Genomic DNA, 56,798 nt, shown 5'->3' with positions numbered 1-56,798 from the left:
GACGGCCGCCCCGACACCCGGCTGCTGGAGGGCTTCGGAGTGATCGTCCGCGAAGGGCTGGGGAGGCTGCTGCGCCCCGGGGTCACCCCGCTGCTCGCCGCGGCCGTCGCCGACGAGTACCCCACCGGCCCCGGGCACGTCTCCCGGCTGGCCGGACCCGACCCCTCCGCCGCCCTGCGGTGGTGGCGGCGGTACCTCGACCTCCTCGTCCCGCCCGTCCTTGCCGCCTACTTCGACCACGGACTCGTCCTCGAACCCCATCTGCAGAACGTCGTCCTCGGCGTCGGACCCGACGGCGGCCCCGAGCAGATCCTCTTCCGCGACCTGGAGGGCACCAAGCTGCTGCCCGAACACCACGCCACGGCCCTGGCCGCGCTGCCCCCCGAGGTGGCCGGGCCGATGACGTACGACGCCCGGCGCGGCTGGGACCGGGTCGTGTACTGCCTCCTCGTCAACCACATCGCCGAGATGCTCGCCGCGCTCGCCGATCTGCACCCGGGGACCGAGCCCGCACTCTGGTCGCAGGTGCGCCGCACCCTGGAGCGGTACGCCGGCGAACACGGCTGCCCGCCCCGGCTGAGCGCCCTGCTCGCGGGTGTCCCCCTGCCCGCCAAGGCCAATCTGCTCACCCGCTGGGAGCGTTCGGCCGACCGCGACGCCGGCTACGTCCGGCTGCCGTCCCCGCTCGCCGAGGACGTGATCCGCCAAGCCACCCGCGCCGACGCCGACCGGAGCCCGCGATGAACCCGACCGCCCGACCCCTGCCCGCCGTCCCGAATCGAGTCCCGGCGCCCCCTGCCCGCGCGGCGGGCCCGGTCGACGCCCCCGCCGGGGTGCGTGATCTCGCCCTCTCCCTTCCCTCCGGCCGGCTGCCCGCCTATCTCTACGACCTGGACGCCCTGCGCGAGCACACGGCGGCCGTCCGGGCGGCCCTTCCCGGGCGGGTCGAGCTGTACTACGCGGCCAAGGCCAACCCGGACGCGGAGATCCTGGCCGCGCTCTCCCCGTACGTCGACGGCTACGAGGTCTCGTCGGGCGGCGAACTCGCCCACACGGCCGAGGCCGTTCCCGGCCGCCCGCTGGCCTTCGGCGGCCCCGGCAAGACACCCGCGGAGATCGAGGCCGCGCTGCGGCTCGGGGTGGACCGCTTCCACGTGGAGAGCGCGTACGAACTGCGCATGCTCGCCCACCTCGCCGCGGGAGCCCCCGTGGCCGTCCTGCTGCGCTTCAACATCCCGGTGCCCCCGGGCGTGCTGGAGTCGAGCGCCCTGGCGATGGGCGGGCGACCCGCGCCCTTCGGCATGGACCCGTCGGAGGCGGACGCCCTGGTGCGCCTGCTCACCGACGGCACCTTCCCGGGGCTGCGGTGGCGGGGTGTGCACGCCCATCTCGCCAGCGGACTCACGGCCGGAGCCCAGCTCGCCGTCGCCGGGACCGTCGTCGAGTGGTCGGCGGCGCTCGCGGCCCGCCACGGAGCACCCCTGCACGAGGTCGACGTCGGCGGCGGAATGACGGTCGACTACACCCGTCCGGACGAACGGTTCGACTGGGCTGCCTACGGCCGGGGCCTCGCCCGCCTGGCGGACGCCCACCCGGGGACCGTGCTGCGCATCGAACCGGGACGGGCGCTCACCGCGTACTGCGGCTGGTACGCCACCGAGGTGCTGGATGTGAAGCGCAGCCACGGCGAGACCTTCGCGGTCGTACGCGGCGGCACCCACCATCTGCGCACCCCCGCCACCAAGGGGCACGACCAGCCGTGCGCCGTGCTGCCCGTCGACCGCTGGCCGCACGCGTGGCCCCGGTCGGCCGCGCCGGACGGCGGAGCGGTCACCCTGGTCGGCCAGCTGTGCACACCCAAGGACGTGCTCGCGCGCGCGGTCCGCGCGCCGGGTCTGCGGGCGGGCGACCGGGTGGTGTTCGCGCTGACGGGGGCGTACGCGTGGAACATCTCCCACCACGAGTTCCTGATGCACCCGAAGCCGGGGTTCCATTACCTCGGCGCGTCCCCGGGCGCTGACGCGACCCGGCCGTAGGGTTCCCGAGCAGGCGAGTGGGGGCGGGGAAGGAGGCAGAGCCGTGACGCTCAGACCCGGAGCCGCCCTCACGACCGCCATGGTGGCGCTCACCGCCACCACCGGAATGATCGAGGCGGTCAGCTATCTCGTACTCGGTCCCGTCTTCACCGCGGTGCAGACCGGCAATCTGCTGCTCCTCGGCTTCGCCATCGCCGGGGAGGGCGGACTGTCACCGGCCGCGTCGGCGGCCTCGCTCGGAGGCTTCGCGGCGGGCGCGGTGCTCGGCGCCCGCTTCCAGTCCAGCGTGGATCTGCGCGGACACCGCTGGTTCACGGTGGCCCTGCTCGCCGAAGCCCTGCTGCTGGGCGGCGCCGGGATCCTCGCGCGGGGCATGGAGCGCGCGGGCGGGCATCCGGCCGGCGCCCACTACGCGGTCATCGTGACGGTCGCCGCGGCCATGGGGATGCGGAACGTCACCACCCTGCGCGCCCGGGTGCCCGATCTGACCACCACCGTCGCCACCCGGGCGCTGACCTCCCTGCTCGCGCCCCTCGCGCTGGACACGAGGATCCCGTCGGACACCCGCACCCAGATCCGCCGGGGTGCCGCCGTGGGCGCGATGTTCGCGGGCGGTCTGCTCGGCGCGTGGATGCTGCGCGAGGCCCTGTCACCGGCCGTGGTCCTGCTCACGGTGGCCGGATGCGTCCTGGTCACGGCTGTCGGCCACGGCGTCGCCCGGGGGCGTACCGATAAACGCATGCACGGGCGGGAGACGAGGGACTAGCGTCACCGCCATGAAAGAAGAGCCGGAAGGAATGAACGAGTCCGGTGTACGGCACGCTCTGGAGGCATGGGGTATCGAGGCCGGCTCCCTGGCCTTCGCACCCCTCGGCCTGGGCGACTACCACTGGACGGCCGACGGCCCGCGCGGAGAGCGCTGGTTCGTCACGGTGTCCGACCTGGAGAACAAGGACCACTGCGGCACGGACGCGGACGCCGCCTGGCAGGGCCTGTACCGGGCCATGGACACGGCGTCCTGGCTCGCGGAGCGCGGCGGGCTCGACTTCGTCGTGGCACCCCTGCGCGCCGCGCACGGCGAGACGGCCCGGCGGCTGGACGACCGGTACGCGATCAGCGTCTTCCCTCATGTGGAGGGGACCCCGGGGCACTTCGGCGAGGAGCTCACCGCGTCACGGCGCGCGATGACGGTGGAGACACTGGCCGCGCTCCACAGCGCGAAGTCGCCGGACCCGGCCCCCCTGGCCCCGCTGGACCTGTCGGCCCGCAACCGGCTGGAGGAGACCCTGAGGGAGGTGGCGGAGCCGTGGAGCGGCGGGCCCTTCGCCGAACCCGCCAGGGCCCTGCTGGCCGGCGCCGGGACGCGTTTCCGTCTGCGGCTCGACGAGTTCGACCGGCGGATCGCGGAGGCGCGGGGAAGCGGCGGGGAACTCGTCGTGACGCACGGCGAGCCGCATCCGGGCAATCTTCTGTGGCGGGACGGCGGACCGGTGCTGGTGGACTGGGACACCGTGGGGCTCTCCGTGCCCGAGCGCGATCTCTGGCAGGTCGTCAGTGAGCCGGAGGAGCTGAGCCGTTACGAGGACCTCACCGGCCGGACACCCGACAAGTCCGCGCTCGCGTTCTACCGGCTGCGCCGGGACCTTGAGGACGTGACCGCCGACCTCGGTCTGTTCCGTGGCCCCCACACCAGGACGTCCGACACCGAGCAGGCGTGGCAGGGATTCCGGAGCACGCTGGAGCGGCTCACCGACCTATGACGGCCGAGGTCGCTGTCCTATGAAATTACGGACCGTGGGCACCCGGTCACGGCAATTGCGCCGACCGCTCGCGGACCGGATGCCCTCGCGCGCGGAGGGTGGGCGCGGCCCGGAAAGCGGCGCGCCCGGATATCGGACCCTTGTGTTCGGGAAAGGCGCTCACAGTCACCTCACAGGCAATTCCTCTACGCTGGTGACGTCCTGCGGGAAGAAGGTTTCCCGTCACGGCCGCCATGCCTCCGACCCCGGCTTCCGTCCCATCATGCCGCGCGCTGCAGAGACTTACCGAAAAGAAACACTCCATCACGCAGAGTTCGTCATGAAGGCGGTGTCTGTGTGGCCATTCATTGCTGTCGTGCCCAAAGGGCCAGGTGGGGCAGATGGTGACGGAGGTCACTTCCTCTTCGAGTGCACGGAATTGCTCGCGGAAGCGTCTCTATAGGTGTCAGGAAAGCGTCAACGGCCCGTGGTGGCAGTCGTGTTCACGACTGGTGTATGCGGCTGTGCGGGTCGGGCGTCCGACTGGCGCGCCGTTTTCCGCAATATGACGGTATGTGATGAACTGGCTACATCACCGACACGTATTGCTCCTTACGCGGCCACACAGTGGCCCGAGAACAGTCCCGTGCGGGGCAGGGAGAAAAGCATGAAACCGTTCGCGTGGAACTACGCACGTCCGGCCGAGCTGTCACCAGTGATCGACCAGTACTCGTACGACTCCACCCTCCAGCTGAACGTCCTCCCGGACGGGCGCCCCGCCATCATGGACAGGGCGTTGCTGGCGGCGGTCGGAACCACCACCTCGACAGCCGGTTCCGCGACCCACTTCGACGACTGACCTCCCGCTCAGATGACGGTGCTGATCCTGACCTGCGAGCAGGATGTGACCGCGGACATGGTGGTGGCGCAGCTCCACAAGCGGGGCGTCCCGCTCGTCCGGTTCGATCCCGGTGATCTCCCCGGGGAGGGCGCTCTCTCCGCCGAGTATGTGCGGGGGGAGTTCCGCGGCTATCTGTCCACGGGCGGGCGAGTGGTCAGCATGGACGGCCTGCGTTCCATCTGGGTGCGCAGGCCCAGCGAGCCGGCGGCGCACGCCGCCGAACCGTCCCCGTGGCTGTCCGCCGAGAGCGGCCAGGCGCTGTACGGGATGCTGGACTGCACGACGGCCCGCTGGATGAACGACACCGGTGCGGCTGCCAGGGCACGGCTCAAGCCGTGGCAGCTGCGCATCGCCCACCGCAGCGGATTCCCGGTGCCCGCGACCGTGATCACCACCTACCCGAAGGTCGCCCGGCAGTTCGCCGACCAGTACCGGCACGTGGTGGTGAAGGCCGTCTCGGGAAAGCCACCGAGCGATCCGCCGATGGCCCTTCCCACCACACTCGTGCCGCAGGACGCGGACTTCACCAATGTGGCCGCCGGTCCGACCCTGTTGCAGCGGTACATAGCCAAGCGGGCGGACATCCGGCTGACCAGCGTCGGGGACGAGGTCTTCGCCGCGCGCAAGATCGCCGAGCCCGGGCAGGTGGACGGACGGTACGGCGAGACGGGGCATCCCTGGGAGCCCGTGGAGGTGCCCCCCACGGTCGAGCGGGCGGTGGCCCTGTACAAGAGGCTGGCCAAACTCGCCTACGGAGCCTTCGACTTCGCGGAGGACGGCGAGGGGACCTGGTGGTTCCTGGAGTGCAACCAGGGCGGCCAGTTCGGGTTCATCGAGCTGGAGACGGAGCAGCCGATCGCCGACGCGGTCGCCGAGTGGCTGAGCTTCCCGGCCGAGTGATCGCCCGGCCACGGCCGGGCGCGGACCGACGGACCGGGACCCCGTGCGCCCCGGCCCCTCCGCCGGTGAGCGCCGGGCCGAATTCCGCACCAGCCGAACGCCCGCCGCCGTTGCCGCGGAGGTGACGGTCCGTGTGGTACCGGCGGACATGTGCAGAGTGTCCGGGGCGCGAGTTTCGCGAAGTGTCCTTCACCGCAGCCGGGTTGGCCCTACTGTGGGCCACTTGCCGGGCCCGGAAATGGGGGGTGCCCGGCCTGAACATGAAGGATGCTCATGCTCCGCACCCGCTCCACCGCCGCGGCCTTCGTCGCGGCGACCCTCGGCGGACTCGTCCTGATACCGGCGCCGTCCCAGGCCGCCGCGGGATCGGTCCACCTGCACAAGGTGTACTACGACAGCCCCGGCACGGACAGGCGCTCCAACGCCAGTCTCAACGCCGAGTACGTGCAGATCCGCAACACCACCTCACAGGCGGTCAGCCTCAAGGGCTGGACACTGACCGACGCGTCCAACCACAAGTACGTCTTCGGCACCTACACCCTCGGCAAGGGCAAGACGGTGACCGTCCGTACCGGCAAGGGCACCAACACCGCGACGAACCGCTACCAGGGCCGGGCGGCGTACGTCTGGAACAACGACAAGGACACGGCCACGCTGAAGAAGGCGAGCGGGGCCAAGGCCGACACCTGCACGTACAACTCGACCAGGGTCGACTACAAGATGTGCTGACCGCGGGCAGGCGGTCGGCGCCCACCCCCTCCCGGGGGTGGGCGCCTTCGTGCCGCCGGGGCCTTGTCCGGGCCCGGACCACAGGAGTCCGGGCGGCCCGGGGCCCGGCTCAGCAACAGCGGGAGAGCGGCTCCTCCTCCAGCCGCCGGCTGCGCATCCGCTGGAACTCCCGTCTCGTCGGCGGCGGAAGGTCCGGGTGGCTTCTGCGGTGGTGCTCGCAGTGCCGGTCGTACGCCGTCTCACCGGTGACCTCGCGCAGATACCAGCGCACGGTGCCGAGCCCCCGGAGCACGGCCTCCAGCGCGGCGGCGGCCCGGCCGTTCACTCGCGTGCTCCGGCGAGCTCACCGGGCACATCGAGGCGCGAGGCGACATACGGTGTCTCGGTCGTGGACGGCGGAGTGGGGGAGCGCAGGGTGCGGACGCACACCACGGCGGCGTTGACGAGGACCGTGGCGACGAGCAGGACGAACAGCGCGATGAGCACCCCGTCGACCGTGGAGTTGAGGACGATGGTGTCCATGTCGTCCATGCTCTTCGCGGGCGGCAGGACCTTCCCGGCGTCGATGGCGTCGGCGAACCGGTCGCGCTGGGCGAAGAAGCCGACCCTCGGGTCGGGAGAGAAGATCTTCTGCCAGCTCGCCGTGAAGGTCACGGCGACCGTGAAGGCGAGCGGCACACCCGTCACCCACGCCCAGCGCAGCCGGCCCGACTTGATCAGCAGCGTCGTCGCCACCGTGAGCGCGACCGCCGCGAGCAGCTGGTTGGCGATGCCGAACAGCGGGAACAGCTGGTTGATGCCGCCGAGCGGGTCGGTGGCGCCCGCGTAGAGGAAGTAGCCCCAGCCCGCTACGACCAGGGCGCTGGCCAGCCAGATGCCCGGCTTCCAGTTGACGCGGCCGATCGGCTTCCAGACGTTGCCGAGCATGTCCTGGAGCATGAACCGGCCGACCCGGGTACCGGCGTCCACGGTCGTCAGGATGAACAGGGCCTCGAACATGATCGCGAAGTGGTACCAGAACGCCTTCATCCCCCCGCCGCCGATGACATCGGAGAAGATCTGCGACATCCCGACCGCGAGCGTCGGCGCGCCACCCGTTTTGGCGACGAGGGAGCTCTCCTCGACGGCCTTCGCCGCACTCGCCAACTCCTGGGGGGAGATGGTGAATCCGAGCCCCGCCACCGCCTGGGACGCGGACTCCACGGTGGATCCGAGCAGCCCGGCGGGCGCGTTCATCGCGTAGTACAGACCGGGGTCCAGCACGGCCGCGGCGATCAGCGCCATCACGGCGACGAACGACTCCATGAGCATCGCGCCGTAGCCGATCGTCCGGACCTGCGACTCCTTGGCGATGAGCTTGGGCGTGGTGCCGGAGGAGACCAGGGCGTGGAACCCGGAGAGCGCGCCGCAGGCGATGGTGATGAACAGGAACGGGAACAGCGACCCGGCGAAGACCGGCCCCTGGCCCGAGGTCGCGAACGTGCTGACCGCGTCGGCCCGGAGCACGGGCGCGGCGAAGACCACCCCGATCGCGAGCAGGGCGATCGTGCCGATCTTCATGAAGGTGGAGAGGTAGTCACGGGGCGCCAGGAGCATCCACACCGGCAGGACCGACGCGAGGAATCCGTAGCCGACGAGACAGAACACCAGCGTGGTCGGGCTCAGGGTGAAGGTGTCGGCGAGGGAGGAGTCCTGGATCCAGCCGCCGCCGACGATCGCGAGCAGCAGCAGCGCGACACCGATCACACTGGTCTCCAGCACCCGGCCGGGCCGCAGGATGTGCAGATAGAAGCCCATGAACAGCGCGATCGGGATCGTCATGGCGACGGAGAAGGTGCCCCAGGGCGAGTGGGCGAGGGCGTTGACGACGACCAGCGCCAGCACCGCCAGCAGAATGATCATGATGGCGAAGACGGCGATCAGCGCCGCCGCGCCGCCCACCTTCCCGATCTCCTCCCGGGCCATCTGCCCGAGGCTCTTGCCGTCCCGGCGCATGGACAGGAACAGCACGACCATGTCCTGCACGGCTCCGGCGAAGATCACCCCGAAGACGATCCAGATCGTGCCGGGCAGAAAACCCATCTGCACGGCGAGCACGGGACCCACGAGCGGTCCGGCCCCGGCGATGGCGGCGAAGTGATGGCCGAGCAGCACCCGGCGGTCGGTCGGCTGGTAGTCGACGCCGTCCTCCAGCCGTTCGGCGGGAGTCGCCCGGGTGTCGTCGGGCTTCAGGACCCGGTTCACGATGAAGCGGGAGTAGAAGCGGTAGGCGATGGCGTACGTCCCGAGGGCGGCGGCGACCAGCCAGACGGCCGAGATCTCCTCACCGCGGGCGAGCGCAAGCACCCCCCAGCAGATCGCGCCGACGACGGCGACGGTCGTCCACAGGAGGACCGATTTCGGTTGGGCCCGGAAAGCGGGCACGGAGGGCCGGGACATGCTGGCTCCTTACACAGGCGAGGTACGGGGACGGAGGCCGGTGCGGCGGCCGCCGACGCGACCGGCACCGGTCGCAGGGGGCGAGGACAGACGGGAATAGAAGGGGACAGACGGGGGCGGACGAGGAGTGTCCGGGGACGGTGTGCGGTGGCGGGGCCCGGGACGGCGGAACCGGGATCAGGAATCGGGCCGGCGCCGTGTCAGCAGCCAGGCGGCGAGCAGACCGAGGCTGCATCCGGGCACCCAGACGAGCTGGTACCAGTAGAAGAAGGGGACACCCGCGAGCCGCGGCCGCTCCTGTGCGTACCAGGGCACCCACAGCAGGGCGACCACCGGCGCGGCCAGACAGATGCCGGCCGCGATCCGGCGGGCCACCCACCCGCCACCGTTGCGTGGTCGCCGGGCTCTTCCCCTCACGGGCTCCTCCGCGGTTGTCCGTTGTGCGTCGTCCGTCCCCGGCCGATGGCACCGGTGCCGTCGGTGTCGTCGTCGTACGGGCCGGTCTGTGGAAGAGTTGCCGGTCACCGCGGTTTGGTTGACACGGGATCGCCGGAAGATTTCCCTGGCTTCCCTGTCCTCCGAACGGCCCGTTCGCGCAACCAGGGGGTGTCCACCTGAAGCGGCCGGGCGACAACCGGGCGTCACAAGGCGCCCACAGCACGCAGCACGGACGGTGACCGATGACCGAAGGTGCCGTAGCGGCGGCGTTCCTCGCCGTCATCGGCGCGGCCTCGCTGCTGGCTGCGCGCGCCCGGCGTTTCCACACCACCGGAACCCTGCCGTCGCTGGACGGCTGGGCGCTCGCCGACCGGAGCCTCGGCACGGGATGGACCTGGCTGCTGCTGGGCGGCACGATCTTCACGGCGTACACCTTCACGGCCGTGCCGGGACTCGCGTACGGCAACGGCGCGCTCGCGTTCTTCGCCGTCCCGTACACCGTGATCGTCTGCCCGATGGCGTTCGTCCTGCTGCCCCGGCTCTGGGCCGTCGCCCGGGAGCACGGCTACATCACGGTGGCCGACTTCGTCCGCGGACGCCACGGCTCACCACCGCTCGCGCTCGCTGTCGCGCTCACCGGGATCCTCGCGACCATGCCGTATCTGGCGCTCCAACTCCTCGGGATCCGGGCCGTCCTGGACGCCGGCGGGATCAACCCCGCCGACACGGCGACCGGCGATCTCGTGATGGTCGTGCTCTTCGCCGGGCTCGCCGTCGCCACCTACCGGCACGGGCTGCGCGCACCCGCCGTCATCTCCGGCTTCAAGGGGGTCGCGGTCTTCGCCTCCGTGCTCGCGCTGGTGTGGCTGGTCCTCGACGAGTTCGGCGGACCCGGCGGGGTCTTCGACGCGGCCGGCACGGCGCTCGCGGCCCCGGGCGGGGGAGAGGCTTCCCTCCTGCTCACCCCCGACCAGCAGCCGGCCTTCGCGTCCCTCGCCCTCGGCTCCGCGCTCGCCCTGCTGATGTACCCGCACATCCTGACCGTCTCCTTCGCCGCCTCCGGGCCGTCGACCCTGCGGAAGGTCTGCGTGGGGCTGCCCGGGTGGACGGCGGTGCTGGCGCTCTTCGGGCTGCTCGGCATCGCCGCCGTGGCGGCCGGCGTGCGCACCCCGGCCGGAAGCGCCGAGTCCGCGGTGCCGATGCTGGTGGACCGGCTGATGCCCGCGCCGCTCGCGGGACTCGTCTTCGGCGCCATCACGGTCGGTGCGCTGGTCCCGGCCGCGGTGATGTCGGTGGCGGCGGCCACCTCGTTCGTACGGAACGTCTACGTCGAGTACGTTCACCCCACCGCCACCCCCAAACGGCAGGTACGCATCGCCAAGGCCGTCTCCCTCACCGCCAAGGTGGGCGCCGTCGCCTTCGTCTTCGGGCTGCGCGACCAGGCCGCCATCAATCTCCAACTCCTCGGCGGCGTATGGATTCTGCAGATCTTCCCCGCCGTCGCCATCGGCCTCTACACCCGGTGGCCGCACCCGCGCGCTCTGCTCACGGGGTGGGCCGCAGGCATGGGATTCGGTACGGTCATGGTCGTCCGGGAGGGCTTCTCACCCGTCGTACCGTTCGGCCCGAGCGGCCACTCCCCGGAGATCTACGCAGGTCTCGCGGCCCTGCTCGTCAATCTGGCGGTGGTCGTCGTGGGCACCGTCCTGCTGCGGTGGAGGGGTACACCGCGCGGACCGGATGCCACCTCGCTGTCCTCCCGACCCGCAGTCCAGCCCCGCCCCGAGACGGGAACGAGTTCGCCATGAGACGGACCCCACGCGCCGCCCGCACCCTGTTCGCCCCGGCACAAGAGCCCGCCGGCCGGGGCGAGGACCCGGGACATCCGCAGGACACCGGCCGGCCGGCGGAGCGGCCGGACGGAACGCGGGACGACGGCCGGGGCGCCGCCCGGCCGCCCGGGGCGGTCACCGACCCCGCCGAGACCGAGCGCGAGGCGGCCCTCGCACGGCTCTTCGCACGGCACTACACCTCGATGCTGCGGCTCGCCGCGCTGCTGGGGGCGGACGACCCGGAGAACATCGTGGCCGAGGCGTACTACGAGATCTACCGCAAGTGGCGCAGGCTGCGGGACGCCGACCGCGCCGAGTCCTATCTGCGCTCGGTGGTCTGCAATCTGACCCGGATGCGGATACGCCACCTCCAGATCGTCCGCAAGCACGCCGAGGCCCCCGCGGCCGACCCGGTGGCGTCGGCCGAGTACACGGCCCTGCTCCACGACGACCAGCAGGCGCTGATCCGGGCCCTCCAGCAACTGCCGCCCCGGCAGCGCGAGGCCCTGGTGCTGCGCCACTGGATGGGGCTCAAGGAGAGCGAGATAGCCAAGGCCATGGGGATCTCGACCGGCTCCGTCAAAACCCACACCGCGCGCGGTATCGCCGCACTGACCCAGGTGATGGAGAACCGCCGATGAACAGCCAGGACACCCAGCCGGTCGACGGCCCCGGCACCGAGGAGCGCCTGCGCGAGGCCATGGAGGCGCTCGCCGGGCAGGTGCACGCCGCGCCCGACGCGTACCGCACGGCACAGGGCGAGTGGCGCCGCCGGGAGCGCCGGCGGCGGCTGATCCTGTCCGTGCTGGTCGCCGTGGTCTTCACCCTGGCCACCCTCGCCGGGCTCTGGGTCCTCAACTCCGCGCCCGCCGGCTCCGGGGGGATCTTCAACGACGACCGGACGACCGCCCCGACCACACCGGCCGTCCCGGCGCCCCCGCCCGGCAGCTGACACGGGCGCACGCACGGCGTGCCCGTGCCCGACCGGAGCGGGCACAGAAGGTCGGGTGCGGCAGGGTGGTTCCTTCCTAACGTGGTGATCACCAGGAAGGAGTCCGGAGTGCTGGACCGGCTGAACCAGGCCATGGACCACATCGAGAGCCGTCTCGACCGGCGGATCGACGCGGCCGAACTGGCCCGTATCGCGATGACGTCGGAGTACCACTTCCGGCGGATGTTCTCGGCACTCGCGGGGATCCCGCTGTCCGAGTACATCCGGCGCAGGCGGCTCACCGTCGCCGGCGCCGAGGTGATCGCCGGGCGGCGGACGCTGCTCGACATCGCCGTGCGGTACGGCTACACGTCGGGCGAGGCGTTCGCCCGCGCGTTCCGCGCTGTGCACGGTGTCGGTCCGGGCGAGGCCCGGCGGACGGGCGCGGCCCTGCGCTCCCAGCCACGGATGTCCTTCCGTCTCATCGTCGAAGGGAGCAGCAGCATGCGGTACCGCGTTGTCGAGAAGGACGAGTTCCGGGTCGTCGGCAGGAGGAAGCGAGTGCCCATCGTCCATGAGGGCATGAACCCGGCCCTGGTCGAGTTCATCCGGGGCATCGGGCCGGAGACGCTCGCACGCCTGGAGGAACTGTCCGACCAGGAGCCGCGGGGGATCGTCGGCGTCAGTGACAACATCGACCCCAGCCGTGCCGAAGGCACCGAAATGGACTATCTGCACGGTGTGGTGACCACCGCCCCCGCGCCCGGCGACCTGGACGGGCTCGTCGTACCGGCGGGCACCTGGGCCGTCTTCGAGAGCTCCGGCCCGTTCCCGCACACGCTCCAGTACATGTGGCGGGACGTCTTCACCCAGTGGTTCCCCTCCAACCCGTACCGCAGCAGGCCGGGCCCCGAGATCCTCGGCACCCGGCTGTCCGGGGACGGCACGGAAGCGGACGCGGAGCTGTGGATCCCCGTGGAGCGCACCTCGGACTGACGGCAGCGTACGGCCGGTGGTCCGCCGAGGGGGACCTCCCGTGTCCTTGGTGCCCGGACGGCGGCGGGCCGAAGACCGCTTGACCCTGACACCGGGGCAGACCTCAGAGTGATCACGTCACTGATGCACGGACGGCCCACGGGCCGTCCGGGGAGACCGGGAGGCCGGATGAACACGCGCTGCGTCGTCCTCGACATCGGCGGGGTACTGGAGATCACGCCGGCGACGGGCTGGCAGGGCGGATGGGAACAGCGGCTCGGTCTGCCACCGGGCGAGGTGGACCGCCTGCTGGCGGGGGTGTGGCGGGCGGGAAGCACGGGAGCGCTCTCCGAGGAGGGAGTACGCACACGGGTCTCGGCGCTCCTCGGTCTCGACGCCGCCCGCACCGACGCGTTCATGGCCGATCTGTGGCACGAGTACCTCGGGTCCCCCAATGAGGAGCTGATCTCCTATGTACGGGATCTCCCCTCCCGCTGGCGCCACTGCCGACTCGGCATCCTCAGCAACAGCTTCGCCGGCGCCCGTGAGAGAGAGGAGGTGAAGTATCGTTTCGGCGAATTCATGGACGACATCGTGTACTCCCACGAGACCGGGATCCTCAAGCCCGATCCCCGTGCCTACCGGGCGGTGTGCTCGCGGCTCGGGGCGCGCCCGGAGGACTGCCTCTTCGTCGACGACGACCCGGCCCATGCGGCGGCGGCCCGGGAGATCGGGATGGAGGCGCATCTCTTCGAGGACAACCTCCGTGCCATGGTGCGTATCGCCGGTCATATGGCGGCCGTTCCGGGACGGCGCTGAGGGTCAACCCAAGGCCGGTCAGGCCCGGACGCCGCCCCGCCGGGGGTACTTCGGCGGCCCGTGACGCCACGGCGGCGCGGGCCGCCCGGGTAGGGGTGCGAGGGCCTTTCCGGCCGACGGTGCGGATGTCGCCATCCGCACCGGGCCGAAAGGCCCTCACCTTCTTCTCAGGACCACTCGGCCGAGGCCCGTGTCACCGGTCTCCACGGACAGGGCGTGCGGTCGGCTACCGTACGCCGGGCCCAGGCCCGGGACGGAGCCGGTTCACGGCCGGCGCGGTTGGACCACCATGGCGACGCGGTCCGCGACCGGCACCGTGGCGGCCACCTCGGTGGGTGTGTGCCCGGCCACGGGGGCCAGCCGCCACCGGGACAGCATCGTCACCAGAGCGATGGTCGCCTCCGTGTACGCGTAGATGTCCCCGATGCACTTGTGACTCCCGGCCCCGAACGGGATGAAGTGCTCGCGCTCCAGCCCGGCGGCCTTCTGACGCTCCGGCAGCCAGCGGTCCGGGTCGAAGGCGTCGGGGTTCTCGTACACGCGGCCGTCGCGGTGGATGGCGTACGGGCTGAGCGCGATCTCCGTGCCAGGGGGCACCAGATAGCCGCCCAGCTCCACCGGTTCCGTGGCGCGGCGCATCAGGAGGGTGACGCCGTGCAGCCGGATCACCTCGTCCACCACGCGGCGCACCCCCGGCAGCCGGGGCACATCCTCGATGGTGACCGGCCGGTCGCCGACCACCTCCAGGATCTCCGCGACCAGCTTCTTCTCCTCCTCCGGATGGCCGGCCAGGTGGTGCATCGTCCACGAGATCGTGGCCGCCGTGGTCTCGACCCCGGCGTAGAGGATGATGGTCAGCTCGTCCCTGACCTCGGTGTCGGTGAGCCCTTCCCCGCTCTCGGAGTCCTGCGCGGCGAGCAGCAGGGTCAGGAGGTCCTTCCGGTCGGTGCCCCCGGCCGCTCGGGACGCCAGGATGACGTCGTCGATGACCTTGCGGAGGTTCGCCGACGCGGTGTCGAATTCCCGGTTGGGGCGCACGGGCACCCGGTCGAGGATCTTGGGGGATGCCGCCCGCAACAGCATGTTCTTCATCAGGACCGGAAGGTTCCGATGGATGGTGTCGACCAGTGATTTGTCGACACCGGTGGAGAACAGCGTCTCCGCCAGTGTCTCCACGCCGTAGGTGGTCACCTCCTTCTGTATTTCGACCACGTCCCCCGGCTTCCAGGACTCCACCATCTCGGTCGCCTTGCGGCCCATGATCTCGGAGTACTGGGCTATTCGTTCCTTGGAGAACATGGGCTGGATCAGCCGGCGGTGCTTGCGGTGGAACTCCCCGTCGGAATTGGCCAGTCCGTTCCCCGCGAAGGGGCGTACCCGGTCGAAGAACCGGCCCTTCTCAAAGCTGCGTGCCTTCGTCGCCATCACCTGGTAGGCCAGTTCGGTCGAGGTGACGACGTACACCGGCAGGGTGCCCAGGTTGAGTCGGACCAGATCTCCGTGCGCGGGGAGAGACTTCAGGAATTCCAGGGGGTCTCGCCAGACTTTCAGGGCATGTCCGACAAGGGGTATGGCTCCCGGAACGCGGGGGATCGACTTCAGATCTGCTGACTGCAACTCAAGTGCCACAAGCATTCCCTTACTTCTCGACAGTGCGCCGCGCCCTTCGGCGCGGCGTACTCCACGGTCCAGTTGTCGAGGAGATCTCATCACCGGGAGACGGGTGGCGCGAGTGCGCCTCTGTGGCCCGGAAGGCGGCTGACCTCCTCTTAGGTGCCGAACGCTGTGTCAAGTGCTGTGCTGCGTCTACGAGTTCACCACTCACATGCCGAGGTGCATAGCTCCGCGTCTGGGTTGTTTTCGGTGCTGAATGAAGATGCCGGAGGATCGGTGTCCCCTATATGGCGATTTCTGGGTATCGGTGATGAGTCGGCCCGGGAACCTTCATGTACTCCTCCACAAGGGCAAGTTCCTTGCGAAACCACGTATCTGTGAGGATCGCCACGGGGATATGCTGCGGGCGCTGTGCCATCTCAGCTCCCTGTGCGAGGAGACGTCTGCCCATACCCGGCCCCGTCATGCCGTGACCCCTGAGAAGCGGCGGCGCACAGTGAACGTTCGCCGCACCCCGGGCTTCCGGCACGTGGCCCCGTCGACGATCATGACGTCGGCGGGAGCGGCGGGCTGATACTTCTTCGCATCCCGGCTTCACCGCCGTCCTGTACGCCGTTGTTCCTCGGAGGCATCGTGACCACCCCGTATCCAGACCCGACCGGCACCTCGTCCGCGCCCGTACCGCCTCCGGAGTGTCCTGCCCACGCACACGGAACCAGCGGACCGAGGCGGGTGTTCGGTCCCGAGGCCGAGGGCTCGCCGCAGTCCCTGTACGAGAAGCTGCGCCTCGAGCACGGCCGCGTCGCGCCCATACTGCTTCCCGGCGACGTTCCCGCCTGGCTGGTCCTCGGCCACCGGGAGAACCTGGAGGCGATGCGTACTCCCACGCTGTTCACCAACGACTCCCGGAACTGGAACGTGCTGAAGGAGGGGAGGCTCTCGGCGGACTCTCCGCTCCTTCCCATCACCACGTGGCAGCCGATCCTGGTGTTCGCCGACGGTGAGGAGCACGCGCGTCTGCGCAGCCCCATCACCGACGGCCTGGCGCAGTTCAACCGCCATGGAGTGCGCCGCCAGGCCGTCCGCTACACGCACCGGCTGATCGACGACTTCGCCGCGCGGGGCGAGGCGGATCTGGTGGCCGACTTCGCGGAGAAGCTGCCCGTCATGGTGCTCGCCCGCTTGTTCGGGATCCCCGAGGAGTACGGGATTCCGCTCGGCGCGGCCGTGCGGGACATGGTCCAGGGCACCCCGACATCCCTGCAGAGCAACGACTACATCATGGACACCCTGCGCCGGGTGGTGAAGCAGAAGCAGGAGGAGCCCGGCAAGGACTTCATCAGCTCGCTCCTCTCGCACGAGTCGGCCCTGACCGAGAACGAGGTCTGCGAGCAGCTGCGGGTCACGCTCACGTCCGCGAACGAGACCACCGTCAATCTCCTCGCCTACACCCTGCGCATGGTGCTGACGGACCCCCGGTTCCGCGGCAACCTGTCCGGTGGCCAGATGACGCTGCCCGACGCGCTGGACCAGGTGCTGTGGAACCACCCGCCGCTGATGGTGACACCGAACCGCTGGGCGAAGGGCGACACGGTCCTCGGCGGCCAGAAGATCCGGGCCGGGGACATGGTGATGCTCGGCCTCGCCGCCGGCAACTACGACCCCGAGATCCGCCCCGACCTCAACGCCTCGATGCACGGCAACCGTTCGCACCTCTCCTTCGGCGGCGGACCTCACGAATGCCCCGGTACGGACATCGGGCGGGCCATCGCGGACACCAGCATCGACACCCTGCTCGCCCGGCTGCCCGACATGCAGCTCGCCGTGTCCGAGGCGGAGTTGAAGGTGACCACCTCATGGATGTCCAGCCGTCTGGACGCCCTGCCCGTGCGCTTCCCGCGGGCGACCGCGGACGGAGCGCCGGCCGCGCCGGGTGACGGTGACCCCCGGCCGGCTCCGGCCGCCCAGCCGCTTCCCGCCGCCGCGCCCGCCGTGCCGGCGGCATCCGCCGCCACCGCGCCCCGCAGGTCCTGGTGGCGCAGGCTCCTGGGCGGACGGCGCTAGAAGTCTCTCGTTTGCATCGAGCCGGGTCGGGCCGGGTCGGGGAGCGGGTCCGGTGCCGGGGCACGTCCCCCTGGCTGCGCCGGGGGGACCCGCACCCGGGCCGAAGGCCGCGGTGGAGTCCCGGACCCCGCCGGGCCCGCCCTCGGGGCGGACGACGCTGCTTCGACGACACCCCCCGGCCTCGATTCCCCACACTTGCAAGCGGACCGGGATGCGCGCACCCCGGTCCGCTTCCCTGCTTCCCGGTCCGGCCCGTGCGCTGTGCGGGTGCGGCCGGAGGCCGGGGCCGGCGGGGTGAAGGCCCGGCGGGACGGGCGCCGGTGGTGATTTGGGCCGACCCCGCCGCATCCCTAGTGTGGATCCTGTGAAAGGGCAATTAGGAGAGCTTGAAGACGCGGTCATGACACAGGTATGGCGGCTGGACCGATCCGTGACGGTCCGGGAAATCCTGGAAGAACTTCAGCAGGATCGTTCCCTCGCCTACACCACGGTGATGACCGTGATGCACAAGGTGTACCGGAAGGGCTGGCTCCGGAGAGAACTCGACGGCCGCGCCTACCGGTACACGGCGGTCTCCACCCGGGCCGACTACGCGGCGGCCCTGATGAACGACGCCTGGTCACGGAGCGACCGGCCGGCCGCCGCGCTGGTCGCGTTCTTCGGTCTGATGTCGCAGGAGCAGCGGGAAGCGCTCCAGGAGGCGCTGGGCGTCATCGGTGCGGGACACGGCACGGGGGCGGAGCCGTCCGGGGACCCGTGACCCGCGCTCGCGGTGGCGAGTAACGGCCATGACGCCGGTGCTCCGTGCTCCGGCGACCTCGCGCGCCGGAACGAGGGGTCGACCCCGATTCGATCCGGCACCCGGACGGGGGCTCCGCCGATCCGGTCCGTTCCCGCGGCTCTGCGGACAGCGGGCTTCACCTACACGGCACGCCGTCACCTCCTCACCCTCCGGGCCCGCACACCATCCGGCTCCCTTTCCACAACCCAGCGCGGATCCCGGAGACGGCCCCGACGACACCGGGCAGCCCGCCGTCACCTCGTACCGCCATCGGTGATCCGCCGACGCCCCGCGCACCCGGTTCAGGGGATTCGGGCGGCTCACCACGGCTCACGAGGGGCCACGAAGGCTCACGACCGCTCGTCGGGTTCGACGGTGAAGTCCTGCGGCAGCGGGTGCGGTTCGGCCATGACCTCACCCATGGACAGCCTGGCGCGCAGGGCGAGCACCGAGCCGGCCCCGGCGCCCGACAACAGTTCACGGCGGACGGCCAGTTCCACCCGCCGACCGACCCGCTGCGACAGCAGATCGGCCCGGCCCTCCACCCGCGCTGCGGACAGGACGTCCACCGAGGCCAGCACCCACCCCGCGAGCCGGGGGTGGGGGCCGACGGCGAGCACCCGGACCCGCAGGGCCGTGAGGTTCTCCACGGGCGCGACCACGGTACTCAGACCCCCGCCGGCGCGGGGCTGCCCGTGTGCGTCCCGGCGAGCAGACCGACCAGGGCCGCCGCGATGGGCTGGCCCGTGTGCGACTCGTAAAAACCGTACGCGGGCATCGGGTTGACCTCGAAGCACACCCACTCCCCGTCCGGGCGGACCCGCAGGTCGATGCCGGACAGCGGCAGACCGAGCGCGGCGGCGAGCGCCGCCGACCGCCGGGCCACCTCCCCGGGCAGCTCGCAGGGGCTCAGCTCGGCGCGCAGACCGTCCCGGCCGGCGTAGCGGTAGTCGATCGCCGGTGAGTCCACCGCGGTCGCGAACGTCCGCCCGTCCACGACATGGACGCGTACGTCCCGCCCCGGCACATACGCCTGGAACTGCGTCGGCAGTCCTCGCACGAGATGCAGCCGCGATTCGTCCTCCACCGTCAGCTCCCGTACGACGGACCGGATTCCGCTGATCGACTTGTACACGATCCGGCCGTGCAGATCACGGAAGGCGCGCACCTCGTCGGGATCGTCGGTGACCAGGGTGTCGGGGACGGCGAAGCCCGCACGGGCGATCAGCTGCGCCTGGTATGGCTTCGACCCGTTGGACTCCATCGCCGCCGGCCGGTTCACCACGAGCGCCCCGGCCACGTCCAGCCACTCGGTGAACCAGCCGTGGAAGGCGTCCGTACGGGCCCGCGCGGCCGGGCCGCCGACCGTGGCCGGCGGCACCAGGGGACGTGCGTAGACGGCGGTGACCTCGTCCAGCGACAGCGATCTGCCCTCCGCGCGCAGCCGGTCGCCGAGCCCGGGGCCGAAGACCAGGTCGTAGTGCGCCAGCCGGCTCTGGTCGAGCACCAGATGCTCGACACCGGCCTCCCGCGCCGCGCTCACGGCCCGGGTGAGCGGTTCGTCGTCCGGGCAGCCGTAGAAAAGGATCACAGGTCTCTCCCGGGAGCCGTACCGGCCAGGGCGGTCAGGGCGCGTGCCACGGCCGAGCGCTGCACGTCCGTGCCGAGCGGCGGCAGCGGGTCGATCCGCACCACCGCCCCGGCCGCGAAGCACAGTTCGAACAGGGAGGTCCGCAGCAGGCCGCCCAGGCGGCGGCACCGCTCCGCGTGGCGGGCGGCGAGCGGGCCGACGACCGCCTCCCCGCACACCAGGACGCGTCCTCCCGGGTCGGGCGGGGTGTTCGGCCAGAGCTCTACCGGGACCGGAGCCGCGCTGCCGCCCGGCCAGGCGAGCCTGTGCTCCAGGCGCTCACCCGGCCGGACGGCGCCGATCAGCCCGGCGCGGGTCGCCCCGCCCCGGCGGGCCACCGGCAGTCCGCAGCGCTCGGCGTGGACGAGCGCCGCGGTCGCCGACAGGGGCCCCTGGGCGGTCCCGTAGGAGCTGACCGTGCCGAGGACCCGCGGGCCGAGCCCGAGGAGCCAGGCGGCGACCAGGGCGTGCAGCTCCGCCGACGCGTAGTCCCGGTCCTTCGCCGACGAGGTCCGGCTCAGCCCCGCCGGGGCGAGGTACGGAAGCCGGTGGAGTACCGCGCCCGTTCCGGCGTCGTCCAGGACCCGCCCGCCGGGCAGGACGATCCGCGTGGCCGCCCGGCCGTCCGGGCCGACCCGGTGGCTCCAGCGCGCGCGGGCCAGCTCGCCGGGCGACACGGGCAGGACCCGGTCGCCGCCCAGCCGGGCGGCGACGGCGCGGGCCACCGCCGCCGCGCCGGTGTCGCCGTACCCGGCGAGGACGACGACCGCGGCCGTCACCGCGGCGGGAGCGTGTCGAAGGCACGCTTGGCGCCGGAGTCGCCCGCCTCCATCGCCTGCCGCAGGGCCTGCGCATCCGTGTCGTACACCGGGCCGCCCGTGAGGTCGGGCCGGAGCGCGGATCCGATGAACGGCTCGGGCACCCCCTGACCGGCGCCGAGGCCCAGGGTCTCCTCGACCGCCTCCAGCCTGGCCCGCAGCTCGGCGACGGCCTCCGCGACCGGGTCGCCCCCGGCGGCGGCCGCGCCCGGGTCGGCGCCGCCCGCCGCGTCCCCGGTGCCTTCGCCGCCCTCACGGTCCACGGGCGGCCACTCGGGACGCTTGTGCTCGTACCGGTCCTTGAGGTCCTTGCGCTCTTTGAAGGGCTCCTTGAACTCCTTGGGACGCTCCTTGAACTCCTTGAGCTCCTTCTTCACCTCCTTGCGCGAGTCCTTGAGATCTTTGAGGCCGTCCTTGAACTCCTTCGCCGGCGACTTGCCGCAGGAGACCGCGACCGTCGCGGTCATGGTCGGGGCCGAGGCCGAGATGTTCGTCAGGGAGACGCAGGTCTCGGCGCCCGCGTACGACGTCGAGTTCGGCGAGGTCGAACCGGTCAGCGAGGTGTTGTTGGTGCTGCCGGGGTAGGGGTCGCCCGCGTCACCGCGGTTGCGCGCCATCTCCAGGTCCCGCCGGTTGTCGGCCTGTACGAGACCGACCTTGTAGTGGTTCTCGTCGGTGTTGCCCGGCTGCCGCTCGTCGATGTGCCACACCAGCAGCCCGGACCCGGGCATCGAGACGTCGTAGCCGCTCTGCTGCCGGTTCTCCACCAGGAAGTACTCGGGCCCGCCCGCGCCGTCCTTCCACAGCCGCTGGACCGTGTGACCGGTCTTCACGTCCTCGAAGGTGACGGTGGCGCGGGAGGTGACCGTGTTCGACGTCGCCCAGCCCTGGTTGACCTTGCAGTACGCGGACGGATGCACGGGAACGTCACCGCCGCCGCCCCAGGAACCGCCCCCCATCAGACACCAGTTGCCGACGCCTTCCGACGTGCCGTCGGTGTCGTACAGATCGGGGAAGCCGAACACCAGATGGCCCAGCTCATGGGCGCAGACACCGATCCTGGCGTCCTCGGGGATCGTCAGATACGCGTAGATCCGCGTCCCGTCCGAGGTGTGTACGGCGGGCAGATTCCACTTGTGCGACCAGATGTCACCGGGACGGCCGCTCGCCTCACCGCCCGAGCCCGCGTGCACCACGATGAAGGCGTCCACGAGCCCGTTGCCGTCGTTGTCGTACGGCGCGAAGTCCACCAGCGGGTCGGCCGCCAGCACCGCGTCCTGCGCCATGATCGGCGCCCGCGGAGTCCCGCTCGGCCTGCCGATGCCGAAGTTGTTGTTGGCGTACCAGGCGAGCGTCTGCGGCAGCCGCAGCGGGCCGACGACCTCACCGACGATGTCGATCAGGCCGTGGGTCACCTCGCGGAAGTACTCGCGGACACTGCCGTGGGGCATGACCCCGAGCGAGAAGAACAGGTCTTCGAAGTGCTTCTTCGATGCCGACATCGCCTTGTCGGAGAAGTCCGCGAGGACCACGACGACCCGTACGGACCCCCGCAGCGGCGCACGGTCGGCCGCCGCCGACTGGATGGTCTCGAACGGCGTCCCGAGCGGGAACTCGTCCGGCGGGAAGATCGTGCCGTCGTCGAAACCGATCCGGCGCGGCCCGCGCGCGACCGTGAACTGCTCGGCCAGCTCCTCGGCCCCCGAACGCAGCTGCTCCAGCTGCGCGTTCAGCCGTTCGCGCAGCTCAGGACTGGGTGCGACGGCGCAGAAGTCGGACCAGACGGCATAAGCCGTCCGTTGCCGCTGGGCATGCTCTGACATGTGTACCCCCCGATGGATGCCCGGCACGGACGGCCGCGTCCACTGTGCGCGGACCGGTGCCGTGAACTCCTACGCATCGTAGGAATCCGCCATCGGCGAGTCGACCCGGGCGCCTGCTCTGCCCGGTCCCCGGGCCCGAATACGGCCACGGGCGCCAGCGTGCCGTCCGCCGGGGAACGTACCCGAAGTCGTCCGCGCGCACGGGAAGCCCGCGCCCCGGCGGACTCCCCGTGCGTGTACGGAACGGGTCACGCCCGTGGCCGCCGTACGGCGGGGCTCACTCCTGACCGGCGCGTACCACCGCGACGGGGCAGTGCGCGTGGTGCAGCGCCGCCTGGCTGACCGAGCCCAGCAGCAGCCCCTTGAAGCCGCCGCGGCCCCGCGCGCCCACGACCAGCAGCTGGGCGTCCTCGCTCGCGTCGATCAGGGCGGGACGGATCCGCTCCTGGACGAGACGCCGGTGGACGGTCACGTCCGGGTACTTCGCCTGCCAGCCGGAGAGCGCCTCGGCCAGCAGCCGCTCCTCCGTCTCCCGGAGCCGTTCGGCCCCGTCGACGAGGTTCTGCGGATGGCCCGGGTCGTCGTCGCCCCGCTCGGTCCAGGTGTTCCACGCGTGCAGCGCGACGAGTTCGGCACCGCGCAGCGACGCCTCGGCGAACGCGAACCCCACCGCGGCCTCCGCCTGCGGGGAGCCGTCCACCGCCAGCAGTACCGGACCGGACGGATCCGGGGTGCCGCGCACCACCAGGACCGGGCACCTGCCGTACGCGGCGAGATGCACGGCCGTGGAGCCGACCAGCAGACCGATGAAGCCGCCCATGCCCCGGCTGCCGACGACGATCAGGGACGCCGTACGCGACTGGGCCTCCAGCACGGTCAGCGGCTCGCCCGGGACCAGGTCCGAGCTCACCTCGACGTCCGGTTCCACGCGCCGCGCGTGCTCCACGGCCTCCGTGAGCAGCCGCTCGGCGATATTGCGCAGTCCGCCGTCACGGGGGCCCATGGGCGAGGGGCCGAGCGGCACATGCATGTTCGGCCAGATGAAGGCGTGCACCACTTGCAGGCCCAGCCCGCGCAGCCGCGCCTCCCGGGCGGCCGTCTCCACGGCGGCGAGACTCGACGGCGAGCCGTCCACGCCCACTACGACCGGACCGTTCCTCACAGCATTCCCCTCTCACTCGGTGCGGCGACCGCATCGGCGCCGTCGCCGTCCCGTCTCCAGTGTCGATCGTGTGATGAGGAGCTGCCAGGGGCCGAACGACCCGGAGCCAGGGGCCGAACAGCCCGGGAGCCCGGACGTCCCCACCGGCCACGGAGAGTGATGTCTCGGTCCCGTTCGGTACGGTCCCGTCCGGCCCGACCGGACCGCCGAGCGGCGGAACCGCTTACCACAGGGAAGCGACTCAGCGCTGCCGTCTGGAACACCCTGAAGACGATCAGCTTGTACGAGGCTCTGGGTCCCGGTCCTTCGCGGCGCCGCTGGATGTGTGATGGAAGGCGCGGACGCCTCGGCCGCGTCGGACAGGTGACGGGCCCGGATGCCGGCTCACGGGTGTCTCCTCGGTGCGATGGGGTGGTGCGCGCCTGATGGGGCGGGGCAGCCCGGGTGCCATCGCCCGCGAGGTCAGCGCCACCCGTGAACCGGCCGCCATCACCGATCACGGGCAGACCGTCGCGAACCTGTTCAGCCCCGCTGAAGCCCTGGACGGGTGAGGGCCTCCCCGGTCGAGTATGCCGGGTCTCCCGTCCTGCGCACCCCTGTTCTTGAGCGTTGAGCACGGTCAGGTGAGCCCCAGGGCGTGAGCACAGTCCGGGCACCGTTTCGTCGCCCGGAGCGCGGTGTTGCCGTCCGTCGCCCGTACGGGCTGCTGCGCACCGAGCCGGGTCCAGAGCCCCCGTTCCGGTGCGGGAATCCACCCCCAGCCGGCGTCCTGCGGCGACTCCACTTCGTGGTTGCACGCTCCTGGAATGTGGGCGTAGCCCGTCGGAGAGATCAGGAGCATCCCGGCGGCGTTCTCCCACCGGACCCGTGGTGCTGCGCTCGCGCCGTTCATGGGCCGGGGGGCCGCGCCGTCCGGCGGGCAATCGCATCCCTCTCCGACGAACAGGTCGCATCGCTCGCATCGCGTTCGCTTCATGCCTCCATGATCGCGCGGGGGAGAAGGAAGAGGAACGGCCACCAGGATCTGCTGGCAATGGCAGGATTTCGCGATCGGAAAGCACGGAAGGAACGTGTACGAGGTAGGGGTGCGGAACTCCTTCCGATTCGATGGGAATCCGCAAGTGTCGTAGTAATCGGGTCCATCGTCGGATCCGTTCTCGGCAGAATTGCAGGTGCCGCGCCCCATGCCACCCTTGTCATCTTCAACGCGTCATGGTCACTCCTTGCCCTGGTGGCGCTCACGAGATTCTTCGGCCGAACGCCTCGAATGGTGATGCTCTTGGTCCTTTCCTTCTTCCTCGCGATCGTTTCCTTTCTGTTTTCGGCTGGTCTCACGTAATTCCGGTCCGATGCTGTCCGGTTCTGCTGCAACGACGGCAAAATGTGCTGCAAGAAGGTGAGAGGAATGGAAAACTCCTTTAAGGATGAAGGTCTCCTGGCGAAGAGTATTCCCTGGATATCGATTCCCCTTGTGATCATCCTTGCGGCAGCGGTGATCTCCTCCGATCGCTCGGTCGTCCTCAAGCTTCTGGCGCCAGTAGCGGCCATCATCGTGACGGTGAGCTGCGCAAGGAAGATTGCTCGTCAGTTCAATAGTCAACGTTGATGATCGGGTATTCCGAATTTCTGAGCCCACTGGAACGTCGGTTACCGGGGCGCTCGAATTTCCGCGCCAAATTATCGTTGACGCCAGATGATCCCGCCGAATCATCAGGTCGGCGGGATCATCTCGATACAATACCTTTTCGGATCGACAGGAATTGCTGGAAAGTCGAACTGTGGTATCGCGCGGGGCTGACTTCTCGGACTGTGGATCTGAAACTCGAAGGGTTCTGATCCAGGAGCTGGCGCGGCCTTTCGCGTGCCGTCCGTTCGCGCGGATGATCCTGCTCGAAGTTCGACGCCGCGCTGAGCGTCCGGACAGCGTGTCCCCGGCGGGCACCTTGTCATGCGCCGGGTAACCGGACGGCCGGGCCGGCCGTGCCGGAGCCCGGGAACCCGGCGCCGGCGGGTTCCCGGGCTCCGGGTCCACCCCGCGCGCCCGTACCGTTTCCGGCGGGGCCCGGTCCGGTCACTGGATCGTGGTCTCGTTGCCCGAGATCTCGCCGTTCCGGGCCCGGAGTTCGGCCGTGCCGTCTCCCGTCTGCGTGGTGTTGTCACGCACCACACCCCGCCGGGAGGCCCGCAGCCGGAGCCTTCCGGACAGCCCCACGGTGGAGGTGTTGCCGGTGACGCGCCCGCCCGAGGTGGCCTCCATGGTCACGGGCCCGTCATCCTCCGCCGAGGAGGTCCCGAGGACCGCCACCGCGACCAGGGCGCACACCAGGACGGCGAATCCGGCGCCGAGCGTCCAGCTCCACGCGTTCGTCAGCAGGTTGGTCACCACCCCGACGGCGACACTCAGCAGCACCGACAGCGCGGCGGCCCACTTGGCGTTCATGCCTCCACCTCTCCCTCGTTCTCGATGGACTCCCGGGAGCGCAGCCGTCCGGCCTGCGCCACGCTCCGGGGATCGTGCAGTACGTCGATGTCGATCAGCTCGGCGGTTCCACGGGCCTCCATGGCCAGCCCGGCCTCCGACTGGGCCGTCGCCAGCGCGAGCAGCGCCTCGGCCCGGAGGCCGCGGTCCCCGCAGTCGCGCGCCGACGCGCAGGAGTCCGCCAGCAGCGCGAGACCGGTCTGCGTGTTCCGCGCGGCGGTCTGCGCGAGACCGAGCACGAGTGCGGTACGGGCGGCCAGGCGGGCGTCGTCGAGACCCGCCGCGAGTTCACGGGCCTCGCCCGCGTGGCCGAGCGCCGCTTCGAGGTGGTCCAGGCGCAGCGCCACAGCGGCGAGGCACAGCAGCGCGTCGATCCGCAGTTCCCCGGCCAGCTCCAGCTCCCGTCCGATGCCCAGTGACTCGGTGGCCAGGCGCACCGCACGGTCCCAGTCCCGGTCGAGCCAGGCCACGTCCGCCAGCCCGAGCAGCGCCCGGACCTTCTGCTCGGGGCCGCAGTGCGCGCTCAGCTCCAGCACGCGCCGGAAGGCGGCCTCCGACTCCCGGGCCCGCCCCCGGTCGAAGGCGATGTTCCCGAGCCAGGCCCAGGCGTCGATCTGCCCCATGACGTACTCACCGTCGCCGCAGCGATCGATCGCCGCGTGGAACAGGCGCTCCGCGTCATCCAGTTCACCGAGCAGTGCGGCGACCCGGCCCTGTCCGACCAGGCCCAGCACCTCCCCGGCGAGGTAGCCTCCCTGCGCGCCGAGTACCGTCGCGCGCCGGTAGGCGTCGCCCGCCCGGTCGAGATCGCCGCCGTCCCGCCACACGTGCCCGAGGACGTTCAGCACGTCGGACTGCCAGCCGGGATTGCCGAGCGCCTCGAACCGTTCCAGGGCTCGCAGGTAGTTGTCCTCGGCCTCGCCGCGCCGCCCGGCGGCATGTGCCGTGTGCCCGAGGCCGTACCACGCCTCGGCGACGCACTCGGAGTCGGCGGAGCCCTCCGCCGCATCCACGGCGGCGAGGTAGGCCCGTTCCGCCTCCTGCCAGCGGCCGAGATCCGAGGTGATCCGCCCCAGGACGCACAGCGCCGACGCCTGGCCCCGCCGGTCGCCGACCCCTTCGTACAGCTCCAGCGCGCGGATCGCCGGGTCCTCGCCCTCCGCGGGGCTGCTGCGCTCACGGAAGGTGGCCGCGATGCCGCACCACGCCTCGGCCTCCCCGTGCTCGTCCCCGATGCTCCGGGACAGGTCCAGCGCGGAGCGGTGCGCGTCCATGGCCGTGTCGAACGCGCCCCGGTCGAAGGCCACATGGCCGAGCCCGTTCCACGCCTCCGCCTGGAGGTCGGCCTCCCCGGCCTCGATGCCCAGCGCCAGCGCCCTGCGGTAGCCCGCCTCGGCCGCCGCCACGTCGCCCGTGGCGTGCTCCGCCTGGGCGATCCCGCGCCAGGCCGCCGCCTCCACCCCCGGCTCGCCGAGCGCGTCGACCAGCGCCAGGGCCCGCCGATGCGCCTCGACGGCCCGCGCCGGCGAGCCCGTGTTCAGCCGCACGCGTCCCAGACCGTTCCACACGGCGGCCTGTTCGGCCGGGTCGCCGGCCTGTTCGGCCAGGGGCAGCAGCCGCTCGTACGTCTCCCGGGCGAGCGGCAGGTCCCCGGAGTACTCGGCCGTCCTCGCCAGATCGGCGGCCAGGGACTTCTCCGGCTCGCCGCCGGACGCCCCCGCCGCCGCGGCGAGTTCGGCGTAGAGCGCCACCGCCTCCCCGTAGTACTGGAGCGCGTCCGCCGACCGGGCCAGGGGGAGCAGCAGGCGCTCACGGAGGCCGGTGCTCGGGTTCCGGCCGGCGCCGGTGCCGCGGTCGGCCCGGCCCGCCGGGTCGGGACCGTCGTGGGGGCGGTCGCCCTCGCCGTCGCCGTCGCCCTCGCCCGCGCGTTCGTGTTCGTGTTCGTGTTCGTGTTCGTGTTCGCCGAGCATCCGCAGGGCGCGGCCGAGATGGCGATAGGCCCGGGTGTGCCGCTCCTGGTGCCAGGCGATGAGCCCGGAGATCTCCGTCGCCACCGCCACGAGGCGGGGCAGCGACTCCGTGACGGCGGACACGGTCTCGTCCGCCAGGACGGCATCGGTGTACCGCAGGGCCACGTCCCACCGTTCGGCCTCGTACGCCTCGCGCAGCCCGGCCTCCCACCGCCCGGCCGTCGCATCGTCCCCCGTCGCGAAACGGTGGTAGCACTCCTCCAGGAAGAGCCCGGCGTCCGCGCAGTAACCGGCGGCCCGCCGGTGGGCGGTGACCAGCCCGGCGGGATCGGACTCCCGCAGCGACGCCAGCAGGGCGACCCGCAGCAGCGGGTGGAGGACGAAGCGCCTGCCGCCCTGCGGATGCCGGTATCCGCGGATGAACGAGTGGCCCAGCAGCCGGCGCTCCCAGCCCCGCGGCAGCCGGGCCGAGCCGGTCACGGCGCGCACCGCACCCGTCCGTACGTCCCGCAGGACGGCGGCGGCCCGCAGGATGTCCCGGTACCCGTCCGGGAGCCGGGACTCGAACTCGCGGGGCAGCCACTGTTCCACCGGAGCCGTCCGGGACCGCTCCAGGATCCATTCCGCGGTCAGCGGAGACGATGTCCCGCGGCGGGACGCCTCGTCGGCGACGGCGGCCACCCACACCGGCACCCCCCGGCACGAGCGGTGGACGGCCTCGGCGACCTCGGGTGAACCGAGGCCGCAGGTCTCCAGGAAGGCGAGGGTCTCGCGCGCGTGCCACGCGCGCAGGGGCACCTCGGTGGACAGGGCGCGGTCCACGGGCAGTTCCTCGCCGGACGCCAGGACGAACCGCAGCCGGGGTGCCGCCCGAAGCAGGGCGGGCAGCACCTCCCCGGTGAACCAGGCGGCGACGTCGGCGCCCCGTGAGCGGTCCTCCGCCACGGGGGTCTCCAGATACCTCAGCCACTCGCACGCGTCGATCATCACCAGGCGTGTGCGTCCCCGGGTCCGCCGTGCGATCCGGAGCAGGCCCGTCACCAGGGCTTCCGGGTCGGCCGGTTCCCGGTGGGAGTGCACCGTCGTCACATTGTGCGAGACCGAGCCGCCGCGGCCCGCGCGCAGGACGATCCGCACCCCGGCCCGGCGGCGGCCGCGTCCGGCGCCGAGGGCCCGCCGGTAGCGCCACAGCAGCCAGGGCCCGAAGCGGCTTCCCGAGGCCAGTGACCCCGCGAGCGCGCCGGACAGATGCTCGGCCAGCTCGGCCACCGGGTGCCTGCGGACGATCTCGTCGAGATCGATCAGCCGGACGGGACAGGACGCGGTGGCCCTGGTGTGCCGCAGCAGCAGGGACTTGCCGAGCCCGCTGACGCCCCGGACGACGACCACGGGACGTTCCGCGTCCGGCTGCTGCAGCGCGCGCAGGACCTCCTCCGGCGCCCGTCTGCGGATGTACCGTCCCACATGCTCATAGACCACTGAACCCCCCGTACCGTGCTCCGGCCGTCCGGCCGCCGTGCGTGAGGGGGTGGTACCCAGGTCCGGGCCGTAATCCACCCCGCCCGCCGTGCCATCGAGCGGGTGGGGCGGACGGCGAGGGCGGGGACCGCGGCCGCTCGCCCCGGCGGACGCGGCCGCGTTCCCCTCGGCATCACCACCGCGGCAGCCGTGCTCATCCGGCTCCGCCCGGGACGGCCCGGACCCGGCTCAGTCCTCGACCCGGCTGGCCGGGCGGTAGCGGAGCCGGTCGTACTCGGGGTGGCGGTCCATCCAGCCGGAGATGAAGGGGCATACGGGCAGCACCTTGAGCCCCTGGGCGTCGGCGAGTTCGATCCCGGCCCTGGCCAGGGCCGAGCCCACACCCATGCCCTCGAACCGCCGGGGCACCTCGGTGTGGACGAAGGCGATCAGCTCGGCGGTACGGATGTACTCCGCCTTGCCCGCGATGTCCGGGCCCGCCTTCGCCCGGAGGTGGTTCGCTTCGGGCACGTCCTCCACGGACACATCTGTGTTCTCCATGGCGCACATGCTGTCATCCGGGGCGGCGTGATGCAGGAGAACGCCCGGCCGGGGGTGCGGCCCGGGGCCGCCGTCGGAGGCCGCTCCGGGCCTGGTGGACCGGCCTTCCGGGGGCGGGCGACGTCCTGCCGCCGGGGAGCGCGCTCCCGCCGGGGAACGAAACGAAGGCGCCGCGGGCCAGGCGTACCCGGTGCCCGTCCCGGTCGGAGTGCGCGAACGGCCGGGTGGAGCGGGACCCGCTCCACCCGGCCGTACATCCGTGACGGCGAAGGCGTCAGATCACGCCCTGCGCCAGCATCGCCTCCGCGACCAGTTCGAAGCCCGCGATGTTCGCCCCGGCGACGTAGTTCCCCGGCTGCCCGTACCGCTCGGCCGTCTCATGACACGTGTCGTGGATGTGCCGCATGATCTCGCCGAGGCGCTCCTCGGTGTGCTCGAACGTCCAGGAGTCGCGGGACGCGTTCTGCTGCATCTCCAGGGCGCTCGTCGCGACCCCGCCCGCGTTCGCCGCCTTGCCGGGACCGAAGGCGACGCCCGCCTTCTGGAGCACCCGCAGGGCCTCGGGCGTGGTGGGCATGTTCGCCCCCTCGCCGACCGCCTTGACCCCGCCGCGCGCCAGGGCCAGCGCGTCGGTCTCGGTCAGCTCGTTCTGGGTCGCGCAGGGCAGGGCGACATCGCACGGCACCTGCCAGACGCCCGGGCCCGCGACGAACCGGGCCGCCGAGCCCCGCCGCTCGGCGTAATCGGCGACCCGGCCCCGCTCCACGTTCTTGATCTGCTTGAGCAGCTCGACGTCGATGCCCTTCTCGTCGACCACGAACCCGTCGGAGTCCGAGCAGGTGACCACCGTGGCGCCGAGCTGCTGGGCCTTCTCGATGGCGTAGACGGCGACATTGCCCGAACCGGACACCGTGACGCGCTGCCCGTCGAAGTCCTGGCCGAGGGTCCGCAGCATCTCGGCCGTGAACAGCACACAGCCGTATCCGGTGGCCTCGGTACGGGCCTGGGCGCCGCCCCAGCTGAGGCCCTTGCCGGTAAGGACGCCCGACTCGTACCGGTTGGTGATCCGCTTGTACTGGCCGAACATATAGCCGATCTCGCGCTGCCCGACACCGATGTCACCCGCGGGGACGTCGGTGTACTCGCCCAGATGCCGGTACAGCTCGGTCATGAACGACTGGCAGAAGCGCATGATCTCGCCGTCCGACCGGTTCTTCGGGTCGAAGTCGCTGCCGCCCTTGCCGCCGCCGATGGGCATGCCGGTGAGGGCGTTCTTGAAGATCTGCTCGAAGCCGAGGAACTTCACGATGCCGACGTTCACCGAGGGGTGGAAGCGCAGGCCGCCCTTGAACGGTCCGAGGGCGCTGTTGAACTCCACCCGGAAGCCCCGGTTGACATGGATCTCGCCCGAGTCGTCCACCCACGGCACCCGGAAGATCAGCTGGCGCTCCGGCTCGCAGATCCGCTCGATGATCTTGGCGTCGACGAACTCGGGACGCCGTGCGAACACCGGCCCGAGGCTCTCCAGGACCTCCCGTACGGCCTGGTGGAACTCGGCTTCCCCGGGGTTGCGGTGCAGGACCTGCGCGTACAGCGGGTCGAGTACGCGGTCCTCGGAAGCGTTCAGCGGTCCTGCGGAGGGCGCGGGAGACAGGGGCGGTGGCACCATCGGTGATCGGGCTCCTTGCACTTCGGGAACGGACAGCCGGGGGCTCTGTGGCGCTCGACCGGTCGCCCTTGACCGGTCCCGCCCACCGCCCGGAACACCGGGCGACACAGGTGCGGCTTTCCCAAGAAATACGGATGTGCACCGCAACGATACTCATAGGCGCGGTGGCCGTTTCGGCCGGGAGTCCGCCGAGCCGTGCCGCGCAAGGGAAGCGAGCCCCTCCGCCCGGGCGTTTCGTCAGGGGATTTTTTTGTTCTGTTCGTTCCAAAATGGTGCTACGGTTTCCGGCATGGGACGACCACGTGAGTTCGACGAGGGCCGGGCCGTGGAAGCGGCCTCCCGCGTCTTCTGGTCCAAGGGGTACGAGGCCACGTCGACGCAGGATCTGTGCGACGCCACGGGCCTCGGGCGCAGCAGCATCTACAACACCTTCACCTCGAAGCATCACCTGTTTCTCCGGGCGCTCACGCACTACGCCGACACCATGACCGACCGGCAGGCCCGGCTGCTCGGCGAAGGGGGCGGCAGTGCCCTGGAGCGGATCAGGGCCCTGCTCGCGCTGATCGTCCGGTCGGAGATGGAGACCCGTGACGGCGGGGTTTCCGTGGGCTGCTTCGTCGTGAACACGCTGACCGCCCTCGCGGCGCGCGACGCCGGGGCCGCGGAGGTCCTGGACAGGGACCTGCGCAGACGGCTGGCGTTGCTCCGTGCCGTCGTCGAGGACGGCAAGCGGGACGGTTCCATCACCTCGTCCGGGGACGCGGAAGGTCTCGCGTGGTATCTCGTGGCCGTCGTCTCCGGTATGCGGGTCGCCGCACAGGCGGGCGCGGGCCGTGCCGAACTGGACCGCATCGCCGCCGCCGGGGTCGATTCGCTGAGCCGCTGAGCCGCTGAGTCACGGAGCCGCTCGGTCCTCGTTTCGTCGAGCGGCCGGGTGCCCGCCCCTGAGGGGCCGGCCGCCGGGCCGCTGAGCTCCCGTACTCCCGTGTTCCCGTTGTGGCGCGGGCTCCTCCGATGTCACCCCCGCGCCGGGCCGAACCGCGCCCTGATTTTGTACTGAATAGTCCATAACTGGCGTTCGCGGCCACCCCCGCCGCACCGCACCCCACCACCGTGAGAGGGAGCACCTCCGTGCCCAAGTCCGTCCATCTGATGGCACTCGGCATCTTCGCCATGGTCACCAGCGAGTTCCTCGTCGGCGGCCTCATGCCGCAGATCGCCGACGACCTCGACGTCACCATCCCCCAAGTCGGTTATCTGATCACCGCGTTCGCCGTCGCGATGGCCGTCGGCGGCCCCTTCGCCACGGCCGCCGTCCTCAGATTCCGCCCCCGAACAGCGCTGATGATCCTGTTCGCCGTCTTCCTGGCGGGCAACGCACTCGCCGGCGTCGCCCCCACCTACTGGCTGATGCTCGTGGCCCGTGTCGTCACCGGCACCGCGTCCGCCGCGTTCTTCGGCGTCTCGCTCTCCGTCGTCGCACAGATCACCACGCCCGAGACACGGGGACGGGCCATCGGCGTCGCGATGCAGGGCCTCATGGTCGGCACACTCCTGGGCTTGCCGATCTCGACCCTCGTGGGCGAACGCTGGGGTTGGCGGGCCGCCTTCGTCGCCGTCGGCGTCATCACGGTGATCGCCGCCGTGGCCACCAGGATCGCTGTTCCCTCCCTCGACCACGCGGACGACTCCGAGGACTTCCGCCAGGAGCTCTCCGCCTTCCGCGAGCCGAGGCTGTGGCTGGTGCTGTCCACCTCGATGTTCATCATCGGCGCGACCTTCGCCGCGTTCTCGTACTTCACACCCGTTCTCACCGAGGTCACCGGATTCACCAGGAGCGTGGTGCCCCTGCTGCTGCTCGCGTACGGCGCGGCCACGGTCGTCGGGAACGCCGTCGTGGCGCGGCTCGCCGACGCGCACACCATCCGCGTCCTGGTCACCGGACTCGCCTTCAACACCCTCTTCCTCGTGGCCTTCGCCCTGTTCGCGGACCTCAAGGTCCCGGCGCTCCTGGCCATGCTCGGCATCGGATTCGTCGGTGTCACCCTCAACCCCGCCATGATCAGCAGGGTTCAGCGCACGGCCAACGCCCGTCCGCTCGTCAACACCGTCCACTCGTCCTTCATCACCATGGGAGTGGTGATCGGCTCCGCCGTCGGCGGCATCGGCATCGGCTCCTTCGGGCTCACCGCTCCACTGTGGCTGGGCGCCGCTCTCGCGGTCCTGGCCCTGGTGACCCTGATTCCCGACATCCGGCAAGGTTCGGCCGTGCCCCGAACGGCCGACGCCTCATCGCCACCGCACCGCGCGTCTTCGGAACCGTCTTCGACAGGTTCGACTCGTCATCCGCGCTCAACGCGACGTCGGCACGCCATGCCACGCTGATCGGTGACTGTGTGGGGACGGTCGGCTGGGTGGGCGATACGCGTGTGCTGTGCCGGATGCCGTCGGGGTCGTTCCAGGTGAGGGACGCCCGGCCCGGGGTACCGCCCCTTCGAGGGCGACCGCGTGCTCGTGGTCGTCCTCTCCGGGGCGGCCCCGGGCACGGCCGGCCACGCGGTGGGTCCGGGACCCGTACGGCCCGGGCCCCGGTCCCGGAGGTGCCCGCCCCGGTGTCGGGGCGGGCCCGTCAGACGCCGGTGAACCACCGTTCGGCCAGCGACTCCAGCCTTCCCTCGGCGGGCGCCGACAGCTCGCGGAGGTACCAGGGAAGATCGCTGTGCACATGCAGCAGTGTGTACGCGAGGAGCTGGGCCGGCTCGAAGGACCGGCCGTACGCCGTGAGGAAGCGTGCCAGCAGCTTCGGATCACCGCAGCTGACGAACAGCCCGACCCCGGCGAAGTCGTAGGCGCGGTCTCCGATCATCGCGGGCTCGAAGTCGAGCAGCCCGGTGAGGCGCCAGGTGTCCGGGTCGACGAGCAGGTGCTGCCGCATGAACTCGGTGTGCAGCAGGGCACGCCGAGGATCCCTCGGCAGCGTCACCGAGTCGAGGAACAGCGGGATCTGCTCCAGCCAGGACTCCGGCAGCCCGCGGTCACGCTGCTGCCCGACGGCGGCCGCGCGCCGGGTGTCCAGGAAGGTGCCCCAGTCCCCGGGGCCGAGGACGTCCGCGAGCGGCTCGGGGTCGATCGCGTGCAGGGCGGCCAGAATCCCGCCCGCCTCGGCGACGATCCGCTCCCGGTCGCTGCCCGGAACACGCTCCCAGGCGTGGGACAGCCCCACACCCCGGAGCCGTGACATCAGGACGTACCGCCAGCCGTTCTCGTACGTGCCGTAGTCCCGCACCTGCGGGGTCGGTACGGGCAGCCGCTGCTGGAGGTGGGTCAGGACACGCCCCTCCGTGATGCCTTCGGAGGCGGCGGCCCCCGGGAAGAGCTTCAGGACGTGCTCGTCTCCCACCGCGTAGACCGGCTGCGAGCCGTCCGCGAACCGCACCAGAGGTGCCCTGTCGAGCCCGAGGCGGGCACAGAGGTCCTCCACCGCCGGTCGCATCAGGGTCTCGTCGGGGACGATCGCATCCCACTCTTCGTCTGTTTCCACGGCAGGCAACATGAGCGCGACCGTAGGGTGCCCGGTGCCGGTGGACAACGAGTTTTCGCGCCCGCCGTGGCCGATCGGTGGCCGATCCCCGACCGGGCGGTGACCACATGGCGACCGGGCACCGGCCGGCCGACTTCCCGTGGTCGCGCCCGCGGCCCCGGCCACGGCGGCCGCCCGGCTTTCCGCCGCCCCGCGGGAGGACCGAGGAGCCCCGCTCCCGCCTCGCCGCGGTGCCACCGGGCAGGGTCCTCATGACGATTCCCGCGCGCCCGCACATCCCGGGCGCGCCTCCCGTCGGGCACGCGCGGGCACCCGGGCATCGTGTCGCACCCGCCCCGTGCCGCCCAGGGGCCACGGCCCGGCCCCGCTGCCCCGGACGGGCACGGAACGCGGGATGGGGAGCCTGGCCACGTCCGGAGGGGGAGTCCGGACGGGCCGGGTGTACGGGACCGGCCGGACCCGGCGGACGCCGTCCCGGGCGCCCGCACCTGGGTCGCCTCACGCCCGACCGCCCGGCCCCGTGGTGGCCCCCCGGAAGTCGGCGGAAGCCCTGACAAACCGGGAGCGCTGCTGTCATCATCGCTGTGCCCGGCGGTGGGGGTGCCGCCGGAGGCGACTGACGGGGGTGGGGTATGTCGCGTCGTGCGCGCATCGAGGAGATACGCCGGCGCAGGGCCGCGCAGGCCCTGGCGCTGGAGCGGGCCCATGCCCGGGTGACGGAGGTGCTCGACGCCCTGCGCGTACTGGAGGCCCTGCGCGCCGATCTGGTGACACAGGTGCCGGACGAGGCGCAGAGCCATCTCGCGGGCATCGGCGCGGAGCTGACCGGGCTGCTCGAAGAGCTGCCCCAGGAGGCCGCCGCACTGGAGGCCGCCGCGGCCCGGTTCCGGCGGCCGACGCTCAACGTCGGGGTCATCGGCCGCGCCAGACAGGGCAAGAGCGAACTGATCAAGAGCCTGACCGGGCTGACGGACCGTGAAGTCCCCACCGGTGACGGCGGCTTCTGCACGGGAGTGACCAGCGTGCTGCGCCACCAGGAGGGCACCGCCACCGAGGCCCAGGTGTTCTTCTACACCGAACGCTCCTTCCTGCGCGAGGTGATCGCTCCCTACTACGCCGAACTGGGCCTCGGCCCCGCGCCCGCCACACTCGACCGGTTCGCCGGGCCGCTGCCGCCCGAGCCCGACGGCGACGGCGCGGTCGGCGGCAGCCGCTACAGCCATCTGGCCGCGTTCCACACCGCGCTCCCCGAGTACCGGCGCTACCTGTCCACGCCGTCCCCCCACACCGTCGACGCGAGCGAGATCCGCCGCTTCGTCGCCCAGGCGGACCCGGAGGAGAAGGAGCCGTACCACGCCTTCCGCGCCGTTCGGCAGGTGAGGATCACCACCCGGTTCGAGCACCAGGACTGGACCGGGCTCTCGCTCATCGACCTGCCGGGCCTCGGGGACACCAATCTCCAGGACGCCCGCCGTCTGGTGTCGGCGCTGCAGGACGAGATCGACGTGGTGGTGTTCGTACGCCGTCCCGACGCGTCCGGGGACGCCATCGACACCCCCGACCACCAGCTGTTCGACCATGTGCGCGACGGGCTCGCCTGGGCGGATCTGGAGAGCTGCTCGTTCCTCGTGGTCAACCGGTGTGTCACGCCCGCCAAGGGCGACAACACCGCCAACGCCCGCAAGATGCTGGAACAGTGGCTGCCCGCCTCCCGGTTCGCGGTCTCCGAGGCGCGGATCGCGGACTGCTCGCGGCCCGCCGAGGTGGCCGGGGTGATGGACCAGGTCCTCGGCCATCTGACGGACCATCTGGACGAGCTGGACGAACGGCACCTGGCCGCGCGCCGCGAGAGCTTCGCCGAACTGCGCGAACGCGTGGCACGGCTGGCCGAACGGGCGGGACGGCTGGCCGATCTGGCCCAGCCGGCCGATGTCTGGTCGGTGCCCTTCATCAGACTGTTCGAGGAGGCCCACGGGCAGCTCGCCAACGCCCTCGCCGAACTGGTGGACCGGCTGCGGGAACAGCGGGAGTGGACCGACGGCCTGCTCGCGGACGCCGTGGCCGAGGTCCTGCGCGCCGCCCGGGAGGACCCCCGCCATCCGACGGCGGAACAGCTCGCCGTGCGCGCGGCCCGCGAGAACGGCCTGAGCGTGGCGTACGGAAAGTACCTCAACGAATCACGGGCCCGGCTCTCGCGCCGTTTCCTCGAATGCGACGGCGCCCTCCACGCGCGGACCGACAGAATGCGCCAGGAGGTCGCCGACGTGCTGCGCGGACCCGGCGGTCTCGCGGAGATCGACGACGCCGAGGGCCGGGAGTTCCTGCTCCGGCTCGCCGAGCGCGTCCCCCGGGTCAGGGAGAACGGCGGCAGCGAGATCCGGTACGCGCTGCGCCTGCTGGCCGACTTCCAGCTCTCCTACCGGGGCATGCTCCAGCACCGGGTACGGGCCTGCCTGGACGGCCTGCACGCCGACACTCCCGCCATGAGCTTCCCGCACGACCCCGTCCCCACCACCGGCCAGGTCCTGGAGATGCTGGAAGTCGCCTACGACGAGGCCCTGTTCGCCTGCCGGAGCGAACTGGACAAGGTGCTCGCGGACCCCAGCGCCGCCGTGTTCTCGATCGTCGAGGAGTTCTACGACCGGGTGATCGCCGCCGCCGGCTCCCAGGACGAGTGGCGCCTCTTCTACCAGGACGCCCGGACCGAGATCTGGCCGGGCCGGTTCGCCGCCCTCGCCCAGCACGCGGCGCAGCTGCGCCACTGGTCGGAGGCCGTCGCCGCCGTCAGGGCGGCGGTGGCGGCGGCCGCGGACTCCGCCGTACCGGCGGGAAACCCGGAGCCCGAGGAGGCACTGGCATGAGCAAGGCGGAGAAGTACGTCCTCGATGTCTGCATGCTGGGCCCGCGGGGAGCGGGGAAGACCTCCCTGCTGGCCTCGATGTACGCCCAGTACACCCAGGTCATCGGCGCCACCGACCTCGATCTCACCCCGGTGGGGGACACCGCGGTCAAACTCAGCGACGCCGTCGCGGTCCTGGAGTCCCTCTCCCGGTCGGTCCAGGTACGCGACGGGGTCGCCGGCACCGAGCGGATCGACCTCCACCGCTACGACATCGGTGTGGGGCGCAAGAACAAGAACCCCCGCTTCACCCTCCGGTTCACCGACTACGCCGGCGAACTGCTGCGCGACCTCAGCAGTGAGGCCGTCGGCCAGAAGGTGCGCCGGACACTCCAGGACAGCCAGGTCATCGTGCTGGCCGTGGACGCGCCCGCGCTCGTCGCCCGGGACGGGCTCTACCACCACAGGATCAACCAGCCGCATCTCATGTACGAGCGGATCAAGGAGATCCTGCGCGAGGACCACCGGCCGCGCCTCCTGGTCGTCACCCCGCTCAAGGGCGAGAAGTACCTCGCCGGACCCCATGGCGCCAAGGAGCTGGCCGAGCAGGTCCGCGCCGGATACCAGCCCCTGTTCGCCCATCTCGCGCACCCCGAGATACGGCCCCGGATCGGCTGTGTCCTGGTGCCCGTGCAGACCACGGGATCGATCGTCTTCTCCTCCACCACCGAGTCGCAGGACGGTACGGTCCAGTTCCACTACCGCAGCCGCAGCCCCGGCGCGCCCTACCGTCCCGTCGACACCGATCAGCCCCTGCGCTACGCCCTGCGGTTCGTCATCAACGTCTACCGCCGCGAGCGACGCGGAACCTGGCGGGAGATGATGGAGCAGGCGTTCCGCACCGACCGCGCCCTGGAGGCCGCGATCGCCCAGTTCACCGCGGGGACCAGGACCGGCGCCGGTATCCAGGTGCTCCAGGACCATCCGTATCTGCACCCGGCGAACCACGGATGAGCACGCGGGCCGTCTGGGCCGTCCAGTCCTGCGGGGCCCTCCCCGAACAGGGCTACACCTGGCTGCCGGCCGGAGAGGGCACCGGCGCGGACCCCGATCTGCTGATCGAGGAGCGCGCCGGGCGGTCGGTGAGCGAACTCATCGACGACACCAGGCCGTCGCTGCTGCTCTACGCGGTCCGGCAGCGGCGCGGGCTGGAACCCCGGTGGATTCTGCTGCTGACGGGGCTGCGCCCGCCCCGGGCGGGCAGCGACCACATGAACCGCGCCGTGCGGGCCACCGTCCTCGGCACCGCCCAGTCCGCGGCCCCGCCCGCCGACATGCTCGCCGTCGCCTGCCTCTTCCTCGCCGGGAGCCTGGAGGACCGGCTGCCCCTCGACCACGGACTGCCCGCGGCCACCCCGGGCTTCGCGGTCGACCCCGCGCGCTGGGCCGCGCTGCTGACCGAGGCGGGGGAGCGCATGCCCCGGGCGGGTGACCTTCCCGCCCCGCAGGAGATCCGGACGGACACGGACTCCCCGGCGACCCGGGGCAGGGCGGCCGGGATGCTGGCGGCCCTGGCCGGTCACACGGCCGCCCAGCGGACCCCCGCCGAACAGGCCGCACGCAACCGGTTCGGCCTCGACGCCCGTCTGGTGGGCAGCGACGCCCGGCCCCTTCTCGTCGTCACCACCCTGCTGGGCAGGGATTCCCTCCAGGCGGTCATGCCCCTGTACGGACTCGGCCGGAGGATCACCGGCGAAGACGTCCTGCCCCTCCGCCAAGCCCGGGGAGCCCTGCTGACCCGGGAGTTGAGGGCCGGGTGGAAGAACTGGACGCTCGGTGTCCTCGCCGCGCTGGCCGCCGCCCTCGCGGTGCTCGCCGCCGTCCTGAGATGAACCGGCCGGGCCGCCACCCGTACCGTGTCCGGCACCGCCGAACACCGCCCCGCGCCGCCGGGCCCGGCCTCCTCACCGTACGCCTGCCGCATCCCACCGCCGCGCCGGTCATATCCGTCGCCGGTACCGCGCGAAAAAGTCTTGCGGCCCCGGGCCCGCCGCACGATGATCACTGGCGATGACCAGTGAACTCAGCGGAGCGCAGAAGCTCCTGGAATCCGGGGACATACCCGGAGCCGTACGGGCGCTGCGCCCGATCGCCGAAACCACCCCCCTCCGCGACCTGGCGCAGGTGGTGCGCCTGCTCGCGACCGCCGTCGGCTTCGAGGACCTCGCCGGAGCCGCGAAGACCCTGACGAGGAAACCCGACGACCCCCAGGCCCTCTTCGACTTCGGCTACGGCTGTATCGACCGGGGCATCTCCTTCCTGGCCGTACCCGCGCTGCGCCAGGCCCTGCGCCGGGTGCCCGACTCCCGCTCCCTGCTGACCGAACTGGTCTCCGCGCTGGAAGGGGAGCACCGCCACGCGGAGGCGGCGGCCCTGCTCGCGGAGCGCGACGCCGTGCTGCACCCCTGGCCCGAGCGCTACCTCCTCGTCTACAACTCCCTGCTGGCCGGAGACCTCGCGCGGGCCCACGACAGCTTCGTACGGCTGCCCCCGCCGGACGACCACGCCTGGGAGTGGGCCCACGGGCGGATCTCCGGGATGCTGCACCGGGCCGAACTCGCCGCCGGTGCCACCCCGCTCGACCGGCGGGATCTGCGCGGCTGGCACTACGTCCTGACCGGCGGCCACCTGGCAACCCTGTCGCCCTACGGCTTCGACGCCGGGATGAACGGCCGGTACGCCTACATCCAGGACAGCGTGGAGCAGTGCCGGCAGGGCCTCGACCGGCTGGCCCTCGTCCTGCGCACCGCCGGCCGTGAGTCCCGGACCGTCTCCCTGCTCCCCGGCCGCGCGCACCGGATCCTCGGCATCGCGGCGGCCCGGGTGCTCCAGCTGCCCGTGGAGCCGTACGACCAGCTGCGTACGGACACCGTGATCGTCGCCTACGACCTGAACACGCTCGACCGCGACCTCGCCGAATCCCTGCGCTACCGCGCCGACGGCCAGGTCCTGTACGAGCACGCCACCTGCTGGACCGGACCGCCGGCCGTCGGCGCCGATGTGAGCGGCCTGCTGTGCCAGAGCGTCGTCGAACCCTGGGGGCCGAGGCTGGGCACGGTCGGCGACGCTGTGGAACAGCTCCCTCCGGACTCCCGGCCCGAGGCGGAGATCGCCGCCGACATCGCCGCGGCCACCGGCGAACCCGACGCCGGTGACGGACAGACACCGGCCGATCCGGACGAACTGCTCGGCGCCTTCGTCTCCGCCACCGCCTCCGCGTGGGCGACCGGTCCGCGCTCGCACCTCGGCTCGCCGGGTCCGGTGCCCAGCTCCCGGTTCGACTAGGCTCTTTCGCCCGGATCGGGCCGGCCGGGGAGCGGGGTCGGTGCCGGGGGCACCACTCGGCTACGGGGGAGAGGCGCGGTGCCGGGTGCCCCCGCGTCCGGGCCGGGTGTCAGAGGCGGCTGGGAGGCTGGAGGGCATGGACGAACTGATGCGCGGCCGGGTGTACGGAGCCGATCACGACGACCCCGACCCGGGACCCCGCCCGGGGCACGTCTACCGGGAGCTGGTGGCCGGACCGCTGGACGGACTGCTGCTGGACGTCACGGACTGGACGGAGGAACAACTGCGCGAGGGGGCGGCCCTGCGTACGGAGATCGGGAGATTCGGACCGGGCGGACGGGCGGTGTACGGGCCGAGGGCGGGGGATCCGCGGCGGTGGGACTGGCAGGGCGACGCCCACTGACCGGGCCGCCGCCCCCACCCGGCCGGACGGTGGGCACAGGCCCGGCCGGGAGCGCGGACGGCCCCGGAGCACTCATGTGCGGATGAGTAGGCGTACTCAGGACCCGGGGCGCGCCCGCCCGGCAGGCTGGGGGCAGTTCACCGACACCGACGGGACACCACGATGCTCAGCAGCGCCGCCCACCGCCTCTACCCCCTGTTCGGCCCGATCACGGTGACGCTGGACGACGGCGCCGTGATCCCCCGGGGGAGCATCCTCGCCCCCAACCACACCTCGCTCGCCGACCCGGGACTGGTGCTCGCGGCACTTCACCGGCTCGGGGTGCGCCCGGTCGTGCTGGCGACGGCCGGCCTGTGGAGGCTTCCCCTGCTGGGACAGGCACTCACCCGTGAGGGCCACATCCCCGTGCACCGCCGGACGAGCCGCGCCGCCGACTCCCTGGAGCACGCGGCCGACGCCCTGACGGACGGGCGGATCGTCCTCATCTACGGGGAGGGCGGACTGCCCGACCGCCGTGACGCGGCCGACCGCGAGCCGGAGCGCTTCCGCAGCGGCATCGCCCGGCTGGCGCTGCGCACCGGCGCCCCCGTCGTGCCCCTGGGGCAGACCGGGGCGCGGCGGCTCGCCTCCGGCTCTCCGGTCAAACAGCTGGCCGGAGTGGTGACCGCCCCGCTGCGCCGGCCGCCCCTGCATGTGCACATCGCCCGGCCGGTCCATCTGCGCGGCGATCTCGACAGCGCGACCGGCCAGGCGCGCGCGGCGGTCACGGGGGCCTGGGAGAGCGCGGTACGTCTGTCCGGGGGCACCGCACGGCCCCGGCGGAGCGGCTGACGCCAAGGCTCCCGCCCGCAGGGGCTTCTGGGAGAGACGGTCGGACTCCGCCGGTGTAGAGCAGGCGGTTGGGGGACGACGTGGTCACGGTGAGCACGTTCCTGGTGGACTGGCCCGCGAGCCGGTACGCGATCTCGGCCGGGGAAGCCGACGGCCGCGCGGCCTTGTAGAGGACGGCGACACCGGAGACGTGCGGGCCGGCCATCGAGGTACCGTCCAGGGCCGTGCTGCCGCCGTTGAGCCTCGCCGGCATGATGGCGCGGCCGGGGGCGTAGATCCACAGGCAGGAGCCGACGTTGCTGAAGTCGGTCTCCTTGTCGACGTCGACGTCGCCGGCGCCGACGGTCAGGGCCCACCCGGCGCCCACGGGGGACACGTCACAGGCGTCCTTGCCGTCGTTGCCCGCGCCGACCACGGGCAGGATGCCGTGATCGGCGACGGCCGTGACGGCGTTCCCGTCCCGGGCGACGCGCGCCCCGCGGGCGGCCGTTGAGCCCCGCCGGGTGCACGGACCCCGGCACGCGGTCTCAGTCGGTCACCAGGTCGTCCGGCGCGGACCGGGCGAGTTCGGCGAGCGTCGACAGCGCCTGGGCCAGCACCTCGGTCCGCGGCGACGCGAGTCCCAGCCGGACCGCGTTGGGCGCGATCGAGCGGCCGACGCCGAACGCCGCGGCCGGGGTCACCGCGATGCCCTGGCGCGCCGCCGCGGCGACGAAGGTGTCCGCCCGCCAGGGGCCGGGCAGCTCCCACCAGCAGTGGTACGAGTGCGGATCGCTGCGTACCGTGAAGTCCGCGAGCAGCCTTCCGGCGATTTCCTGGCGCACGGCCGCGTCGCGCTGCTTGGCTCGTACCAGCTTCCCCACCGTGCCGGCCGACTGCCAACGGCAGGCCGCCTCCAGCGCGAACGGCATCGGGGTCCAGCCGCACGAGCGCAGCGAGGTGGCGACGGCGCCGAGCACGTCGCCGGGCACCACCGCGAACCCGAGGGTCAGACCGGGGGAGATCCTCTTGGACAGACTGTCCACGAGGACCGTCCGCCCGGGGGCCACCGAGGCGAGCGGAGGCGTCTCGTCGCGGAGGAACGCCCAGATGGTGTCCTCGACCGCGTGGATCCCCAACCGCTCCAGCACATCGGCCAGTCGGCGCACCCGGTCCTCGGGCATGGTGAGGGACAGCGGATTGTGCAGGGTCGGCTGCACATAGACGGCGTGCAGGGGTCCGCTCCGATGGGCCTGCTCGACGGCCTCGGGGACCAGTCCCGACCCGTCCATGGCGAGCGGCACCAGGGTGACGCCGAGCCGGGCGGCGATGGCCTTGATCACGGGATACGTCACCTCCTCGACGCCCATGCGGCCACCGGGCGGCACCAGCGCGGAGACGACGGCCGAGATCGCCTGCCGCCCGTTCCCGGCGAACAGAACCCGTGCCGGGTCCGGCCGCCATCCTCCCCGCGCGAGGAGAGCGGCCGCCGTCTCGCGCGCGGCGGGAGTGCCGGCCGCGCCGACCGGCCGCAGCGCGTGCTCCAGGGCGTCGGGGCTCAGCAACCCGCCGAGCCCTCCCGCCAGCAGCCCGGACTGCTCGGGCACCACCGGGTAGTTGAGCTCCAGATCGACCCGGGAGTCCGCCGGTTCGGTGAGGGAGGGGCCAGCGGGGCTCGGCGCGGCGCTCACAAAGGTCCCGCGGCCCACCTCCCCGACCGTGAGTCCCCGGCGGGCCAGCTCCCGGTACACACGGGTGGCGGTGGAGTTGGCGATGCCGTGCCGCCGGGCGAACTCCCGCTGCGGCGGCAGCCGGTCACCCGGTCCCAGCCGACCCGTCCTGATCTCGGCGGCCACCGCGTCCGCGACGCTCCGGTAGTCCTTCACATCCCTCACCTCCCGTGCCGACAGCATCCCATCATATGATTGCACCGAGTGCAATGTCCGATATTGCGCCGAGGCAGGGAGGTGGCCTACGCTCGGCACTGCCTCGGTTCCGGTCCGGGCGGCCGGCGTGGCGTACGGGCGCCGCGATGCCTTCAGGGGCAGGCGTGGGCACGGGGGACCGTACCGGCCAGGCGTACGGACCGGGTTGTGCGGGCGGAGAGGGGCCGTGGAGTGATGGGTGCGACCGTGCCGATTCCCGTGGAACGGGGGCTCTTCTTTTCCTCACCTCGGTGCAATCAGTGCAATTTCCCCTCGGTTCACTCCGGCGGTGAACGGGCGGCCGGACTGCTCCGGGAGTACGCGGGGCGGTGGCGGCGGGTTCTGACCGACCCCCAGGTCACCCGGCGCCGCACCGGCCCGCTCGCGTGGTCGCCCCTGGAACACGGCTGCCATGTCCGGGACATGTGCCTCCTGTTCCACCAGCGGCTGGACGCCACCCTCGGCACCGCCTCTTCGGCGCCGGCACCCGGTGAGCAGGGCGGCTCCCCGGACGTTCCCGGGCTCTACCGCGACGAGGACCCCCGGCGGGTCGCGGGGGAACTGGGCCGCGCCGCCGAGTCCCTGGCCCGCCGCTTCGCGTCGCTGAGCGCCGGGGACTGGGACCGCGCCGACCCCCGGTTCACCGACCCCCGGCTCACCGTCGCCTTCTTCACCGGCCACTTCCTCCACGACATCGTCCACGACCTCGGGGAGGTGACCCGCGCCGGCCGCGGACGCGGGGCGGACACCGGGCCGAGAGGCACCGGGCCCGGACACGGGACGCCGGGAGCCGCGGAGGTACCGTCATGACCGAAGGGAGCGCGGTACTCGGTGTCACGGCGATCGCCCTCGGGATGGTGCTGACCCCCGGGCCGAACATGATCTATCTGGTCTCCCGCAGCATCACCCAGGGACGGCGTGCCGGATTCATCTCGCTCGGCGGTGTCGTCCTCGGGTTCATGGTCTACCTGCTGGCCGCGAACCTCGGTCTGTCGGTCGTCTTCACCGCCGTCCCCCAGCTCTACGCCGCCGTCAAGCTGGCCGGCGCCGCCTACCTCGCCTACCTCGCGTGGAACGCGCTGAGGCCCGGCGGTGTCTCCGTCTTCGCCGCCCGGGACATTCCGCACGACTCCCCGCGCAGACTCTTCACCATGGGGCTGATGACCAATCTGCTCAACCCCAAGATCGCCATCATGTATCTGTCGCTCGTCCCGCAGTTCGTCGACCTCGACGCGGGCCATGTCCTGCTCCAGGGCTTCGTGCTGGGCTCCGTCCAGATCGCCGTGAGCGTCGCCGTCAACGCGGCCATCGTGCTCGCGGCCGGAACCATCGCGGTCTTCCTCACCCGCCGCCCGACCTGGCTCAGGGTCCAGCGCTATGTGATGGGGACGGTGCTCGGCGGGCTGGCCGTCTCCCTGGCCGCCGACACCTCGGCACCCGCCAAGGCCGCCGGCTGACCCGGCCGGGGACCACGGGCGGGGCGCCCCCGGCCGCACACCGTACCGAGGAGGCCGGGCGCTCAGGCGAGGCGGGGGAGCCGTTCGGCCGCCCGGACCCGGTGCAGTTGGACGAGGATGTCCGCGGACCGCCTCAGCGCGACCCCGTACTCCGGGGCCGGGTCCCCGGTTCCGTCCCCACCGTGCGGCCGAACGGGCGCAGTTCGTCACAGCGCGCCCGAGGGCCCGGTGGACCGCAGCGGACGGGCGAGGTGGTCGAGGGCGCGCACGGGGTCGTGCGGCGACGCGGGCGCACCGGCCCCGGCGGCGGTTCCGGAGCCCGTGAAGGCGAGGAGGCAGCACAGCAGCACGGCCGTGAACCGGGCCGGGCGGATTCGCTTCATGCGATCAGGCTTCCGGGAGGTACGGCCGGCGACCATACGGCGTTGCTCCGGTCGGCCCGGGCACGGCGGACACCGCCTGCGCGCACCGGGACCCCGCGGAGTGCGCTACGGCGCGCGCACCGGAGGGGAGCGCCGTCCCCGGGCGTGCCCGCGCTCGGGCCCGGGAAACGGCCCGGGGCCTTGCAGCCGCGCGCCGCCACCGCGGTGTCCCCGCGCTGTTTCCCTGTTTCCCCTTCAACCGGACGACAGGGAAACCCTGTTCCCGCCCCGGGCGGCCTGCCGAACATCGGAGCAGACGCACCACAGCGTCACCGAACCGACCCGGAGGTCGACATGAACAACTCCCGTATCCGGCGGATCGCCGCACGCACACTGGTCCCGGCCCTGGCGCTCGCCGCCCTCGGCGCCGTCGCCCCCGGCGTCACCGCGGTCGCCGGACCGTCTGCACCGTCCAACGCACCGCAGCGCGCCGAGGGGGAGCAGACCTACCGCAACGTGCACACGGGCCTGTGCATGGACGACAGCGACGGCGGAGGACTGCGCGGCTACCACTGCCTCGACAACAAGCACCAGAAGTGGGTCCCCACCCGGCACGCGGACGGCACGCGCCAGATCGTCAACGTGGACACCTCCCGGTGTCTGGACGACAGCCGTGAGGGGCTGCGCACCTGGCCCTGCAACGGGCAGAACTACCAGCGGTGGACCATCCTGCCGATGCCGGGCGGCGGCATCGCCTTCCAGAACAAGGCGACCGGCGCGTGCATCGTGGACCCCGGGGAGCACAAGCGGCTGATCGCCCTGCCGTGCTCGGCCGGCGCGGAGAACCAGAACTGGAGGTGACCCGGCGGCGGGCCGCTCCCCGCTGACGGCCCGCCGTTCCCGAACCGGCCGCCGCCGGTGTCCCGCGCCTCGCCACGGGACACCGTCGGCCCTCCCCGGGACGTGCCACCGGCTCCCCGGCCGGTGGCACGTCCCGGGTGCGGCGGGACACCCGTGCGCCGCGACCCGGCCTGCCGGACCACGGCCGCAGGACGTCAGCCGCGCAGAGGACGCGGCAGCTTCACATGGGTGATGCCGGTGTTGAGACCGCTGTCCACCAGCCTGCCCCGGTCGTCGAAGGCTCCGGGGCCGTCCGTCATCCCGAAGTCGTTGTCGTTGATCAGCGCCAGGGTGTCGCGGCCGACGGCCGCCACACCCTCGATCTTCCCGGGCACGCCCGGGACCTTGCCGAGATCGACGACCAGTTCCTTGGCCAGCACGGGTACGCCCGCCCCCGGGAGGTCCTCGATCTGCTCCAGACTCGGTGAGGTCCGCGGATCGTCCCAGCGGCTGCCGAGGATGCCGCTGCCCCGGGGCAGCCTCACACGGTGCAGTCGTGACGTCCTGTCCGTGCGCTCCTGCACCAGCACGGTGTTCTCGCCGACGGCGACGAGCGCGGAGAGCTTCAGCTCCGAGGGATCGGTCTGTGCGGGATCGACGACGTCCACCGGGTCGAACCGGTACGAGTACTCCGCCGTCACCTCCTGGTCCTCGGGCGAGAACCGCAGCAGCCGTACATTGCGCGACGCCTCGCCCGCAGCCGCGTCCGGCACCAGCAGCGGGCTCTGCAACGCCATCACCAGATCCCCGCCGGGCAGCAGGGTCAGCGCTTCCAGGCCGCGGTTCTGCTTGCGCTGGAGCAGGATCGACGGCAGCGCCTCGACGACCGGGTAGTCCGTGCCCCGCAGGTTCAGCCCCTCGGGCACATAGCGCGTCAGCACCCGGCCACGGGCGGAAACGTGCACCAGCGAGGGTCCGTACTCGTCGACGAGCCAGAACGTGCCGTCCTCGGCCCGGACCATGCCCTCGGTGTCGAGGCCGTTCGGATCGAAGGCGAGCGGGACCTTCGCGTCGTAGCTGAAGGGGGCCTCGTCCCGGGACCGCTGGTTCGGCAGACCGGTGACCGGCTTCCCGGACCTCGTGGTGACGGGCATCGCCCGGATCACCCGTACCCGCTGACCGGTGACCCGGACCCGGACGATCGCCGGGTTGAACCCCGGTACGGGGAAGGTCCGGCGCTTGACACCGTCGACGGTGATCAGCCCGTTGGGGCCCCGGTCGGTCAGTGCCCAGAACTCGTTGGGACGGCTGGTCGGGTACATGTCGCTGCCGGCGCCCAGATGGACACCCCGGTCGTTGTCGACCGACCCCGGGATCAGCGAGTTGCTGAACCGGGCCAGGGGGATCTCGTCGAGCACGGCGGAGCTCACCACCCGCGGCTGGGCGGTCTTCGCGGGGGTGGTGGTGCCCGTGGCGGTCGCGGCCACGGCCATGGCCACGACACAGGCGACCGGTACGCCCAGGGTGATGGACCGGCGCAGCGGTTGCGGAAGACGAACGTGGGGGGACATCGGGCCTCCTGGTGGGGTCAGGCGGTTCGGTACCAACGGGCGTACGGGAACCGGAGGTTCCCTGCGGACACGGGGGAGCAGTGGGGGGAAAAGCGCTCCGGGGGACGTGCCGCGCACCCGGGAGAACCCTGCCCTGCGCGCGCCACCGGTGGGGGCCGTTCCGGCGGTTTCGGCCCGATCTCTCATCTGGGGGCGGGGTGATCCGGGCGTTGTGCGACGGCGCGGGGACGCTCCCCGCGACGCTTCGGCGGGCTCGGGCCAGAGGACCGGGCCCGCCGCTCGGCGAGGGGTGTGTATACGGCCGTGAGACGGGCCGACGGCTCCCCCGGAACCCCGCCGACCCGGCCGTTCCGCACGGCGGGCCACCGCGCACGACGGGCACGGAGAGGGACGGCGGCGACCGCCGCGGGGCCCGGGGACGGCCGCCGGCAACGGCCCGTTCCCCGAGAGTTCACCGGACAGGGGCTTCCCGGACGGCGTGACGGTCCCCTCGGGAGACGTGAGCGAGATCACGCGGTTGACTCCCGGACGTCTCCGGATGGGCCAGTACAAGCCGTACCCGCCGGAGTCGGCTCCGTCACCGCGGGCGGAGCCGGCTCCCGGGCGGCCCGGACGCCCGCGCCGCTCCCCCGAGACCCCTCCCGCGCCACGCCCCCGCGTGCCGGGCGCGGGCGGCACGCTCAGCGGTCGATGGTGGTGGCCTGCTGATGGATGTGGAGCGGGATGAACAACGGCACCGGAGCCGGGCCCGGCCTGTCGCCGCCGCTCGCCGGGGCGGCGGGCCGTTCCGCGCCCTCCGGCCCCCCGTACACGGCGCTGTTCGCCCGGATCACCGCCGTCCGGGGGTGCGCCGGGCCATAGGCGGTGAGGGCGATCCCCAGCGCCCGCGCGAAGTGCTCACCGGCGTCCTCCCCGGGGGCGGCGGACGCCAGGACGCCGAGATTGTTCTCGATGACGGCGGCCCGGCTGTGCTCGCGGCCGTACACCCGTACGGTGGTCTCCCGCGCCCGCAGCAACTCCGCGCGGCCGGCGCCCGGATCGTCACCGCGCCCGAGCAGGACCCCCCAGGCGTTGCGGATCGCGGCCACGCGCGGGTGATCGGCGCCGTACAGACGCGTGGCGCTCCGCAGGGCCGTGTCCAGCAGGGCCCGCGACGCACCGAGGTCCCCGGCGCGTTCCAGGCAGGCACCGGCGTTGGACGCGATCACCACCATCCGCGGGTGCGAGTCGTCGTAGAGGTCACGCCCCTCCGCCAGGGCTCCGCGGTGCTGGACGAGCGCCCGGGGGATGTCGCCGTCGTCGTGCAGCAGATTGCCCAGCCCCGTACGGATCATGGCGACCCTCGGATCCTGGGCGAGCCCCAGCCGCGCACAGACAGAGGCCGCCTGCTCGTACTGCGCACGCGCGGCGGGATGGTCTCCCCGGACATGCAGGGCGGCCCCCAGATTGATACGGACCGCCACGGTCCGGTCGTGGTCCTCGCCGTAGACGGACTCCAGGGTCGCGAGCGCGGTCTCCAGCTCCGCCCGCGCCCGGGCCGTCTCACCGCCGAGATGCAGTGCCCCGGCGAGGCTGTTGCGGCGCAGGGCGACCCGGCTGTCCCCCTCGCCGAACGCCTCGGTGCTGAGGACGAGCGCGCGCCGGAACCGGTCGCGGGCCCGGCCGATGTTGCCCTGGTCCTGCTCGACGCGGCCGAGGATGCCATGGGCCTTCGCCAGGACCTCGACGGGGACGTCGGTGGCGTGGGCGTGGGTCAGCGCCTCCGTGAGGCGCTCCTTCGCACCGCGCAGATCACCCTCCTCCTGTAAGAGGCGGCCCATGTCGATGAGCGTGGTGACCAACAGCGGCGAGGGGGACCGGCCGTCCGCCCGCAAAGAGCCCTCCACCTCCTCGAAGGTGAGCCGTGCCTGTGCCGTCCTGCCCAGGTCCTGGAGCAGCCGGGCGTAACCGATGCGGGTCCGCAGCAGATGCGCCTCCCGGCCGGACTCAGGGCGCAGGTCCGGGGCGCGCCAGATACGGCAGGCGGCCTCGAACAGGTCCTTGGCGGTCGCCAGATCGGCCCGGGCGTGCAGAAAGACGGCCGCCCGGTCGAGCAGCACCGCGAGCTCCCGGCCCGCGGCCCCGTACGGCGCGGCGAACTGCCGCACCGCCAGCACATGCGGGAGCAGGCGCTCACACACCGTCATGCTCCGGGGCTCGCCGCTGTCGACGGGGAAGACCTGGAGCAGCCAGGTGACCGCGTCCCCGGCGACGGCGGTCGGCGGGCGGTCCGAGCCCTCCGCGCGCCGGCGCACGATCCACTGGACGAGCCGGTGCATCGAGATCGAGTCGGGGGTGGCGTTCACCATGGAGAAGCGGCGCAGCGCCTGAACGGCGGCGTAGTAGCGGGGTGGTGAGGACACCGTCGCGGACAGCGGTACGGGCAGCGACGGCGCGCTCTCCCGCAGGATCCGGCGGGGAACCCCGTCGGGAGCCAGCACCGAGCAGAAGAGCAGCAGATCGTACGCGTCCTGGGACTCCTCGTGGATGCGGTCCAGCGAGAGCATCCAGGTGTTGGCCACCGTCTGGCTGTAGCCCAGGGGCGGCCTGGTGGGAAACGCGTCCGCCGCGCTCGACGCGAGCAGGTCCAGATACTCGGCGACCGTGATCTGGGTGGCCTCCACGAAGGCCGCGGCCTGTTCCAGGGCCAGCGGAAGGCAGCCCAGCCGGGTGGCCAGCTTCCCGCGGTCCTCGTCGCTGCTGTCAGCGATGCGCTTCGCGAGGAAGATCATGGCCTCCTGACGGGTCAGCACATCCAGGGGCACGGGCGCGGCGACGCCGCCCCAGTTCGGATTCCTGGAGGTCACGAGCACATGGCCGCCCTGGGGCAGGGGATAGAGCGCCTCCGGCTCCTCGGCGTTGTCGAAGACGATCAGCCAACGTCCGAGCCGGGCCAGCGCGGCGAACAGCGCCTCGACCTGGCTGCGCTGACCGCCCGCGACTCCGATGCCGAGTTCCCCGGCGAGAGCGGCGAGGTCCGCCGCCAGCACCGCGGGCTGCTCGGCGGCCACCCACCACACGAGGTCGTAGGACGTGGCGTGGCGGTGGGCGTACTCGATGGCGATCTGGGTCTTGCCGATGCCGCCGAGACCGTGCAGGGCGGCCTGGACCACCGTGGCCGAGTCGTCGAGCTGTGCCGCGATACGGCGCAGAGTCCCGAGCCGGCCGGTGAAGTTGGGGTTGCGCGGCGGCACCCGGAAGATCTTCGGCGGCTCCGCCGGGAAGCGCGGCCCCTCGGGCGCCCGGTGGGCGGCCCGCGGGAAGGCGGGCGCCCGGTGCGGGCGCGCGCTGCGCTCGGCCACCCCGCGCAGCAGGGCCGTGACGGCCTGCCCCTCGTCGCAGTCCGCGAGATCGACATGCAGGCGCGTGCGGAGCACGAGCGGCAGTTCGCAGTCCTCCACCCGCAGACAGATCAGCCGGTCCGCGTTCCCCGAGTCGCCGAGGAAGGCCGCCGTCCACTCGTCACGGCTCACCGGACTCGCCAGATAGGCGAAGGTCACCACGGCGAGCGTGTGATGACAGCGCTGGAGCGCGTCGTTCTTGCGCTCGACGAGATTGTCCCCGGGCCTCAGGTCCCAGTCCTGGACCATGGTGCGATAGCCGTTCTGTTCGAGCTGCCACGCCGCCCACTCCGCCCACGCCCGATCGGCGGGGTGATAACTGATGTAGAAATCCAGCCGCTCCGGGCCTTGCTCCACCTCGGGGCCCCCTCTCCCTCAGCGCCGTACCGCGCACGCGTCGAACGCACCGGGCCGGAATAATGGAACATCCGGCCATGCCCCTCAAGGACGCTGCCCACACCGTGCGGAACCACTAACGTGGGGAGCCATGGACGCCGAGTCGTTACCGACCGGCCTGTGATGATACGGGGGCACCTTCGGCATGGCCCATCGTGACAAGAACCACCAGCCCGCCGCCTACACTTTCGGCGATTCCGACATCGCGGCCCGGCGGCTGTCCACCGTCGCGGACGTCTTCGCGCCCAGCAGCGCCGCGTTCCTGCACCGGTCCGCGCCACGACCCGTACGGCTCGCGGTGGATCTCGGGTGCGGCCCCGGCCACTCGACCCGGCTGATCGCCAGCACCGTCACGGCCGAGCAGGTCATCGGTCTCGACCGCTCGCCCGCGTTCCTCTCCCTCGCGGCGGCCGATGCACCCGCCCGGATCGGCTTCGAGCAGCACGACGTCACCGAGCCGCGGCTGCCGCTCGCGCTGAGCCCGGATCTGATCTACGCCCGGCTGCTGCTGTCGCATCTGACCGACCCCGTCGACGTGGTGCGGCATTGGTGCGCCCAACTGGCGCCCCGCGGGCGGCTGTTGCTCGACGAGGTGGACCGGGTCACCACGGAGCACCCCGTGGCCCTGGACTACCAGCGGGTCGTCGACAGCATGCTGAGGCACAACGGCCAGCGGCTGGAGATCGGCAGCACCCTCGCCCGTATGCCGGACCCCGAGGGCACCGTCCGCAGGGACGACACCCTGGTGACGGTGCGGCCCTCCTCGCGCAGCGTCGGCCGTATGTTCGGTCTCAATCTGCGGGTCTGGCGCGAGGACCCCTATGTCGCGGCGACCTTCGGCACCCCCTGGCTGATGGAGCTCCAGGAGCACCTCGACGCCGCCGCCGCGGGGGAGATGGACCTGCCGGTCACCTGGACGATGCGCCAACTGGTTCTCGAAACCTGTCTCCTGGGCATGCTGAGGTAATCGCACGTCTGCGATGCGGGTCTGCCGGGGGAGAGGGACGTGGGGCGTGAGTTCTTTGTCAGTCACCACCCCCGCGACGCCGTCTGGGCCGACTGGATCGTGGCGGAGCTGCGGGCCTCGGGACACGACGTCGAACTGGCCCGCGACTGGGAGGCCGGGAGCAACACCCTGCTGAACATCGCCGGAGCCGTCCAGCGGCGCGAGGTCGTCGCCGTCTTCTCCGCCTCGTACTACGAACCCCTGTGGGACACCACCCTGCACTGGACGTCGGTGCTGGCCGCGCAGAAACGGCTGATCCCCCTGCGGATCGACGACGCCGAACGGCCGCCCGTGCTCGGCGCGCTGGTCGCGCCGTCCCTCGCCGGACTGGACGAGGGCGAGGCCCGCCGAGTCCTCCGGCACGCCGTCGACCCACAGCGGCCCGACGACGGTCCCCGCCCCTTCCCCGGCCGCTCCCGGGCCGTCGCCCCCGCACCGGCCTCAGCACCGGCCCCTTCGCCGGAGCCCGGCCGGGCGGCCACGCGTGCGACCGGCCCGGTGCCGGCCCGATTCGCCGCGCAGCACGAGCCGCCGGCCGCCTCCGCCGACCTGTCCGACGGCACCGCCCTGCTGGTGGGCGTCGACACCTACGACCTGCTCCCGCAGGTCCCCGCGATCGCCCGCAACCTCACGGAGCTGAGGGAGCGGCTGCTCGCCGCCGGGATGCGGACCGAACACTGCACGGTCCTGCGCAACCCCGGCGATCCGCGCGCCGTCCTCGACGCCCTCCAGGACACCGCCGACCGCGCCTCACTGCACAACGGCACGCTCGTCGTCTACTACGCGGGCCACGGCGCGCTGCACCCGGCGGACGGCACACTCCTGCTCTCCGTCCCGGACTCGCGCCCCCATACACCCCACAGCCACCTCCCCTTCGCCCAGGTGCGCGCACTCATCGCCGAATGCGCCGCGCCCCGGCGGCTCGTGGTGATCGACTGCTGCTTCAGCGGCGCCGCCCTGGACGTCCTCGCAGGCCCGCCGGGGGCGCCGGCCGCCGTCGAGGGCAGCTTCGTGATGACCTCCTCGGCGGCCACGGAACTCTCCCACGCCCCGGCCGACGAGCCGCACACCGCGTTCACCGGTGCGCTGCTGTCCGTACTCACCCACGGAATTCCCTTCGGGCGCCCGGTCCTGGACGCGGAGAGCCTGTACCAGGCGGCCAAGAGCATCTGTCTCCGGTACGGGCGGCCCCTGCCCCACCGCCAGTCGCGGAACGCGGGCGACCGCATCCCGCTGATGGGCAACCCCTGGCACCGAGGACCCGGACCGCCCCCGGACCCACCCCGGCCGACGGCTCCGCGCGCGGTCCGCCGAGGGACCGCGACCCCGCCCCGTACGGGAAAGGACAGCCATGGATGAGCGGTTCGAACTCCGTGTCACCGGTACGGCACCGGGGACACCGGCCGCGCTGCGGCGCTGGCTCTCCCGCGACCCGCAGCTCCGCGGTCTGCTCTCCACCCACTGGGCGCAGGAGACGTCTCCACGGGATCCGGAAGTCCTCGGCGACTCCCTCGCGGTCCTGGGCATCGTGCTCTCCGGCGTCCTCGCCCTCCCGGCCTTCGCGGACAGTGTCCGCCGCTGGTTCACCACGCGGCCGCCGTCGTCCGCGGCGATCACCGTGCGCCGCGGCGATACGGTCGTCACGCTGCCATCCGGCGCCTCGGCGGAGGAGATCGTCGCGATTCTGGGTGCCCTGGACAACTCCCCGCCCGAGCCCGACGGCGCGCCGGACGAGGACTGAACGCGGGTACGGACGGCGGCCGTCCGTACCCGGCGCGGTCCCGCGAGGCCCGCGTTCCGGCGGCGGGCGCCCGAACCCCTTGGACGACGGCGCGATCCGCACCCATGCCCGGGGCGGGAAGTGACGCACCATCGGATACTCCGGACCCCTAGGACGGGAGTCGCGTCACCGGTCTGACTATCGTGGCGGCATGCAGCCAGAGCAGCCCCACCCCGCCCCCGTTCCGCCGCACGGACCGCCCGCCGCCTCGGGCTCTGTGAACCGCCGCACCGGCACGTTCCTCGGCGCGCTGATCCTGGGACTGGTCCTCGGAGGCGGTGGCGTGGGTGTGGCCTGGGCGCTCGGTGACGGCGGCGGCACGCCCTCGGGCGACCCCGGCGCTGCCGAAGACGCGCGCGCCGCCTGCCGGGCGCTCGACGGGTTCGACGAATCCGAGTACCTCGTGAAGGGCGCACGGGGCGACATCGCCCTCAACCGCTACGCGGCGGCGGGGGTCCTCTCCGCGTCGGCGGCCGCGGGGGACGCGGCGTACAAACCGCTCGCCCAGGCGATACGCCGGTCGCAGGACCGCCACGCCCAGGTCTTCGACTTCGACGCGAAGGTGAAGAAGGACCTGGGCGAGGCCCGGCGGCTGTGCGAGAACCTCTGAGCGGCCCGCCCTGCCCCCGCCCGGACACAGAATCCGGCCCGGACACGGACCCCCGGCCGGGTCCCGGCCCCGGCGGACGTCCGGTCCCGCGGCGGTACGGATGGTGTGTCACGTACCGGGACACACCCGTCTGACCTGGGGGTTGAGTCGAAGTGGTGGTCGTCGGACCGGTTTGACTTCCGTCGGTCTCCTGCGGTTGTCTGCGGACTCCACTGTCAAGATCCGGGGGGTTGCTCATGCACCGTTCCATCCGTTCCACCACCGTGGCGGCCATGGCCGCGGCCGGCCTCGTGTTCGGCCTCGCCGGCTGTTCCGAGGTCAGCGAGGCGGCGAAGGACGAGGCCGTCGACCAGGTCGACAAGGCGGTCAACGAAACGTACGAGGTCACCTACGAGGTGACGGGCACGAGCGTCGACTCCATCCAGTTCACGGCCACCGGCGGCACCGCCACCAAGCCGACGATGGAGACCGTGGACAAGCCGGCGCTGCCGTGGAAGAAGACGGTCACCCTGAGAGGGATCGTTCCTCCGTCGGTGTTGCCCATCGCGCTCGACGCGGGCGCGGACGCGAAGGTCACCTGCAAGATCATCTACAAGGGCAAGGCGATCGCGGAGGAGTCGGGCGCGGGCCTGGCCGCCGCCGGGGGCTGTGTGGCGGTGTCGCCGATCGTCTAGGGCGTGTATCGAAAGTAGCGCCGTCCGCCCGGAGGGCGGGGCCTGCGGCGTCCGGTGCGTGCAATCGCAAGGCGGAGGGTCGCCCTCGTAC

General features: G+C 72.2%; 51 protein-coding genes and 1 pseudogene (1 of these 52 running past the window's edge). 31 read left to right on the top strand and 21 right to left on the bottom strand.

Features of this window, described 5'->3' with window-relative positions:
• From ACFYT4_RS02120 to ACFYT4_RS02090, 7 genes are all read left to right on the top strand, one after another.
• Window positions 1-744 carry the 3' portion of an IucA/IucC family protein gene (locus ACFYT4_RS02120; RefSeq protein WP_389264360.1) on the top strand. The gene continues 1,020 nt to the left of window position 1, outside the view, so only the last 744 of its 1,764 coding nucleotides appear in the window; the start codon falls outside the window, past its left edge; it ends in the stop codon at window positions 742-744.
• Window positions 741-2,036, top strand: a complete 1,296-nt coding sequence (locus ACFYT4_RS02115) for a type III PLP-dependent enzyme (protein WP_389264358.1) — start codon at window positions 741-743, stop codon at window positions 2,034-2,036. Before ACFYT4_RS02120 ends, ACFYT4_RS02115 begins: the two co-directional genes overlap by 4 nt.
• A gap of 43 nt (window positions 2,037-2,079) precedes the next feature.
• Window positions 2,080-2,802, top strand: coding sequence for a YoaK family protein (locus tag ACFYT4_RS02110; RefSeq protein WP_389264357.1), 723 nt, complete (start codon window positions 2,080-2,082; stop codon window positions 2,800-2,802).
• 10 nt (window positions 2,803-2,812) lie between these two features.
• Complete coding sequence (locus tag ACFYT4_RS02105) at window positions 2,813-3,796, top strand: phosphotransferase (RefSeq protein WP_389264355.1); 984 nt, start codon at window positions 2,813-2,815, stop codon at window positions 3,794-3,796.
• 646 nt (window positions 3,797-4,442) lie between these two features.
• Complete coding sequence (tgmA, locus tag ACFYT4_RS02100; protein ID WP_389264353.1) at window positions 4,443-4,634, top strand: putative ATP-grasp-modified RiPP; 192 nt, start codon at window positions 4,443-4,445, stop codon at window positions 4,632-4,634.
• A gap of 12 nt (window positions 4,635-4,646) precedes the next feature.
• Entirely contained in the window at window positions 4,647-5,576 is a 930-nt protein-coding gene (gene tgmB / locus ACFYT4_RS02095) for an ATP-grasp ribosomal peptide maturase (RefSeq protein WP_389264352.1), read from the top strand.
• A gap of 273 nt (window positions 5,577-5,849) precedes the next feature.
• Window positions 5,850-6,305: a lamin tail domain-containing protein gene (locus tag ACFYT4_RS02090; RefSeq protein ID WP_389264350.1), complete on the top strand. Its 456-nt coding sequence runs from the start codon at window positions 5,850-5,852 to the stop codon at window positions 6,303-6,305.
• Between the two features lie 109 nt (window positions 6,306-6,414).
• Here the strand turns inward: ACFYT4_RS02090 and ACFYT4_RS02085 are convergent, their stop codons facing one another.
• The 3 genes from ACFYT4_RS02085 to ACFYT4_RS02075 form a co-directional block, all read right to left on the bottom strand.
• Complete coding sequence (locus tag ACFYT4_RS02085; RefSeq protein WP_389264349.1) at window positions 6,415-6,630, bottom strand: YbdD/YjiX family protein; 216 nt, start codon at window positions 6,628-6,630, stop codon at window positions 6,415-6,417.
• Complete coding sequence (locus tag ACFYT4_RS02080) at window positions 6,627-8,744, bottom strand: carbon starvation CstA family protein (protein WP_389264347.1); 2,118 nt, start codon at window positions 8,742-8,744, stop codon at window positions 6,627-6,629. The genes ACFYT4_RS02085 and ACFYT4_RS02080 overlap by 4 nt, the downstream gene beginning before the upstream one ends.
• A gap of 177 nt (window positions 8,745-8,921) precedes the next feature.
• Complete coding sequence (locus ACFYT4_RS02075) at window positions 8,922-9,119, bottom strand: DUF3311 domain-containing protein (RefSeq protein ID WP_389264345.1); 198 nt, start codon at window positions 9,117-9,119, stop codon at window positions 8,922-8,924.
• Between the two features lie 305 nt (window positions 9,120-9,424).
• Between ACFYT4_RS02075 and ACFYT4_RS02070 the strand changes: the two genes are divergently transcribed.
• The 5 genes from ACFYT4_RS02070 to ACFYT4_RS02050 all read left to right on the top strand — a co-directional run bounded on the left by ACFYT4_RS02070 (window position 9,425) and on the right by ACFYT4_RS02050 (window position 13,739).
• Window positions 9,425-10,990 (top strand): sodium:solute symporter, encoded by a 1,566-nt coding sequence (locus ACFYT4_RS02070; protein ID WP_389264343.1) that lies wholly within the window; start codon window positions 9,425-9,427, stop codon window positions 10,988-10,990.
• Window positions 10,987-11,655: an RNA polymerase sigma factor gene (locus ACFYT4_RS02065; RefSeq protein WP_389264341.1), complete on the top strand. Its 669-nt coding sequence runs from the start codon at window positions 10,987-10,989 to the stop codon at window positions 11,653-11,655. Before ACFYT4_RS02070 ends, ACFYT4_RS02065 begins: the two co-directional genes overlap by 4 nt.
• Window positions 11,652-11,966 carry a hypothetical protein gene (locus tag ACFYT4_RS02060; RefSeq protein ID WP_389264339.1) on the top strand — a complete coding sequence of 105 codons (315 nt, stop codon included), beginning with the start codon at window positions 11,652-11,654 and terminating at the stop codon, window positions 11,964-11,966. The genes ACFYT4_RS02065 and ACFYT4_RS02060 overlap by 4 nt, the downstream gene beginning before the upstream one ends.
• Window positions 11,967-12,074: 108 nt before the next feature.
• Window positions 12,075-12,941, top strand: coding sequence for a GyrI-like domain-containing protein (locus tag ACFYT4_RS02055; protein WP_389264759.1), 867 nt, complete (start codon window positions 12,075-12,077; stop codon window positions 12,939-12,941).
• 168 nt (window positions 12,942-13,109) lie between these two features.
• Window positions 13,110-13,739, top strand: coding sequence for an HAD-IA family hydrolase (locus tag ACFYT4_RS02050; protein ID WP_389264337.1), 630 nt, complete (start codon window positions 13,110-13,112; stop codon window positions 13,737-13,739).
• A gap of 264 nt (window positions 13,740-14,003) precedes the next feature.
• Here the strand turns inward: ACFYT4_RS02050 and ACFYT4_RS02045 are convergent, their stop codons facing one another.
• Window positions 14,004-15,374, bottom strand: a complete 1,371-nt coding sequence (locus ACFYT4_RS02045) for a cytochrome P450 (RefSeq protein ID WP_389264336.1) — start codon at window positions 15,372-15,374, stop codon at window positions 14,004-14,006.
• Between the two features lie 612 nt (window positions 15,375-15,986).
• On the opposite strand from ACFYT4_RS02045, the gene ACFYT4_RS02040 reads away from it, so the two are divergent.
• Both ACFYT4_RS02040 and ACFYT4_RS02035 read left to right on the top strand, forming a co-directional pair.
• Window positions 15,987-17,417, top strand: a complete 1,431-nt coding sequence (locus ACFYT4_RS02040; RefSeq protein WP_389264334.1) for a cytochrome P450 — start codon at window positions 15,987-15,989, stop codon at window positions 17,415-17,417.
• 364 nt (window positions 17,418-17,781) lie between these two features.
• Complete coding sequence (locus tag ACFYT4_RS02035; protein WP_389264332.1) at window positions 17,782-18,177, top strand: BlaI/MecI/CopY family transcriptional regulator; 396 nt, start codon at window positions 17,782-17,784, stop codon at window positions 18,175-18,177.
• A gap of 371 nt (window positions 18,178-18,548) precedes the next feature.
• Here the strand turns inward: ACFYT4_RS02035 and ACFYT4_RS02030 are convergent, their stop codons facing one another.
• The 5 genes from ACFYT4_RS02030 to ACFYT4_RS02010 form a co-directional block, all read right to left on the bottom strand.
• Window positions 18,549-18,848: a hypothetical protein gene (locus ACFYT4_RS02030; protein WP_389264330.1), complete on the bottom strand. Its 300-nt coding sequence runs from the start codon at window positions 18,846-18,848 to the stop codon at window positions 18,549-18,551.
• Between the two features lie 17 nt (window positions 18,849-18,865).
• Window positions 18,866-19,789, bottom strand: a complete 924-nt coding sequence (locus ACFYT4_RS02025) for a RimK family alpha-L-glutamate ligase (RefSeq protein WP_389264328.1) — start codon at window positions 19,787-19,789, stop codon at window positions 18,866-18,868.
• Window positions 19,786-20,607 carry a hypothetical protein gene (locus ACFYT4_RS02020; RefSeq protein WP_389264326.1) on the bottom strand — a complete coding sequence of 274 codons (822 nt, stop codon included), beginning with the start codon at window positions 20,605-20,607 and terminating at the stop codon, window positions 19,786-19,788. Before ACFYT4_RS02020 ends, ACFYT4_RS02025 begins: the two co-directional genes overlap by 4 nt.
• A complete protein-coding gene (locus tag ACFYT4_RS02015; protein ID WP_389264325.1) occupies window positions 20,604-22,469 on the bottom strand; it encodes a M6 family metalloprotease domain-containing protein in 1,866 nt (621 codons plus the stop codon). Before ACFYT4_RS02015 ends, ACFYT4_RS02020 begins: the two co-directional genes overlap by 4 nt.
• A 277-nt stretch (window positions 22,470-22,746) precedes the next feature.
• Window positions 22,747-23,631 carry a universal stress protein gene (locus tag ACFYT4_RS02010; RefSeq protein ID WP_389264323.1) on the bottom strand — a complete coding sequence of 295 codons (885 nt, stop codon included), beginning with the start codon at window positions 23,629-23,631 and terminating at the stop codon, window positions 22,747-22,749.
• Between the two features lie 425 nt (window positions 23,632-24,056).
• Between ACFYT4_RS02010 and ACFYT4_RS02005 the strand changes: the two genes are divergently transcribed.
• A complete protein-coding gene (locus tag ACFYT4_RS02005) occupies window positions 24,057-24,182 on the top strand; it encodes a hypothetical protein (RefSeq protein ID WP_389264321.1) in 126 nt (41 codons plus the stop codon).
• Between the two features lie 68 nt (window positions 24,183-24,250).
• On the opposite strand, the gene ACFYT4_RS02000 is transcribed toward ACFYT4_RS02005, so the two are convergent.
• The 6 genes from ACFYT4_RS02000 to gdhA form a co-directional block, all read right to left on the bottom strand.
• Window positions 24,251-24,607 (bottom strand): hypothetical protein, encoded by a 357-nt coding sequence (locus ACFYT4_RS02000; protein ID WP_389264319.1) that lies wholly within the window; start codon window positions 24,605-24,607, stop codon window positions 24,251-24,253.
• Between the two features lie 240 nt (window positions 24,608-24,847).
• Window positions 24,848-25,231, bottom strand: coding sequence for a hypothetical protein (locus ACFYT4_RS01995; protein WP_389264317.1), 384 nt, complete (start codon window positions 25,229-25,231; stop codon window positions 24,848-24,850).
• A gap of 471 nt (window positions 25,232-25,702) precedes the next feature.
• Window positions 25,703-26,071: a hypothetical protein gene (locus tag ACFYT4_RS01990; RefSeq protein WP_389264315.1), complete on the bottom strand. Its 369-nt coding sequence runs from the start codon at window positions 26,069-26,071 to the stop codon at window positions 25,703-25,705.
• The gene (locus ACFYT4_RS01985) at window positions 26,068-29,544 is read right to left on the bottom strand and encodes a tetratricopeptide repeat protein (RefSeq protein WP_389264313.1); all 3,477 of its coding nucleotides are present in this window, start codon (window positions 29,542-29,544) and stop codon (window positions 26,068-26,070) included. Before ACFYT4_RS01985 ends, ACFYT4_RS01990 begins: the two co-directional genes overlap by 4 nt.
• Window positions 29,545-29,787: 243 nt before the next feature.
• Window positions 29,788-30,099: a GNAT family N-acetyltransferase gene (locus ACFYT4_RS01980; protein WP_389264311.1), complete on the bottom strand. Its 312-nt coding sequence runs from the start codon at window positions 30,097-30,099 to the stop codon at window positions 29,788-29,790.
• Window positions 30,100-30,373: 274 nt separating this feature from the next.
• Window positions 30,374-31,768, bottom strand: a complete 1,395-nt coding sequence (gene gdhA / locus ACFYT4_RS01975; protein ID WP_389264310.1) for an NADP-specific glutamate dehydrogenase — start codon at window positions 31,766-31,768, stop codon at window positions 30,374-30,376.
• A gap of 289 nt (window positions 31,769-32,057) precedes the next feature.
• Between gdhA and ACFYT4_RS01970 the strand changes: the two genes are divergently transcribed.
• On the top strand, window positions 32,058-32,654 hold the full coding sequence (locus ACFYT4_RS01970) for a TetR/AcrR family transcriptional regulator (RefSeq protein ID WP_389264308.1): 597 nt from the start codon (window positions 32,058-32,060) through the stop codon (window positions 32,652-32,654).
• Between the two features lie 245 nt (window positions 32,655-32,899).
• Window positions 32,900-34,153, top strand: coding sequence for an MFS transporter (locus tag ACFYT4_RS01965; protein WP_389264306.1), 1,254 nt, complete (start codon window positions 32,900-32,902; stop codon window positions 34,151-34,153).
• A gap of 244 nt (window positions 34,154-34,397) precedes the next feature.
• On the opposite strand, the gene ACFYT4_RS01960 is transcribed toward ACFYT4_RS01965, so the two are convergent.
• Complete coding sequence (locus ACFYT4_RS01960) at window positions 34,398-35,321, bottom strand: phosphotransferase family protein (RefSeq protein WP_389264304.1); 924 nt, start codon at window positions 35,319-35,321, stop codon at window positions 34,398-34,400.
• Between the two features lie 620 nt (window positions 35,322-35,941).
• Between ACFYT4_RS01960 and ACFYT4_RS01955 the strand changes: the two genes are divergently transcribed.
• The 6 genes from ACFYT4_RS01955 (at window position 35,942) to ACFYT4_RS01930 (ending at window position 42,727) form a co-directional block, all read left to right on the top strand.
• Window positions 35,942-38,170, top strand: a complete 2,229-nt coding sequence (locus ACFYT4_RS01955; protein WP_389264302.1) for a hypothetical protein — start codon at window positions 35,942-35,944, stop codon at window positions 38,168-38,170.
• Complete coding sequence (locus ACFYT4_RS01950) at window positions 38,167-39,162, top strand: hypothetical protein (protein ID WP_389264300.1); 996 nt, start codon at window positions 38,167-38,169, stop codon at window positions 39,160-39,162. The genes ACFYT4_RS01955 and ACFYT4_RS01950 overlap by 4 nt, the downstream gene beginning before the upstream one ends.
• The gene (locus ACFYT4_RS01945; protein ID WP_389264299.1) at window positions 39,159-40,040 is read left to right on the top strand and encodes a hypothetical protein; all 882 of its coding nucleotides are present in this window, start codon (window positions 39,159-39,161) and stop codon (window positions 40,038-40,040) included. Before ACFYT4_RS01950 ends, ACFYT4_RS01945 begins: the two co-directional genes overlap by 4 nt.
• A 178-nt stretch (window positions 40,041-40,218) precedes the next feature.
• Entirely contained in the window at window positions 40,219-41,493 is a 1,275-nt protein-coding gene (locus tag ACFYT4_RS01940) for a hypothetical protein (RefSeq protein ID WP_389264297.1), read from the top strand.
• A 136-nt stretch (window positions 41,494-41,629) separates the two neighbouring features.
• Window positions 41,630-41,896 (top strand): hypothetical protein, encoded by a 267-nt coding sequence (locus tag ACFYT4_RS01935; protein WP_389264295.1) that lies wholly within the window; start codon window positions 41,630-41,632, stop codon window positions 41,894-41,896.
• Window positions 41,897-42,058: 162 nt separating this feature from the next.
• The gene (locus ACFYT4_RS01930; RefSeq protein WP_389264293.1) at window positions 42,059-42,727 is read left to right on the top strand and encodes a lysophospholipid acyltransferase family protein; all 669 of its coding nucleotides are present in this window, start codon (window positions 42,059-42,061) and stop codon (window positions 42,725-42,727) included.
• Here ACFYT4_RS01930 and ACFYT4_RS01925 read toward each other — a convergent pair.
• Window positions 42,660-43,166, bottom strand: a pseudogene (locus tag ACFYT4_RS01925) (S8 family serine peptidase); the annotation flags it as partial. The gene ACFYT4_RS01930 and the pseudogene ACFYT4_RS01925 sit on opposite strands and share 68 nt — an antisense overlap.
• 88 nt (window positions 43,167-43,254) lie before the next feature.
• Window positions 43,255-44,592 (bottom strand): PLP-dependent aminotransferase family protein, encoded by a 1,338-nt coding sequence (locus ACFYT4_RS01920; protein WP_389264757.1) that lies wholly within the window; start codon window positions 44,590-44,592, stop codon window positions 43,255-43,257.
• Window positions 44,593-44,826: 234 nt separating this feature from the next.
• Here ACFYT4_RS01920 and ACFYT4_RS01915 point away from each other — a divergent pair, with 234 nt between their 5' ends.
• Together ACFYT4_RS01915 and ACFYT4_RS01910 are read left to right on the top strand one after the other, a co-directional pair.
• A complete protein-coding gene (locus ACFYT4_RS01915) occupies window positions 44,827-45,441 on the top strand; it encodes a DinB family protein (protein WP_389264291.1) in 615 nt (204 codons plus the stop codon).
• Window positions 45,438-46,088 carry a LysE family translocator gene (locus tag ACFYT4_RS01910; protein WP_389264289.1) on the top strand — a complete coding sequence of 217 codons (651 nt, stop codon included), beginning with the start codon at window positions 45,438-45,440 and terminating at the stop codon, window positions 46,086-46,088. The genes ACFYT4_RS01915 and ACFYT4_RS01910 overlap by 4 nt, the downstream gene beginning before the upstream one ends.
• Before the next feature lie 206 nt (window positions 46,089-46,294).
• On the opposite strand, the gene ACFYT4_RS01905 is transcribed toward ACFYT4_RS01910, so the two are convergent.
• Window positions 46,295-46,471: a hypothetical protein gene (locus tag ACFYT4_RS01905; RefSeq protein ID WP_389264287.1), complete on the bottom strand. Its 177-nt coding sequence runs from the start codon at window positions 46,469-46,471 to the stop codon at window positions 46,295-46,297.
• A 333-nt stretch (window positions 46,472-46,804) separates the two neighbouring features.
• Between ACFYT4_RS01905 and ACFYT4_RS01900 the strand changes: the two genes are divergently transcribed.
• Window positions 46,805-47,311, top strand: a complete 507-nt coding sequence (locus tag ACFYT4_RS01900) for an RICIN domain-containing protein (protein ID WP_389264285.1) — start codon at window positions 46,805-46,807, stop codon at window positions 47,309-47,311.
• 194 nt (window positions 47,312-47,505) lie between these two features.
• On the opposite strand, the gene ACFYT4_RS01895 is transcribed toward ACFYT4_RS01900, so the two are convergent.
• Together ACFYT4_RS01895 and fxsT are read right to left on the bottom strand one after the other, a co-directional pair.
• Window positions 47,506-48,861 carry an esterase-like activity of phytase family protein gene (locus ACFYT4_RS01895; RefSeq protein ID WP_389264283.1) on the bottom strand — a complete coding sequence of 452 codons (1,356 nt, stop codon included), beginning with the start codon at window positions 48,859-48,861 and terminating at the stop codon, window positions 47,506-47,508.
• A gap of 680 nt (window positions 48,862-49,541) precedes the next feature.
• Entirely contained in the window at window positions 49,542-52,598 is a 3,057-nt protein-coding gene (fxsT, locus tag ACFYT4_RS01890; RefSeq protein WP_389264281.1) for an FxSxx-COOH system tetratricopeptide repeat protein, read from the bottom strand.
• A gap of 184 nt (window positions 52,599-52,782) precedes the next feature.
• On the opposite strand from fxsT, the gene ACFYT4_RS01885 reads away from it, so the two are divergent.
• The 5 genes from ACFYT4_RS01885 (at window position 52,783) to ACFYT4_RS01865 (ending at window position 56,707) form a co-directional block, all read left to right on the top strand.
• Window positions 52,783-53,604: a class I SAM-dependent methyltransferase gene (locus ACFYT4_RS01885; protein ID WP_389264279.1), complete on the top strand. Its 822-nt coding sequence runs from the start codon at window positions 52,783-52,785 to the stop codon at window positions 53,602-53,604.
• 39 nt (window positions 53,605-53,643) lie between these two features.
• Entirely contained in the window at window positions 53,644-55,002 is a 1,359-nt protein-coding gene (locus ACFYT4_RS01880) for a TIR domain-containing protein (protein ID WP_389264278.1), read from the top strand.
• Complete coding sequence (locus ACFYT4_RS01875; RefSeq protein WP_389264276.1) at window positions 54,995-55,384, top strand: hypothetical protein; 390 nt, start codon at window positions 54,995-54,997, stop codon at window positions 55,382-55,384. Before ACFYT4_RS01880 ends, ACFYT4_RS01875 begins: the two co-directional genes overlap by 8 nt.
• A gap of 190 nt (window positions 55,385-55,574) precedes the next feature.
• Window positions 55,575-56,033, top strand: a complete 459-nt coding sequence (locus ACFYT4_RS01870; protein WP_389264275.1) for a hypothetical protein — start codon at window positions 55,575-55,577, stop codon at window positions 56,031-56,033.
• A gap of 236 nt (window positions 56,034-56,269) precedes the next feature.
• On the top strand, window positions 56,270-56,707 hold the full coding sequence (locus ACFYT4_RS01865) for an MmpS family transport accessory protein (RefSeq protein ID WP_389264273.1): 438 nt from the start codon (window positions 56,270-56,272) through the stop codon (window positions 56,705-56,707).
• Window positions 56,708-56,798 lie beyond the last annotated feature (91 nt).

Source organism: Streptomyces sp. NPDC004609 (assembly GCF_042873655.1).
GTDB lineage: Bacteria > Actinomycetota > Actinomycetes > Streptomycetales > Streptomycetaceae > Streptomyces.
The sequence above is the reverse complement of the archived record's forward strand: the minus strand, read 5'-3'. Positions and strand labels throughout refer to the sequence as shown.

What these genes read in the sequence shown, in the direction of transcription:
- ACFYT4_RS02115 (WP_389264358.1), top strand. Translation starts at nt 741, where the DNA reads ATGAACCCGACCGCCCGACCCCTGCCCGCCGTCCCGAATCGAGTCCCG.
- ACFYT4_RS02105 (WP_389264355.1), top strand. Translation starts at nt 2,813, where the DNA reads ATGAAAGAAGAGCCGGAAGGAATGAACGAGTCCGGTGTACGGCACGCT.
- tgmA (WP_389264353.1), top strand. Translation starts at nt 4,443, where the DNA reads ATGAAACCGTTCGCGTGGAACTACGCACGTCCGGCCGAGCTGTCACCA.
- tgmB (WP_389264352.1), top strand. Translation starts at nt 4,647, where the DNA reads ATGACGGTGCTGATCCTGACCTGCGAGCAGGATGTGACCGCGGACATG.
- ACFYT4_RS02090 (WP_389264350.1), top strand. Translation starts at nt 5,850, where the DNA reads ATGCTCCGCACCCGCTCCACCGCCGCGGCCTTCGTCGCGGCGACCCTC.
- ACFYT4_RS02080 (WP_389264347.1), bottom strand. Translation starts at nt 8,744, where the DNA reads ATGTCCCGGCCCTCCGTGCCCGCTTTCCGGGCCCAACCGAAATCGGTC.
- ACFYT4_RS02070 (WP_389264343.1), top strand. Translation starts at nt 9,425, where the DNA reads ATGACCGAAGGTGCCGTAGCGGCGGCGTTCCTCGCCGTCATCGGCGCG.
- ACFYT4_RS02065 (WP_389264341.1), top strand. Translation starts at nt 10,987, where the DNA reads ATGAGACGGACCCCACGCGCCGCCCGCACCCTGTTCGCCCCGGCACAA.
- ACFYT4_RS02060 (WP_389264339.1), top strand. Translation starts at nt 11,652, where the DNA reads ATGAACAGCCAGGACACCCAGCCGGTCGACGGCCCCGGCACCGAGGAG.
- ACFYT4_RS02050 (WP_389264337.1), top strand. Translation starts at nt 13,110, where the DNA reads ATGAACACGCGCTGCGTCGTCCTCGACATCGGCGGGGTACTGGAGATC.
- ACFYT4_RS02045 (WP_389264336.1), bottom strand. Translation starts at nt 15,374, where the DNA reads ATGCTTGTGGCACTTGAGTTGCAGTCAGCAGATCTGAAGTCGATCCCC.
- ACFYT4_RS02015 (WP_389264325.1), bottom strand. Translation starts at nt 22,469, where the DNA reads ATGTCAGAGCATGCCCAGCGGCAACGGACGGCTTATGCCGTCTGGTCC.
- ACFYT4_RS02005 (WP_389264321.1), top strand. Translation starts at nt 24,057, where the DNA reads ATGGGGCGGGGCAGCCCGGGTGCCATCGCCCGCGAGGTCAGCGCCACC.
- ACFYT4_RS02000 (WP_389264319.1), bottom strand. Translation starts at nt 24,607, where the DNA reads ATGAAGCGAACGCGATGCGAGCGATGCGACCTGTTCGTCGGAGAGGGA.
- ACFYT4_RS01990 (WP_389264315.1), bottom strand. Translation starts at nt 26,071, where the DNA reads ATGAACGCCAAGTGGGCCGCCGCGCTGTCGGTGCTGCTGAGTGTCGCC.
- ACFYT4_RS01980 (WP_389264311.1), bottom strand. Translation starts at nt 30,099, where the DNA reads ATGGAGAACACAGATGTGTCCGTGGAGGACGTGCCCGAAGCGAACCAC.
- gdhA (WP_389264310.1), bottom strand. Translation starts at nt 31,768, where the DNA reads ATGGTGCCACCGCCCCTGTCTCCCGCGCCCTCCGCAGGACCGCTGAAC.
- ACFYT4_RS01970 (WP_389264308.1), top strand. Translation starts at nt 32,058, where the DNA reads ATGGGACGACCACGTGAGTTCGACGAGGGCCGGGCCGTGGAAGCGGCC.
- ACFYT4_RS01960 (WP_389264304.1), bottom strand. Translation starts at nt 35,321, where the DNA reads ATGTTGCCTGCCGTGGAAACAGACGAAGAGTGGGATGCGATCGTCCCC.
- ACFYT4_RS01955 (WP_389264302.1), top strand. Translation starts at nt 35,942, where the DNA reads ATGTCGCGTCGTGCGCGCATCGAGGAGATACGCCGGCGCAGGGCCGCG.
- ACFYT4_RS01950 (WP_389264300.1), top strand. Translation starts at nt 38,167, where the DNA reads ATGAGCAAGGCGGAGAAGTACGTCCTCGATGTCTGCATGCTGGGCCCG.
- ACFYT4_RS01945 (WP_389264299.1), top strand. Translation starts at nt 39,159, where the DNA reads ATGAGCACGCGGGCCGTCTGGGCCGTCCAGTCCTGCGGGGCCCTCCCC.
- ACFYT4_RS01940 (WP_389264297.1), top strand. Translation starts at nt 40,219, where the DNA reads ATGACCAGTGAACTCAGCGGAGCGCAGAAGCTCCTGGAATCCGGGGAC.
- ACFYT4_RS01935 (WP_389264295.1), top strand. Translation starts at nt 41,630, where the DNA reads ATGGACGAACTGATGCGCGGCCGGGTGTACGGAGCCGATCACGACGAC.
- ACFYT4_RS01930 (WP_389264293.1), top strand. Translation starts at nt 42,059, where the DNA reads ATGCTCAGCAGCGCCGCCCACCGCCTCTACCCCCTGTTCGGCCCGATC.
- ACFYT4_RS01915 (WP_389264291.1), top strand. Translation starts at nt 44,827, where the DNA reads ATGGGTGCGACCGTGCCGATTCCCGTGGAACGGGGGCTCTTCTTTTCC.
- ACFYT4_RS01910 (WP_389264289.1), top strand. Translation starts at nt 45,438, where the DNA reads ATGACCGAAGGGAGCGCGGTACTCGGTGTCACGGCGATCGCCCTCGGG.
- ACFYT4_RS01905 (WP_389264287.1), bottom strand. Translation starts at nt 46,471, where the DNA reads ATGAAGCGAATCCGCCCGGCCCGGTTCACGGCCGTGCTGCTGTGCTGC.
- ACFYT4_RS01900 (WP_389264285.1), top strand. Translation starts at nt 46,805, where the DNA reads ATGAACAACTCCCGTATCCGGCGGATCGCCGCACGCACACTGGTCCCG.
- ACFYT4_RS01895 (WP_389264283.1), bottom strand. Translation starts at nt 48,861, where the DNA reads ATGTCCCCCCACGTTCGTCTTCCGCAACCGCTGCGCCGGTCCATCACC.
- ACFYT4_RS01885 (WP_389264279.1), top strand. Translation starts at nt 52,783, where the DNA reads ATGGCCCATCGTGACAAGAACCACCAGCCCGCCGCCTACACTTTCGGC.
- ACFYT4_RS01875 (WP_389264276.1), top strand. Translation starts at nt 54,995, where the DNA reads ATGGATGAGCGGTTCGAACTCCGTGTCACCGGTACGGCACCGGGGACA.
- ACFYT4_RS01870 (WP_389264275.1), top strand. Translation starts at nt 55,575, where the DNA reads ATGCAGCCAGAGCAGCCCCACCCCGCCCCCGTTCCGCCGCACGGACCG.
- ACFYT4_RS01865 (WP_389264273.1), top strand. Translation starts at nt 56,270, where the DNA reads ATGCACCGTTCCATCCGTTCCACCACCGTGGCGGCCATGGCCGCGGCC.